This is a genomic window from Halapricum desulfuricans, from assembly GCF_017094465.1.
Classification (GTDB): Archaea; Halobacteriota; Halobacteria; order Halobacteriales; family Haloarculaceae; genus Halapricum.
Genome location: NZ_CP064791.1, coordinates 1,399,108 through 1,454,318 on the forward strand (window position 1 = coordinate 1,399,108; position 55,211 = coordinate 1,454,318).

Below are 55,211 nucleotides of genomic sequence, written 5' to 3' on the forward strand. Positions count from 1 at the left end.
TCTCGAACCTTTCCAAAAAGAAAGAGAAGGGGTACAAAGTCGGTCGTCTCAAACGGCAGACACCGCGTGATTACCGGAGTGTGACATACAACCAGAGTGGTTTCGACCTCGATGAAAAGAGGGGCTGCGACAGGTTCGCCTATGTCCGCTTCAGCAAAATTGGGTGGGTCAAAATCCGCTACTCACGCGCGATTCCTGATCGCGCCACAATGAAGGAGGTTACGTTCAAGAAAGAACGAACCGGCGAGTGGTTCGTCTCTTTCGGTCTCGAAACCGATGATGCCGATCTACCCGAGAAACCCGACGTGGACTCACTTGATACGAGCAACAGCGTTGGTATTGACCTTAGCATCCTCAACTACATCCACACCAGCGACGGCAAGACTGTCGATTGGCTCGACCTCGAAGACGAGTACGAGCGTCTCCGGCGCGAACAGCGCAAACTCACTCGGAAAGAATACGGAAGTCGGAACTACGAGAAGCAACGTCGGAAGGTCGCCACGGTGAAGCGCTATATCCGCCGAAAGGTGCTGGATTACCAGCACAAGCTGACGACGTGGCTCGTCCGCGAGTACGATGCCGTGTTCGTAGAAGACCTCAACGTCGCCGGAATGCTTCAAGCAGATGAGAACGCTCGGAACAAGCATGATGCGGCGTGGCGACAGTTCATCACTCTCCTCGAATATAAGGGTAATCTGTACGGCACGCACGTCGTGCAGGTCGAAGCCCGAGGAACGACGAAAGAGTGTGCCAAATGTGGTGTAGAGACAGAGAAACCGTTGTGGGTCAGAAAACACTCTTGCCCATCATGTGGATTCGAGACAGATAGAGACGCGAACGCCTCGATTAACGTCCTCAAGAGAGGATTTGCTGAACTAGGGATGGGATGGCCCGAAGACACGCCTGTGGAGACTGTGACCGCTACGGACACGACTGATTTTCGGACAGTGTCTGCAAGTCACGTCGTGGAAACAGGAAGCCTGCCCTCGTGAGAGCAGGATGCCCTGTGCCACCGTGCGCGGGGTAACATTCAAACGGCGCGGGGCCCTGCTTTCAGCCAATGACAGAATCCGACGGAGAGGCGATCACGGATCTACCGCCGAGCGCGAAGCTCGTATTCAAGGTTCTGGAGTACAAGGGACCACTGACACAGAAGGGGATCGTCGAGGAATCGATGCTTTCGGCCCGGACGGTACGTTACGCGCTCGAACGCCTCGAGGAAGTCGGCGTCGTCGAAGAGGACGTCTACTTTGCGGACGCCAGACAGAACCTCTACGAGCTGACGATCGAAGACGCCGACAAGTCCGAACAGGCCCTTTCGGACTGACACTTCGCCGGATTGTCGATATCTCCGGGCTGTCGACGCTGTGGGTGGCTCATACTGGTGGCGATACGTTCGTCCAGATATTCGGCACGACGGCGTGTCGAATCATTTCGAAACGGTATCACCACCAGTATTAGACGGCAGCTCCGATGAGTGTGTTTTTACGTGCGGGCGGCCCACTCACTGCCAACAATGCCCTTCGTCACGAAGCTCACGTTCGAGAGCGGGGACCGGCACTTGCTCGAGGACGTCGTCGACGAGATCAAGACCGACGCCGCACGCAAGGGCGTCGAACACAAGGGGCCCCATCCACAGCCGCCGGACGACCTGCGGGTCCCGCAGTCGAAGACGCTGCTCGATTCCGGCGGTGACTTCGACGCCTGGAACTACACCGTCTACACCAGGACCATCGAGATCGTCGGGCACGACGAGTTCGCGCGGTCGGTCGCCGGCCGCGATCTCCCCCCGGCGATCTCGGTCGAGGTCGAGGTCCAGCAACAGCGCGGCCAGGGCCACGGCGACTGATGCCGTCCGGCGAGTCGCTTCGGGACTTGCTACCAGTCCGCAACTGTGTCGAGACGCGGTGACACAGCCACCCTCGAAATGTTCTGGTTCTCCGTGGTATAAGTTCGGCAAGCCCCTACTGGTGAGCATGGTCGAAACGATCACCGCGAGTCAGTTACGCGATCGAATCGACGTCGGCGACTCGTTCGCACTGCTTGATACGCGTCCCAAAGAGAGCTTCGAGGCCTGGCACATCGAGGGCGCGATCCAGTACACGTACAAGCCGGATTTCGAGTTCGACGCCGAACAGTTCCGCGAGGCGACCGGGCTGTCGACCGACGACGAGATCGTCACGATCTGTGCGAAGGGGATCTCCTCTCACGACCTTGCGACCCACCTCGAAGACAGCGGCTTCGAGGACGTCACCGTCGTCGACGACGGCATGGAGGGATGGAGCGAGGTCTACGACACCGTCGACATTCCGCTGCGGGACGGTCTCGACGTCGTCCAGTTCCAGCGCCGGGCAAAGGGATGTCTCAGCTATCTGATCGGGGATCCGGAGTCGGACGTCGCGGCCGTCGTCGACCCGACGCGCCACGTCGAGCGGTTCGCCTCGGCCGCCTCCAGTCGGGGGTACTCGATCGAGCACGTGCTCGACACGCACGTCCACGCCGATCACGTCTCCGGTGGCCGACAGCTGGCCGAGTACGTCGGCGCGACCTATCACCTCGGGGCGGACGCGGTCGATCGCGGCGTCACCTACGAGTACGAACCGCTGGAGCGCAACGAGGTCGTCACGGTCGGCGAGCACGATCTCAAGGCCGTCCCGACGCCCGGCCACACCTCCGAGATCGTGAGCTACCTGCTCGACGACGCGGCCGTCCTGACGGGCGATACCCTGTTCGTGGACTCGGTCGGCCGGACCGAACTCCAGTTCGGCGACGGCGACGCCGATACCGGCGCACAGCAGCTGTACGAGTCGCTACACCGGACGCTGCTCGCGGAACCCGACTCGGTCACGATACTGCCCGGGCACTTCGCCGTCGACGCCGACGGGGCGACCGACGTGACGCCCGGCGAGCCCGTCGCGACGACGATCGGCGCCGTTCGGACCGGGCTGGCGCTGCTGTCCGCGGACCGCGAGACGTTCGTGGACCGGCTCACCCGTTCGCTGCCGGAGAAGCCGCCCAACTACGAAGAGATCATCGCCGTCAACGCCGGCCGCGACGAACTCGAAGACGAGGCGGCGGCGACGGAGCTGGAGCTCGGCCCGAACAACTGCGCGGCGAGCGGGGACTGACCGCGGTATGAGCACGGCCGTGACGGCACTCGCCCGGCGGCTGGTCGCGACGCCGAGCCACGACGACCCGGACGCGGCCGGAGCGCTGCTCGAATCCTGGCTGCGCGAGCACACGGACGCGACCGTCGAACGCGACGAACACGGGAACGTCATCGCCCGCCGGGGCGACGGGGACCGATCGCTCGCGCTCGTCGGCCACCACGACGTCGTTCCGCCGGCCCCCGAACAGCGAGACGATGGGTACCTCGTCGAGGAGCGCGACGGGCGGCTGTTCGGCCGCGGCAGCGCCGACATGAAGGGATCGCTGGCGGCGATGGCCTGTGCGTTCCGGGACAGCGATCCGGCGGGTGAACTCGTCTTCGCGTCGTTCGTCGGCGAGGAGCGGGGCGGTATCGGGTGTCGGGCGGCGATCGAGGACGGCTTCGCCCCCGACTACGCCGTCGTCGGCGAAGGGTCGACGGGCTACTCCGCCCCGGGCGTCACGGACGTCGCGATCGCCCACAGGGGACGCCGCGCGAGCACGATCACGGCGCGAGGGACGGCGGCCCACGCGAGTGAAGTCGGTGCCGGCGAGAACGCGATCTACCGCGCGACTGACGCCGTCGACGTGATTCGGGACCTGCCCGCTCCCGAGACGACCGTCCACGGGCGGAACGTACAGGGAAGCCTCGCAGTCACGGAAATCGACGGCGGGGACGCCTGGAACGTGATCCCGGACCGGTGTACCGTGACCGTGGACGAGCGGACCGTCCCCGGCGAACGGGCCGGACTCGACGCTGTCGAGTCGATCGAGGGCGTCACCTGGTCGGTCGAACAGGATCTCCCACCGATGGCCTGCGAGGACGAACGCTTCGCCGCTGTGGCTCTGGAGATCGCACGGAACGTCCAGGACGGCGACCCCGAGCACGTGGTCAAGCCACACGCGACCGACGCGGGCTGGCTCGCCGCCGAAGCGGACACGCGGACGCTCGTCGTCGGGGCGGCCGAGCCCGGCGAGGCCCACACGGCAGCCGAAAGCGTCTCGATCCCCGTCCTGGAGCGGTGCCGGCGACTGTATCGAGTCCTCGCCGAGCGGTGTCCGTGACTGGAACATCCGGGTGTGGAATGCCGTGACCACGGGTACTTTATCGCCGCGGCCGTATGCCCGGTCATGTCAGCGGAGACACCACAGGCGTACGACGACCTGCTCGACGCGTACCGTCGGGTGAGCAATCTCGGTTCCGCCGTCGGAGTCCTCTCCTGGGACCAGCAAGTGACGATGCCCGAGGGCGGCGGGCCGGCCCGGAGCCAGCAGCTCTCGACGCTGTCCGGGCTCAAGCACGAACTGCTGACCGACGACGAGGTCGCCGACGCGCTCGACGCCGCCGGCGAGGCCGAATTGAGCGACGAACAGCGGGCCGTCGTCCGCGAGATCCGCCGCGAACACGAGCGGGCCGCGGCGGTCCCACAGGAACTCATCGAACAGATCAGTGCCACGTCCTCCGAGGCGCTCGAGGTCTGGGAGTCGGCGAAAGCCGACGCGGACTTCTCGCAGTTCGCACCCGTGCTCGACGAGCTGGTCGAGTTGCGCCGCGAGTACGCCGCGCACATCGATCCGGACCGGGACCCCTATGCCGTCCTCTTCGAGGAATACGAGCCGTACCTCGGCCTGGAGACGGCCGAAACGGTCCTCGAACGACTCCGCGACGAACTCGTCCCGCTAATCGAGGCCGTCGGCGACAGCGACGTTACCCTCCCGGAGCCGTTCGCGGACGGAACCTATTCCGAGCAGCGCCAGGAAGACCTCTCCCGGGAGATCCTCACCGACCTGGGATACGACTGGGACCGCGGTCGACTGGACGTGTCCAGCCATCCGTTCACGTCGGGCAACCAGTTCGACTGCCGGGTCACGACGCGATTTCTCTCGGAGGATCCGCTGAGCGCGCTCACGGCGACGATCCACGAGTTCGGCCACGCCTTTTATAATCTCGGTCTCCCCCAGGAGGAGTACGGGACGCCGCTCGGTGCCTCCCGGGACCTCAGCGTCCACGAGTCCCAGTCGCGGCTCTGGGAAAATCACGTCGGCCGGAGTCGCCCGTTCTGGGAGTCGATCGCGGACGACGTTCGATCCGCCTTCGAGGGCGTCGACGCCGATGCCGACACGCTGTATCGGGCGGCCAATCGCGTCTACGACGACAATCTCATTCGCGTCGACGCGGACGAGCTCACCTATCACATGCACATCATCGTCCGCTTCGAGATCGAGCGCGACCTGATCAACGGCGATCTGGCCGTCGAGGACGTGCCGGCGGTCTGGAACGACAAGTACGAGCAGTACCTGGGCGTTCGCCCGGAAAACGACGCCGAGGGCGTCCTGCAGGACATCCACTGGAGTCACGGCAACTTCGGGTACTTCCCGACGTACACGCTGGGCAGCGTCATGGCCGCCCAGCTGTACGCGGCGGCCGAGGACGATCTCGGCGACCTTGACGGGGCGATCCGCGACGGCGAGTTCGAGGACTTGCAGACGTGGCTCCGCGAGAACGTCCACCGCCACGGCGCGCGCTACAGGACCGACGAACTCGTCGAGCGAGCGACCGGCGAGCCCTACACCGCCGAGTACTTCCTCGAGTACGCGACCGAGAAGTACGGCGATCTCTACGACCTCTAGATCCAGTCGGAGTCGGATGTCGGTGGCGAAGGACGGGCCGCGTTCCAGGCAACGCTTTTCCGTGTCGGCGTTCCCCTGTCGGATATGTCCCTCCAGCGTAGCGATCTGATCGCGAGCGGATTGCTCGTCGCCGCCGCGCTCGTTGGCGTCGTCTTCTGGGAGTCGCTGCCCGCGGAGATGGCGATCCACTTCGACGCGGGCGGAACGCCGAACTCGTACGTGTCGAAACCGGTCGGTGTGATGCTGGCGCCCGCGATCGGGCTCGCTTCGATCGCGTTCACGCGCGTCGCGATCCGGGTCGATCCCGCAAGCGATCCGGTCATCGAGAACGCGGCGATCTACTTCCTCGGCGGCGTCGTGAGCTACGTCCATCTGCTCGTGATCGCGTACAACCTGGACTATCAGTTCTCGATGACGGCCGCGATCGGTCCGGTACTGGTCGCCGCGGCCGCCCTCGCCGCGTGGGCGATATATCGGGACCGGATCGCCTGATCGACTTCAGCAGAGGGGTCCAGCGATGGAACGGCCGTCGCCCGATCAATACGACAGGTCGTCGGTGTAGCGGTCGAGCACGAGGACCGCACCGCCACCGACGACAGTTGCGAGGAGGAGCGGCGCGATGGATTCCGGGGATAGCGTCGCAGTCGCATCGCGCATCTCGATGACCGGCAATCGCAGCGCGCCGACCATGAGACTGACCAGAAAGGACAGGGTCGCCGCCCGGTAGTGATCGAGCGCCCAGCGGATGGCGTGTGCGACCGTGAACAGTCCCACGACGGCGCCAGCGACGAACGTCACGACGGTCGTCGCGGGATCGAGCAGCGACCCGACCGCTCGGTCGCCGACGGCCGCGGCGATGATCCCGTCGACGAATGCGGTGAGCGTGCCGGTCAGGTACTCGTACTGGCCGAGCAAGACGAGGAAAAACGCGCCGGAGACGCCCGGCAGGATCATCGCGACGATCGCGATCGAGCCGGCGACGAAGACGACCGGCAGCGCGTGGATCCCGTCGGCTCCAGCGGTGACACCCGACACGAGAAACGCAAGCACGAAGCCGGTGGCCGCGGCCGCGATCCGTCCCGGCGTCGCCAGCGAGAGCTGTTCGTACAGGACGATCGCCGAGGCGGCGATCAGCCCGAAGAAGAACGCGAACGTCGCCCCGGGAGCCTCCTGGAGCGCCAGGTAGACGAACCGGGAGACGGCGACGACCGCCGTGACGACACCGGTCCCGAGCACGACGAGGAACGGCACGTCCATCTCGATAAGTCGATCGGCCAGTCGCTGGCGACCGCGACCGCTCGTGATCCCCAGCAGCAGTGTCGCCGCGGCCGGATCGACGCTCGTGATCGCGGTGATGAGACGCTCGTAGATCCCGGTGATGAACGCGATCGTCCCGCCCGAGACGCCGGGGATCGAATCCGCGGTGCCCATCGCGATGCCTTTCAGATAGATGGACAGCCAGCTCGTGAGGGTGTCACCCAGCGCCGTCCCGGTCGCCTGCTGGGTGTCTCCGGCCATGGTTAGCCTGCGATGCGGGCGGACGGCGACTGCTCGACGCCGACAGTACGCGGGTCGACCAGATCAGACGTGGCGTCGTCGGTCGTGTTGCCGCCAGTGCCGTCGTCGGTCTCGTTGCCGTCGGTGCTGTTCGTCCCGTTGCCGTCAGTCTCGTTGCGATCTCGCTCGGTGAGGACTGTCTCGCTCAGCTCGACCGTCGAAGCCGAGTCGTTCTCTCCGATGACCTGCCCCTCGGTGACGTGGGCCGTCCCGTTGTACATGATCAGCTGTTCGGTCCCGTTGCCCGTCTCGGTCTGCAGATCGGTCCGGAGCTGATACGGGCCAGTCGCGCGGACGCTCGTGTTCGTGTAGCCGTCCTCCGGCCCCCAGTCGCCGGCGCCGGTCGAGGCGTACGGGACCGTCATACTGAACTGGCCGTTCTCGCCGACCTGAGCCTGCTGGGTGTAGGTGAACGTGTCGTTGGCGTTGGGCATCCGCATCGTGACCGACGCCGTCACGTTCGCGCCTGCCGGTCCTTCGCCCTCGATCGTCGCGCCCGAGACGCGCTCGAAGACTTTCGTGTAGTGCGGGTTCGGCTCGGCGGCGAGGCCGATCGACCGATTGTCGAAGCCGAGGCGAGTCGGACTCAGCCCGTACTGGAAGAGACGCAGCAGCTGCGAGTGCGCCGCCTGGTAGGGGTTCACCGTCGCGTCGCTGACCTGCACGAGCCGGTAGTGCTCAAGCGCCGGCACGCGCTCTGCCGGGTTCGGACCGACACCGCCGACCTGGCCGCCGGACTGCCGGGCCGCCTGGCGTGCTTCTTCGAGCGACTGGTACGTTTCGACGAAGTCGGTCTCCTCGGTGTTGACCGTGTTCGTGACGACCGGCCGCGGGTCCTGGGCGCTGCCGTGGTAGCGGTACAGCCGGTTCACCATCGTGTCGTAATAGTTCTGGCTGTAGAAGTAGAACCCGGCGTTCCCGACGCGAGCGGTCCGGACGAAGTCGGAGGCGCTGACGCCGTCGACGAACGCCGGCGGCGCGCTGAACTTGCTCGCGCCCGTGGCCATCTGCCAGTCGACCATGACGTAGCGGGTGTCCCGGTTCTCGCCGTCGCTCATCTCGCCGATGACCTGGTCGGCCTGGCTTTCATTTTGGGCGAGGAGGAACCGCGCCGCCTCGGTCGCCGACTGCTGGAACGGGTTGGCGACCGGGATGCGCTCGGCCTCGCTTGTGATCCAGTGGCCGTAGTCCCACCACGAGAGCACGCCGTAGGACCCCTCCTCGTACTCGTAGTCGTCGGTCTTCGCGTATTCGCCCCAGTAGCTGACGTTGTTTCCAGCGTCGGCGAAGTTGCCGACTGTCGGGGTGTTCTCTGACATCCATTCGAGGCTGCTGTCCCAGCCGAGGATGCCGCCTGGACCGCTGTTGTACGTCTCGTTGGACTGGGTGACGGCGTCCTGTGGCATACCGCGATCGCCCGTCGCCATGACCATCGGCGCCATCACGACGATCAGGACGGTGAACACGGCCATCACCTGATACGGCCGCACGTCCGTCGAAGCGCGCCTGGCGGCGGTCGAGAGGTATGTGAATCCGGTGCCGATCGCGTAGGCCGCCATCACTGCGACCGGGACCGTGAGGTAGTACCCGAACCGGACCTGTGTGAGCGTCATCGAAAATGCGACGGCGAGCCAGATAGAGACGAACAACAGTTCGGATCGCTTGTTCGAGGTGACAGTCTGTCTCGCGAGCGCGAGGACGACGCCGACGACGGCGATGATGTGGACGAAGCCATACCAGCTGTAGAGCGCATCGCCCGGATTCTCTAGGGCGGCGATCTCGCCGACGGTCGCCGCTGCTCCGGTTGGATCCTGGCCGATAATCCCTCCGAAGACACGGACAAGCTGATCTGCCATCAGGTCGGCTATTCCCGGCGAAAGAATGAACAGTCCGAGAGACACAGCGCCGAGAACTCCGATAGCACCGATCGGATACGTCCAGACAGGTTCGGAGCGCTCGTCAAGAATGCGGCTGAGTCCGGCGAGGAAGCCACTCCAGACGAGGCCGGCGGCTGCAAGACCAACTTGCAGAAGGGAGAAATTAGTCGGTGCGATTCCGAACGTATCGAATGGAAGGAGCATTAACACTGCGGTGACGGCGAAGATGACGCCGCTGACCAACAGCATCGGTTCCGGACTCGTCCCGCGGAGATGGTCGATGATCGCCTGGATCGTGACGTACAGCCCGAAGATCCCGACCATCACGATGCCCGGCGGCCAGGTCCACATATACAGAGCGAGCGCCACGCCGGCCAGCGCCCCGTATCCCACCGGCTTTCGGAGTCCGGCGACATCTCGATCGAGGATGAGTTCCCAGATCGGTTTCTCGCTGTCGGCGACCTGCAGCGCCACGACGATTGCTAGGGCTGCGAGAGCTTGCGTGAACGCCTCGGCGACCTGGTGATCGGAGAAGCCGACGAGGCTCCGTCGAAGGAGGACACCACTAGAGAGCGCGACGATCAACGCCGCGGCGATCCCGCTGAACCGGTTCTTGCCGACCCGCTTGCCGAGGTAGTACGCGATCGGCACGATACCGGCCCCGATCACAGCGGGGGCGAACAGCAGCGTCAGCCGGACGGTCGTCTGGTCGGGACTTCCGAGACCGACGATCAGTGCGACCGTCGCGACGACCTGGTCGTAGATCGTCCCGAACTGTGAGACGGAGGTGCCGCTCGGGAAGTTCGTCCAGATATCGTAGGGCATCGTCTGCGGCCAGTGACGGACGGTGTACTCGACCTGGCGGAGGTGATACCAGGCGTCGTTGCCGCTGAACATGACCGTGCCGTCGACGACGAAGTTGCTCCACGTTCGGGCGCGTGCCCACAGCGCGAAGACGAACAGCGCCAGCACCGACGGGATATGATACCACTTGCTAAGCCACTCGATGCCTTCTTCGAGCTCCTCGGACATCCCTTCCTCTTGGCTCATGGATATACGACACTCCGGGGACTCATTAGCCGGTCAAACTGCCAACTCGCGCATAAGCCTTATGAAGTCCCATCGGTCGGGGTCCCAGCGAGGCGCGCGCTCGGACGTGAACGACAACGCTTAGGCCAGTCGACAACGGAACGGGCGAGTGAATGCGCGTTTCCGTTGTCCTGTGCACGCACACGCTCGATCGATATCACGATCTGCTCGACGCTGCGGAAAGCGTCCGCGAGCAAACCTACGACGACGTCGAGCTCGTGCTCGTCAGCGACGGGAGCGAGGCAGTCACCAGGCAGTTCGAACGTGACTTCGCGGACAGCGAGGACGTCGTGATCACGGAGCTGGACGAGAATAGCGGCTTGCTCGAAGCGCGCAACCACGGCGCGGAAGTCGCAAACGGGGACGTGGTCGCGTTCATCGACGACGACGCGATCGCCGACCCGGAGTGGGTGGACCAGCTCGTCGAATCCTACGAACAGCAAGACGCGGTCGCCGTCGGCGGCAAGATGGTGCCCGAGTGGGTCGCGGGAAAGCCGGACTTTCTGCCCGAGGAGTTCTACTGGCTGGTTGGCGTGACTCACCGCGGGTTCGGTCCGGGTGGAGAGCCCAATACTGCAGGCGAGGTACGGAATACGAATGGATCAAACCTGTCGTTTCTTCGTGAAGTATTTATAGAGTTAAACGGGTTTGATACTGCGATTGGTGGGCGAAAAGGTGATGCAAATCTCCAGGGCGGTGAAACAGAACTGTGCGCGCGGCTACAACAAGAGTGCGGGAAGGGCGTTTGGTATAATCCCAATGCTGTCGTCTCGCACAAGGTGTTTGAATATCGGATGAACATCTGTTGGCTGCTCGATCGAGCGTTTTGGCAGGGTTATTCGAAGCGAGCAATGGAGACGTTTGTCGAGGACTCGACTGGTGAGGAAAGCGCCTTTCTCAGGCAACTTCTGATGACATATTTGCCACAGCGGCTTTGGATCCTATTGACTGGTCCGAGTCGTGAGAAAGCAGCGCAACTTGTTATGGTCATTGTGCTCACCGGTATTGTTGGAATCGGATATATTTATGGGATGATTAAATACTACAGTTTTTAAATATATCTGTACGAATCTCTACTCACTGACTCTGACCAGATCGCGATATTTTTATAGTGCTCATCCTCTTCGTCAAATACTGCACTTAGACAGATTGGAGATATCATGAACACGCTCTTGGTGACCGTTGACTCTCTTCGGTACGATCATTATCAGTATATGATACACACCCAGGATTTCCTGGGGGAATCTCATGACCGTACGTTTGCGACAGCAACAGCCACGCTGGGCTGTTTTCCAACCATTTTTACTGGACGAACAAACGAGCCCCATGATATTGATCCAACCGACTCGTTCGTTAATGAGATCAATGACTTCACTATTGGGATAACTGCGAATCAACTTGTTTCTGAACGCTACGGCTACGGCGGGGGGTTCGACCATTTCACCTCGCCAATCACGGAGGGCGGTATTTCGATGAAAGACAAGATTGCAGAGCGTATTCCCCGAGGAATTACATATGATATAGCTACGCGAGTCTGGTCCACTTTCGAGCGCGCTCTCTCAATTGTATCTGATCCGGACCCGCCTTTCCGCCCTGCAGACGAGATGATCAACGAGTTCCTCGAAAATTGTGGTGATACCTACTTTGGGTGGCTTCATTTTATGGAGCCACATCATCCATATAGCCCGAGATCGGAAACAGGTACCCGTGCCCGGCGACTATCGCGCAGTGCAGTGGCTGGCGAAAATCCGGATCGGCCTGAGGAAGTCCGTCGTCTCTATAGACAAGAAGTCGAGGAACTCGACGAATCCCTCCATCGGCTGTGGCAATCGATACCGTCAGATACCCAAGTCATATTTACTGCAGATCATGGTGAGCTACTTGGCGAGTACGGTCGATGGGGACATCCGGGATTCTTAGTTCCCGAACTGCTGCAGGTACCATTTGCAACTCGAAATATCGATATCAGCTCTGAAGTCGTGTCGCTATTAGATATACCGAGCTATATTCTTGGAACCGAATTCAAAGATGGACAGTTTGATCGTGAGGTAGCTTATGCATCTATCCAAGACAGCAAAGCTGCGATTAATCGTGGACATATTGTCAGCACAGAGGGGTCATATGCCCTTGGAGAAGAGACAGAAGTCGACTCAGCTCTTAAACGCGAACTGGCTCGGTTTAGACCGTCCGGCGTCTCGAAAACCGACGCCGTCGAGGAAGATCTTGAAGCACTCGGTTATCTTGAATAGAGGTAATCATCTATTGTAAACGTTAGTGAGACACTGTCTAGAATTTCGTATATTTAATAATTAAATATTGATTTTAGTAAAACTAAAGTCAGAATAAATGCTACCCTCAATCAGGCTTCCGAGATCCTCTATATTGTTCTCGGCAAGTCCAGTATCATACGTATCCCAGTGATTCAAGGCGATCTTCAACAATATCATCATCCAATTGTTCTTGGTCAACCGGAGGATCCGAACAGACTTCTCGGGCGTCGCCATCGAATGTAATCCAAGGCACGCGCAACAGCGATCGATTGACTGACGCAACCGTCGTTGGGTCACTCGGCGGCCCGATCTCCAGCTCGGCCCACGCATTATTTCCTTCGATGTCGTTGAAGCCCGAGAGCGTGTAGCTGTTTGTGCCTTCCACTATCGTCTTGCCTTGTTCTCAGCGGTCCTATCGGCATCCGTGTCCTCATACAGCCGCAAGACGACATCTCCGCTTCCGGTTGGGGTGGTTACGTCAGTCGTGAGTGTCACGTCGGTCATCTCACTTCACCTCTGTTGTGAGAGTGTTGCCACCAGTCCGCGATGCCAACTGATCTTGATACATCAGCTGGGTGTTATACTGGTTTATCATAATGTGGAATTTACCTGTGTCTGGGTGCTCCCATGTCGCCGCTGTATGGGCGTTGTCCTGATCATCAGCCCGTCGCCACGGGATCGGCCCGTTTTCGATATCCGACCAATCACTGAATGAGGTCCAGTTTGGCGGGTCGACATCGGTGTAGAGTATCGTCCGCGACCAGTCGCCTTCCTGAGTGTTAATCGCGTGGATCGTCATAAACCAGCGCCCATCCGATTCGCCGCGGAAGAGGTTGTCACAGACGACTTGGAACGCCCCGTAGGGGCAAAGTCGTTGTTGTCGATGATGGGATTATCGCCGCTTTTTGACCACGACCCGTCGAGTGAGTCGGCAGTCGCCAGGCCCAGTGATACTTCGCTGTTGGCATCGATCCCTTCGTACAGTATTGATTCTCTCCAGAACCATTTCTGTATCTCAGACTGCCAAAATCAGCCGATTTAGCTCAACTAGACAGTACCTGTCGGATGAAGTGTCGGAAATCAGGTATCCACAGAAATATTGCAATAGAGTAGATAAATACTCCAAGCCCGACTAACCCAAAGATGGCAGTACCTGAAAAACGAAATATATTGTTGAAACTTGTGACTATAGCAAACATGCCCGCCCCAGATATGATCTCTATTTTTAGATAGTGTGGAAAGAGATCTAGATCTGGCATCCGAGATTTCAATGAATAGTATAGGATTATATATTTTAATAAATTAGAGATAATTGACGAAAATAAAACGCCCAGAATACCATAAATTTGGATGAGGAAGAGAGCGATCACTATATTTAGGCATGAAGTGGCTAAGTTTATATACATTAAAATTTTAGGCTCATCTAATCCTCCTAAAATACTCAATAATGGTGAGGTCTGTGATTCAATAACCTTATATAGTCCCATCATTGCAACTAATACTCCAAGTCCAGTATATTGTGAACCAAATATTGTAGATACTAGCGACTCTCCGATTGCTACAGATCCAAAAAACATCGGTAGCGAAAGGACACTGCTAAAAGACAAATTTCGAGATACTTCTTTATCAATACTTTCATTTTTGCTATCAAGATTGCTTATTCGAGAAAAGAGGCCAGATTGTATCACTCCAGTCATAAGTAAAGCAGGCATCATCAATCTATAAGTGACTTCATACTGGCTAACGGCAACAGTTGTCAAAAAGAAGCCAATAATAACCTTGTCAATTTGATTAGAAGCGCGTGAAACAACTCCGCTCACCATACTGTACTTTGCGAATGCCCACAAGCTTTTAATTGTTCCAATAGAGGGGACTTCAGGACGGAATCCAAATAAAAATAGGATGATTGGTACTGTAAGAGCTGACGCTACGCTCATTCCGACAATTAGTCCGAAGGCCCCAAATCCAGCGGTAGCTAAGATCACCTGTATAATAGAACGGACAACACTTCTCCCGAATTCTATCCAATTTTTTTGGCCAACTTTCCCAGTGCCCAAGTAAACTCTGAAGATTGCATTAGAAGCCACTACAGAAAAGAATAATATTCCCAAGAGACTTGGCTCGTTGAGGGTCCTAGTAAACTCAGCAACAATTAATGCTCCTATGAAAAATATCGCAGATACTACGGTGGTTAATATCAAAACAGCGCCCACAATTTCTCTACGATCTGACCCAGTCTCTGAGAAGCGCTTTTGTGCAGCAGAAGCAAAGCCCGTTATTGGTCCATCCGTCACATGAACAATAGAAAGAAAAAAGAAATATAGTCCAAACTCGCTTGAGGGGAGGATTCTAGCGAGATAGACAACTACTAGAAATCCAAGAACCATTTGAACAGTTTTAGCGATACTGCCAGAGACTACTTGTTTTCTCTGGCTAACGTCACTCACTTCTGTCATAGAATCTTTTTAATCCCGCGCCGAAGAAGGCCTTTAATTCCACTTTTTTGGTAGTGGTATACTGCCCTCTCTAGGTCTGTGTGATTATTAGGACCAGAGCTCATAATATGGTTCCCAAACCCGTTTAAGCTTTCATATTCCCACTTATCCAAAAAGTATAAATTATCACTCATAATAGATTCTTCATTTCTCCTAATATTCTTAGCGTATCCTGTATTCATAGAGGGATAATGATGGAAGACGACTTCGGGAGTTGTTGCAAACTCCCACTCAGATTCTTTCCAATGAGATATAAAGAAATCTAAATGCTCTCTATGGATATTATATTCTTCATCCCATGATTGATCTTCAATAATACTAGTCCGGTACAACCCAGGGAGAGAAATATAATCTGCGCGATATATTGCCACCCCGTTAACAAGATCTATTTTTGGCGACCGCAATGCCTTTTTTATTAATTTATTATCTAATTCTTTGAAATTGGCACCTGTTAAGAATGATTTGCCAGTTTCGGGCTCAACTATCATACCTGACACTCCACCAAGAGTCTCATCTTCATCTAATACCCTGTGTAAGCGATTTATATTGGGTGGCAACAAAATATCTGAATCTATAAGTAACAAACGCTCGTCGGCCCTTTTAAATATGCTATTTCTTGCAGCAGATACACCCACACCATGTTCTAGGTCAACCACCTCGATAGTAATGTCCCATCCGCTATAGAACGGATCAGAAGAGTTCTTTTTCCCATTGTCCCCTACTATAACTTTATTTATACCATTGTGTTTTTCTGATTGTCTAAGTAATCTCTCTAGTTTATTATATCTGCTGAAAACTGGGACGCCAAGTGTCGTCATATCAGTACCACTTTCTGTTCTTTATATCTGAAATTACCCACAGGATCCGATTTGGAACCCGGAAAACTCCTTCATGTAGAATGTGTTGTGGGAGAGCAAAACGAAGATTGCGCTTCTCACAGAAGTCACGATACCCCTCCAGTTTAGCGTTCCAGTCGGTGCGGTTCCTGTTCGTGTCGTCTTCTGTTCGCTTATCATGGTAGAAGATTGTCTCACAGCTCATTACGATTTCCCAGCCAGCATTGGCTACGTCCAAACAAAAGGCAATATCCTCAAATGTCTGCCGATCAGGCAGAGACACGTCCGACAGAACATCCGTACGGACGAGAGCTGATCCGATCGGGATACTGTCGACTGAGATACTTGAGACATCAGGGTCCGCAAGAGCACTATAGTCGGCTTGGTCCCGGATCAGTATATCACGATCTGCATCGTAGGCAGGGATTCCTGAGCCCCAAGTCATAATCCGTCCACCGTCTCTTATTTCGTTCGTCCCTGGGATCATAAATGGTGCACCGATCATACCGATATCTGGGTCTGATTCAAAAAGAGGAAGCATTGTATGGTCCCATCCATCATCAACGTACATGTCGTCGTCAAGGATGAGAACGTAGTCTGTCTCAATATCCGTTTCCTCAAGTAGAAGGCGTCGACTTCCAGCACCTCCCAAATTTTCATCCGTCTGAATCAACTCATCAATCAGGCCTTCGTCCACTAGATCTGCTAACTGGGCATCGACATCTTTTGTCGATCCGTTTTCGTGTACTCGAATCGTCAGTGAGACATCCGTCACACCCACCAACTGCTCAAGCGCTCGTCGCAGCTTTTTTGGCCGATTGTGGTGAGTAAAGCAGGCCGTAACCTCCCAAGCCGATCCGTTAAAATCCTTTGCTGCTGCGTGGTTATCTTGATCAGCCATTGTCATTCGTCCATATATCCTAGCTTCTGCAAGCGATCCGAGACGACATCGTTTACATCGTCCTCAGATTGGTCAGTTGGACCGATCTCCGGCTGATACGTCTCTTCGTCAGTGCACTCCCGAACGTCCCAGGGGACCCGACGCATCCCTGGGTGCGGGATTGAAGGACGGTGCCCCCACTGCCCCCACTCCCCGAGCGCGTTCCCGTGATCTGCAGAGACCACGACCTTTCCGTCGACGTTCTCAAGCAGCAGTTCGACATCATCCATCACGTAGTCCAAATTGGCATCATACGCGTCCAGAACAGTTTCAGTAGGAAGTTCACCAAGCAGGACACGATCCCACAAGCCCAACTCGTCACCGACCTCACCGAATGTCTCCTGATCCATCATGCCAATTGGTGTTTCTCCCTCATCCAGATCGCCGATAAATGGGTAATGGGGTTGCATGTAATGGACTATTACACGATCGAACTCATTGCGGCGCGCAGCAGCGATTCCGTGGTCAGTGACAGGGCGGGCAGGTACAGTCCCGAGTTCCTCGTCCCAGCCGTCACGCCAGACTTCGTCCAGCAATCCAAGTTCGATACCCTCCAATGCGTCTGACCGTTCTGAGAACGGGTTTGAGGTCACGTAGGCGGTGTTTTTAAGAACTTCGGGACTTGCTTCATTGAATGTTTTTCTCATCCACTCCGCAGAGGATCCGGCAACAGACCAGATTGACTGGCACTTCTGGACACGCCGTTCGTACATATCGTGACGACAGGCATCAAGGATCACCAATACGTCCCATTCACGGTCAAAGACGTGTGCCCCATCTGCTAACGAAGGAACTCGTTCTGTAACGCGAGCAAAAGCACTGAGGGTGAAATCTTTGATAATTGGAGATAGCGCCGCAGTCCCCCTCATTTCGTACCGCATTTTCGATTTATCCAGAAATTCTTGGAATGACATGGTGTGTAGTTGTTGCCTATCTATGGAATACCTGCTTCAGTAAGTTTGTCGGTATCCTCTGGACTAGCATTTCGTTCGATAATCTGCTTATTCAATTTCGACCGATAGACGGAGATTATTCGTCTGCTTATACGCTTGGGTGCAAGTGACAATCCAGCTATTTCAAGGGACTCGATATCGAGTGGCGAGTACCTCCATGCCCGCATCGCTTCTTCGAAAGCTGCTCTGCGTCGCCCGTACCGGAGTAGTTCTTGTGCAATCTCAGTATGTATCTCTGCTTGTTCTTTCTTGGAGAGAGCTTGGTAGATCGCAGCTGCCCCATCCTTCTGGATGCGGGTCTCAAGATCTATTTTCCTATCACCGCGGCTACGTTGACGGGCATACCAGCCGAACAGCTTCGCCGGGAGAAGGTCGTCGGCAAACACACTCTCCTGTCGGAGCCTGAGTGTGTAAAGTGGCGCGTCAAGGTTACGGACGGGATATTCTTGTGCCAGACGAAGCCAGAGATCATAGTCTTCTGAAGTCTCAAAGAGCGTATCATATCCACCAGTTGCGTCCAATACTTCTTTTTTCCGGTACATCACTGATCCATGAACAAACTGATTTGAGTCAAGTAGATCGTCGATCGTCGGCCGTTCAAGTACGTGCCGGAAATCAATGTCGTGACCTGAATCAGTTATCATCCGTGTTGCAGTGCCCACGAGTGGGACTTCGGGGTGACTTTCGAGAAACGCGACTTGCCGTGCGAGGCGGCCTGGTGCCGAAATATCATCTGCGTCTTGTCTGGCAATATACTTTCCCCTTGCGGCTTTGATTCCATCATCCAGTGCGCCTGCGAGACCATCGGGCTCATCACGTCTGAGCAAACGAATTCGTTCGTCACCATATGAGTCAACAATGGATAGTGTGTCGTCAGTAGAACCATCATCAACGACAATTATTTCGAAGTCGTCAATTGTTTGTCGAAGAAGACTATCGAGAGCTTCTCTGAGATATCTTCCGGCGTTCAATGTGGGCAAGACAATACTAATTCGTGGCATGTCTTTACACTCTGTTACTGCTGTCTTGGTAGTAAACAGTGCGGTCGAGATATGAGATAGGGGCGGATTTATATATGTTATTATATATAATGGATTTTAATGCGAATATTTAATAGCTCGGGAATATTTACCGCCAGCCCACCATTCAACCTGGGCCAGCACCCAACCCCACACGATGCAATTCGACACGCTCACCACGGCCTCCGTATTCATCGCCCTGATCGCGCTCGGCGTCGGCGGCGCCTCGATGTCGCCGATGACACTCGAAACGACCCTGATGATGGTCCTCCCGTCGGCACTGATATTCGGCGCGGTTGTCCTCGTCCTCGGCGTCAAACACGGCCAGTACCGTGCCCGAAACGCCTAGTACGCCCTACACACCTAACTACATAGAGCGAGTACAGTCACAGATGAGCACGGCCGCCGATCTCCAGGCGCTGTTGGCCGACGGCGAGGAGATCAACATCGTCTGTCACGACAACCCCGATCCGGACTGTCTGGCGAGTGCGCTCGCGCTGGGCCGGATCGCGGCCGACGCGGGCATCGACGAGCGACACATCCTCTACAGCGGGACGATCTCCCACCAGCAGAACCGCGCGTTCGTCAACCTGCTCGATATCGACATCCAGTCGTTCGATCCGAGCGCCGTCGAGGACCGACCGCCGGACTCGCTGCTCGCGTTCGTCGACCACTCGATCCCCGGCGAGAACAACCAGGTTCCCCCGGACACGCCCGTCGACATCGTCATCGACCACCATCCCGCCGAGGACGTCGAGGCGCGATTCGTCGACCGCCGAGAGGAGGTCGGCGCGGCCGCGACGATCCTCACCGAGTACGTCCGGACGCTCGAGATCGAGGTCGATTCGACGCTGGCGACGGCGCTTATGGTCGCGATCCGGTCCGATACCCTCGATTTCCTTCGCGGGGCGACCCACGCGGAGTACGAGGCGGCGGGCTTTCTCCAGGAAACGGTCGACGACGAGATGGTCCGACAGATCTCCTCGCCGTCGGTCTCCGGGGCGACGCTTGATGCGATCTCGACGGCGATCGACAACCGGATGACGAAGGGGGCGATCCTCATTTCCCACGTCGGCCGCACGTCCGAACGCGACTCGCTCCCCCAGGCCGTCGATTACCTCGCGCGACTGGAGGGCGTCCAGACGGCGATCGTCTTCGGCATCGTCGAGGACACGATCCACGTCAGCGCCCGGTCGCCGGACCCGCGAGTCCACGTCGGCAACCTCCTCCGGGACGCCTTCGACGACGTGGGCAGCGGCGGCGGCCATCACGACGTGGCTGGCGGGCAGATCCCGCTCGGGATCTTCGCCGACTACACGACCGACGACGAACAGCTGCTCGACATCGTCGAGCGCGTCATCACCGACCGTCTCTCGAAGGGGCTGAACATCGCCGAGGACGAGGAGGCCTAGCGACCGTAGCGGCGTCGAGAGAGCCAGCCGCGACGCCGGATCCGTACGTTCAAGAGTGACCACGCCCCAGCCCGGAGTACCTGATGGCCGACCCCGACTGGGAGCCCTACTTCGGATTCGACGAGCCCTACGAGAGCCAGGCCGACGCCGTCGAGTCGGCGATCGACGTGGCACAGCGGCAGGGCTATCTCGCGATGGAGGGGCCCTGCGGGACCGGCAAGACGATGGCGGCCCTGACCGCCGCGGCGACGCTCCTGCGAGAGGGCAACACCTACGAGACCGCCGTCGTGGTCACGCCCGTCAAACAGCAACTCACGCAGTTCGTCGACGACCTCCGGACGCTCAACGCGGGCCTGCAAGACCCCCTCGCAGGCATCTCGCTGGTGGGCAAGCGCGACCTCTGTCCCTATGGCCGCGAGGACGTGTTCCCGCCGGATACCAGCGTCCACGATCGCTGTGAGGACCTCCGTGAGAACACGGCACACCTCGTCGAAAGCGACGGAGAGGGCGGTGACGAGCCGCCGGCCGCCGAAAGCGCCGTTGGCGGCGACCCCGACGAGATCTGGTGGGACCCCGACATCGCCAGCGACCTCGCGAAAGCGGCCCGCGCGGACGCCCCGGGACAGCGTGCACTCGGGGACGGCCTCTCGACGGCCGGCGCGAGTTCCCCCTACCGGACGAGCCAGCCCACGGCACCCGAAGACATTGCCGGCGACGACCCGCCGATCTACTGCCCCTTCGAAGCCGACTGGTACGCTCGGAACAAGGGGTCGCCCGTGGATTTCACCGCTGGCGAGGAATGCGTCCTCACGGCCGAGGACTATCTCCCGGCGGCCACCGAGCGCGGGACCTGCCCGCACCGGGCGATGAGCGTCCTGCTCGCGAACGCCGACGTGGTGATCGGCAACTACAACCACCTGTTCGATCCCGATTCCCGACCGCTGCTGGCGGAGATCCTCGACGAGCGCACGTTCGTGATCGTCGACGAGGCCCACAGACTCGAGGGACGCGTCCGGGACCTCCTCTCGGATCGCGTCGGCCGCCAGACCCTCGTACAGGCCCGCAACGACTGTCACCAGCTGCTCCAGCGCGCCCGCCAGACCGACGATCACCGCGCGCAGGTCGAGGCGCGGCTGACGAGCCACGAGGTGAGCCTCGACGCAGTCGAGTCGGCCCGCGAGTTCTACGACGACGTCCTGCGGTGGCTGGACGACCGCGTCGAGCGCGCCCTCGACGATGAGGCCGGCCGCGGCTGGCGAGCCGACCCCGACGCGCTGCCGGAACGCGACATCGAAGTCCCGCTCCGGGATCCCGAAGCCGTCGAGACTGACGACCTGACCGAGTGGGCCACCGAACACGGATATACCGGATCGCTGTGGCGGACCCTCCCCACGATCGGCGCGGCCGTCGAGGACACGATGGATCAGTTGGGGATCGCCCGCCAGCCGGTCGCGGCCGCCACGGGCGCGATCATGGCCCGGTGGTGGGAGCGCGACCACGCCACGAAGCTGCGGGAGATCGAACTCGAACACAGCCCGACCGACGACCAGCGCGTCGAGGGCTGGCAGCGCGAATATACCGCCGGACTCGTGCTGTTCGACTGTATGCCCACTGAAGCCCTGCGGGAGATCTTCGACGGCCTCGGCGGCGGTATGCTCATGAGCGCGACGCTCTCGCCGCTGTCGGTGTTCACCCAGGTCGCGGGCCTGGACGCGCTGGCCGAGGGCGATCCCGACGGAGATGACTCCGGCCGGCCGATCGAGACGCGGTCGTATCCGCTGCGATTCCCCGAATCCAATCGGGCGAGCTGGCTCGTCGACGCCAGCCCGTTCACCGCGCGCAACCGCGGCGAGCCCACCCAGGACCAACAGTCCTGGACGAACACCCGCGACGAGTACGCCCACGTCCTGCGGACGGTCGCGCGCAGTCCGGGCAACGTCCTGATCGCGATGCCCAGCTACCGGGAGGCCGCGTGGGCCGGCACGTATCTCGAAACCGCGGTCGACAAGCCGGTTCTCGTCGACGAATCGACGGGCAACGAGGCGACGGAGACGCTGAAACAGCGGTTTTTCGACGGCGATGGAAAGGTGATCGTCACGAGCACGCGCGGGACGCTGACCGAGGGCGTCGATTACGACGGGGCGAAGCTCTCGACGGCCGCGGTCGTGGGCGTGCCACTGGTCAACGTCGGCTCCCCGCGCGTCCAGGCCGTCCGGCGGGCCTACGGTGACGCCTTCGGCGAGGACAACGCCTTCGAGTACGCGCTGACGGTGCCGGCGGTCAGACGCGCCCGGCAGGCCATCGGCCGAGTGATCCGCGGCACCGAGGAGGTCGGCGTTCGGATCCTGGCCGACCGCCGATACGTCGAGGGAGCGCGCCACAGCGTCAACGGTCACCTCTCGCCGGCAGAACAGCAGGAGTTCCGACGGATGACGCCCGACTTTCTGTCGGGCAAGATCGAGCAGTTCTGGGCAGATCGGTAGTGCAATCCATACCGGGATCGGGTCGCTCGATAGCCATCGCCTATGATCCCGAGACACCCTGTCGGTAGAAACGTTTACTGAGTTACGGACGTTACGATCAGATATGGCTACCGCAGTGAAAGTCGACGAAGACGCGAAGTCACGGCTCGAAGAACTACAGGCCGAGGTCCGATTGCGAACGGGCCACAACGTCACCCAGCAGGAGATACTCACACGACTGATCAACGACGCGTACGAATCACACGAGGCATTCGTCGACTCGTTCCGGGACACGACTGTGCCACTTTCCGAGGATGAAAAAGAGACGATGCAGCGAGGCCGAATCAGTTCCGGAGTCGAGACGGACGAAGAAGACATCGACGATATTCTCTACGGATGAGTGTTCTCGTTGACACGGGCGTGCTATACGCGGATCACGATACCGATGCGACTCGACACGAGTCGGCTTCCCACGCTCTTGACGCAGTCTTTGACGGCCGATTTGGGCAGCCGTACGTGAGCGATTATATCTACGACGAGGTGATCACGCTGACCCTCAAACGAAGTGGCTCGCACGCTGCTGCAACGACTCTCGGACGACGTATCCGGGGGGTGGACCCGTATCCAAACGCCTACGAGTGGCTTCGTGTCTCGTCTGCCGTGTTCGCTGACGCAATCGAGGTGTTCGAACGCTTCGACGACCAGCGACTGAGCTTCACCGACGTGACGACAGTTGCGCTGACCGATCGCTACGATATCGATCACGTCTTGAGCTTTGACGATGACTTCGACGGTCTCGTCGACCGCCTTGACCCGGCGAGCATGTGATTCCGTGGAGTCGCACCGGTTCCATCGAATCACGCCGAGACCGACGAGTACACAAGTCCAGCACCGATAGCGCCGCGCATGACAGACATCGACGTCGAGCCGGTCGAGGAGATCGACGACGCGGCCGTGCCCGCCGGAGTCGACGCTCCCGAGTACGTCCTCTACGGGGGCAAAGGCGGCGTTGGGAAGACGACGATGGCCGCCGCGACGGGACTGGCGAGTGCCCGCGACGACACCGCGACGCTGATCGTCTCGACCGATCCGGCACACTCGCTGTCGGACACCCTCGAGACCGACATCCCGGACGAACCGACGAAGATCCGTGAGGAGATCCCGCTGTACGCCGTCGAGATCGATCCCGAGAACGCCTTCGGCGAGAACCCGCTCGGCGTCGAGGACAGCCTCGGCCCACTCTCGGAGCTGCTCGGCGACGACGTGGCCGATCCCTTCGGGGCCGCGATGCCCGGCACCGACGAGGCCGCGGCGATGCGCCTGCTGATCGAGTACCTCGACGACGAGCGGTTCGACCGCGTGGTCGTCGACACCGCGCCGACGGGCCACACCCTCAGATTGCTCGAACTCCCGGACGTGATGGAGACGATGGTCGGCCGCCTGATCGCCTTCCGCGAACGTATGAGCGGCGTGATGGAGTCGGTGACCGGTATGTTCGGAAACGATGACGAACAGCTCGAAGAGGGGCTGGGCGACCTGCGCGAGCTCAGCCGGCGGATCGAAAAGCTACGTGCAGTGCTGCAGGATCCCGACAAGACGGACTTCCGGGTCGTGATGGTGCCCGAAGAGCTCAGCGTGATGGAATCGGAGCGACTCCTGACCCAGCTCGAGGAGTTCGGCATTCCCGTCGGGACCATCGTCGTCAATCGCGTGATGGAGGATCTGACCGACGTCGCCGACATCGAGGCCGACTGGTTCGTCTCGCCGAACCTCGACAGCTGTGAGTTCTGCAAGCGCCGCTGGGACGTCCAGCAGCAGGCACTCCAGCAATCTCAGGACGTCTTCCGCGGTCACGACGTCAAGCGCGTCCCGCTGTTCGCCGACGAAGTGCGCGGCGAGACGCTCCTGCGGGCCGTCGCGGCCTGTCTGGACTAGCCGTCCGACTCGACCACGAGTACCCGGAGATCGTTGACGTTCGTCCCCGTCGGTCCAGTTTCGAGCAGCGCGCCGGCGTCGTCAAGCACCGAGACAGCGTCGTTTTCCACCAGCGCGCGCCGGGCAGCCATCGGGTCCGCGACGGTCTCGCCGTCGACGATCGCGCCCGCGGCGTCGGTCGCGCCGTCCGACCCGTCCGTGTCGACGCTCGCACAGACGACGCCTTCGGGGAGGGCGAGCCCCGCCCGCAGCGCGAACTCCAGGTTCGGTCCGCCCTCGCCGTTGCCGAGGACAGTCACCGTCGCTTCCCCGCCCGAGAGGAAGACGGCCGGCGGCTCGATTGGATTGCCGGTCGCGCGACACTCCTCGGCGATGGCGACCTGGCTGAGCGCCGCCTCCGTCGCCTCCCCGCGGATCCGCGAGGAGAGGACCACAGGTTCGTAGTCGGTGTCGGCGACGACGCTCTCGGCGGCCGACAGCGCCGTCCACGCGTTCGCGAGGACGTGGTTGTCGACGTGTGGTAACTCGCCCGAGGGCGTCTCCGATCGCTCGCCGGCCGCCCCGGCCTCCAGGTGGTCGACCACCGGCCCGGGCGCGTCGACGTCGTACTGGTCGAGCACGGCGAGCGCGTCCTCGTAGGTCGTCGCGTCCGGCGCGGTCGGACCGGAGGCGATCGTCGCGGGGTCGTCGCCGACCACGTCCGAGAAGACCAGCCCGACGACCGTCGCCGGCGCGGCGGCTGCTGCCAGTCCACCGCCTTTGATCGCCGAGAGGTGCTTGCGGACGGCGTTGATCTCCTCGATCGCCGCGCCGCTCTCGACGAGCGTCTCCGTGATCGCCTGCAGATCCCGAAGGCGGACGTCGCCCGCGGGCAGCGGGAGCAGGGCACTCCCGCCGCCGGTGATCGGCACGAGCAAGAGGGCGCGCTCCCCGTGTTCGCGAGCGCGATCCAGAATCTCGCGAGCGCCCTCGCGTGCTCGCTCGTCCGGCACGGGATGTGCGCCCTCGACGACCTCGACGGCCGCCGTCTCGACGGGGTCAGTCGTCACGACCAGCCCGCGGTCGATCCGGTCGTCGAGCACGTCACCGAGTGCCCGGGCGACGACGTCGGCGGCTTTGCCGCCACCGAGCAGGACGATCTCGTCGTATGCGGTGAGATCATACTGGGTATCGACGATCCGGAGTGTGTCGCCTTCTACGGAGACGTGTTCGGCGATGACGCGCTCGGGCTGAGCGGCTTCGATCCCGGCCTCGATACAGGACAGTGCGAGGTCGTGTGCCGGCGTTCGGGCCAGTTCGTCGCGGTCCTCGATCATTCGGATCACCGTCGTAGCGACGTCACACGGCGAAGCAGTCCCCAGACGCGGTCGCGCGCTCGATCCGGCAAATGCCGGGCGAGCGTCGCCGCCTTCGCGAGCCGACCGACCGGATATCGCGGATCCGGATCGGTCACTGTCGCGGCGTCTTTGATCGTCGTCGCCACTGCCTCGGGCGCCATCCCGAACGTGTCGCTGGCCTCGATCGCAGCGCGGTCGTCCTGGATCCCGTAGATCGCCTCGTACGCGCCCGAGCGCTCCAGGCGGTCGCGGGACGCCTCGACGCGCTGCTCGAACTCGGTCGCGACCGGGCCGGGCTCGACCAGCACGACCTCGATGCCGTACTGGTCGACCTCGTTACGGAGCGCGTCGCTCAGCCCTTCCAGCGCGAACTTCGAGGCGCTGTAGGCACCCTCGCCGGGTGTCGCGAGAAAGCCAGTCACGCTGGAGACGTTGATAATCCGCCCTTCTTCGCGGTCGCGCATGTGCGGCAGGACCGCCCGGATCAGCCGGTGTGGGCCGTACACGTTGACGTCGAACTGGTCGTCGAGAGCGTCGGTGGGTACGTCTTCGAGTGGGCCGAACTGGGCCGTCCCGGCGTTGTTGACCAGACAGTCGATCCGCCCCTGCTCGTCGGCGATCCGATCGACGACGCGTTCGACTTCGCGGGCGTTCGTCACGTCCAGTTCGGCCGTTTCACAGCCGGCGTCGTCCAGATCCGCGATGTCGTCCTCGTCGCGGGCAGTCGCGTACACCGTCCATTCGTCCTCGAGGAACGCTTCGGCCGTCGCGCGCCCGATTCCGGACGAACACCCCGTGATGAGTACCGTCTTCGTCATACGCCACCCCTCGAAGCGCTGGTAGGTAAGACCGTCGGCTGAGGAGAACAGTGACGATATGCCACTCAAGCACGGACAGTGAGGTATGAAGTGGCTCCAGAGCGGTCGACGCCGGGACATCTGTGTCCTGCTGTACGGGACTGACGGCCGTCCGGCACAGAAACTCAAGACGGCGCTCGAACGACATCACGACGAACGGATCGACCCCGAACAGTTCTACGGAGCGCTGGAGGCGCTCGAACGTCTGGGCCACGTCGAATCGCGGACTGACGGACTCAGCGACGTCTACGAACTCACCGAGGCAGGGGCCGAGCACGTCCAGGCATACGCGGCGTGGCTCGACGAGCAGGTCGGCGAATACGACGAGGAATAACCGCAATTACCGGTCACACGACGACAGGGAGCGGAACCTGCTACCCCGATCGGATGTCCTCGCGGTCGGCCGCCCGCATGTGCGCCAGCGTGAACGCGTCGACCGGGGGCGCACCCGTTTTTGCCTCCGTTTCGCCGTCAGCCGTCTCTGCTGTTGGCGTCCGCGGCGAAACGTCCTCCGGGACGACATTGCGGTCCCCGTGAGTGCGGAGTTGCTCGCTCGAGGGCATGTTACGCGATATATCGCCATTCCGAGACCATATATTCTTCGAAGCATGCGCAAAACCGACCCATCTATCCGGAAAATAGATGGTGTATTTCCCCGAATGCCGGGACGGAATACAATACCTTATATTCTTACCATGAGTGATTATACCGGAAGCCAGATATAGGGCAAAATATATATGCCAAGTCGCGATAGATGTAGATACACAATGAGTTCCAAACCGAGTTCCACCTCGCGCGTCGAATCGTCGGAGAAAGTACTGCACTTCTGGTCGAAGACCGACAAGGAGACTGTCTCGGCCACCGACGACGACCGATAGACGACCGCGAACAAACGCCCGGAATCCACAGCGAACCGGTCCCGTCGGGGTCGCCTACGGAAACCACCCCGTTCTCACGGCGTGGTAATTCCCGGGCAGTTTTGGACGAGCACTGTCGTAGGTCCGGATAGATGAACGGAGAGTACTTTGAGCAGTTGGGACGGCTCGTCGGTCCGCTGCCCGAACGCCAGGCGGCGTTCGGATGTAACTCCTGTCAGGCGATCTGGTACGGCTTCGAGGAGGCCGCACCGGACGGCCGCCACCCCCGGCCGGATCGCTACTGTCCTCACTGTGGCAGCGAGGACGTCCAGGAACTGCCGGAGATCCCCGGTGCGCTCGCACTCAAATCCTGGATCGACTGGCCAGAGGACTGTCCGTCGATGGAGACGGAGACGGAGCCGGAATCTACTCAAGCAGATCAGACAGCCGGGCGGCGCCCTCCGCAACCGTAAGCGGTAGCTCCTCGGCACCGGCCGTCTCGAAGAGTTCCGTGACGGTCGGCGCCGCGAGACCGCACCGTTCGAGCAACGAACTGTCTGTCAGTATCTCCTCTGTCGGTCCGTCGGCGACAACGTCCCCGGTCGCATCGAGAAGTACGACCCGATCGGCGAGGTGCGGGACGAGATCGACGTTCGGCGTCGAGACGATCTGTGTGTCACCGTCCTCGGAGCGCTCCTCGAGCAGCGAGAGGATACGCTCGCGGTATGCGGGGTCGATGTCCGCGACCGGCTCGTCCAGCAACAGCAGGTCCGGATCGACCGCGACGGCACTGGCGAGCGCGGCGCGACGCTGCTCGCCGCCGCTCAGCCGGAACGGTGGCTGATCGAGCAATCCCGTCAGCTCGAGACGCTCGGCGAGCGCGTCGACCCGATCACGCGCCTGCGCTTTTGGGATCGATAGCTGTGCCGGGCCGTACTCCAGATCGTCCCGCACCGTCGAGTTGAACAGGTACTCGTCGGGTTGTTGGGGCAGCACAGCGATGCGATCGCGCAGGTCGTCGGCCGGTGTCTCCGATTCGAAGTACGCGATCGAGCCACTGTCGGGATCGATGAGCCCACCGAGTAGCTGGATCAGCGTCGACTTCCCGGCGCCGTTCGGGCCGACGAGCGCGACCCGCTCGCCGACCTCGATCGTGAGGTCGAACGCCTCGATCGCGCTCGTCCCGTCGGGATAGCTGTAGGACACCGCCCGAGCATCGAGAGCGCGCGTCACAGTATCCACATCCCGATCCGAGCGGCGACGACTGTGGCGACCATCGTGACGAAGACGCCGTCCGCGCGGCTCAAGTCGCTGTCGGACGGATACGCTGCCATCGTCGTGCCACCGCGAGCGCGGGCGTTCCGCTGGACGCGCTCGCCGCGCTCGAACGCACGCAACAGGAACGACCCGAGCATCGACCCGCTCTCGCGCCAGGTCTGGCCGGCGCCGCGGTCGACGATCGTTCGACTCCGCCGCGCCCTGACGACGCGTGACAGCTCGTCGAAGAAGACCTGGAGGTGACGGTACGTGATCGCGACGAGCGAGATCGCGAGTTCGGGAACCCCCAGCCGTCGGAACCCCGAAAGCAGATCGGCGACTCGCGTCGTCAGGATCAAAAGCGAGAGCAGCGAGACCGACACTGTGACTCGAAGGACGAACGTCACTACGTACGACACGCCTTCGGCAGTGATCGGCCCGAGAACGGAGTTGCCGGATAGCAGCACGAGCTGCGGTGCGACGATGGCGAGCGAGGCGGCGGGGACGATCGCGATTCGCCGGGCGAGCGTGGCGAGAGACACGCGAGAGCCGAGTGTCAGGCCGGCCACGAGGGCGAGCAGCACGGCCTGTGCGGGCCAGACACCGATCGAAACCGCCACGACGATCAGCGCGAACAGGCCGACGATCTTGATAGCGGGATCGACCGCCTGCAGGAAGCCGTCCCGCTGTGGCATCTGTTCGGCTTCGAGCAGTCGCTGGACGCGCTCGCTGACTGCTTCGAGCGTCCGATCGACGACTGTCACTGTTCCCGGGCGAGCAGGCGGCTGAGCGCGAGCATACCCACCAACACGATCGCGCTACCGAGCAGTGCCGACGCGAGCGTCCCGAGCGGTCCGGGCAGTCCGGACACCGAGTAATCCGGCAACGGAGAGCTGATCACAGGATCGGCGGAGCCGGACGCGCCGGTCTCGTCGGCGGCCACCTCGAGCGGTTCGGTGTATCCGACCCGTTCGGCCGCGACGCCGAACACGGGCGCGAGGAACGCGAGCACGACGAGGACCACGAGTGCGCGCCTGACCCACTGCCGGGACCAGTACTCGCGAACGCTCATGCGGCCACCTCCCGCGTCGCACTCGGTAAGACGTCCGGCCGCGATCGGACGACAGCCCGGTAGACGACGGCCGTGATCGCCCCTTCGATGAGCCCGAGAACGGCGTGTCCGCCGCCCATGATCGCCAGGACCGTGAGCAGTTCGTAGTTGAACGCCGCGGACGCACCGAGCTGGACGGCGACGCCGATCGCCCCTGCCGTGGCGGCGACCCATCCGGCTACGAACGCCGCGCCGACGTCGTTCCAGCGCCGGCCGACCCGGAAGATCGCATAGCCGACGTACACTTCGACGACGGCCATATTGAACAGATTCGCGCCGAGAACGGTCAGACCACCGTCGCCGAACAGCAACGCCTGTACGACGACGACCGCGCTCATCGCGAGAACGCCGAGATGCGGGCCGAGGACGATCCCCGCGAACGCGCCGCCGACGAAATGTGCGCTCGTCCCACCGGGGATGGGAAGCGGCCAGTTCAGCATCTGCGCGGCGAAGATACCGGCCGCGGTCACACCGACGAGCGGCGCCTGACTCCCCTCGAGTCTGTCGCCGCCTCGGCGTGCGGCGATCGCCAGCGCGACACCCGCGACGACCGCAAACGCCGCCGCGATCGGCAGATCGACGTACCCATCGGGAATGTGCATCGGTAGACAGCGGTACAGTCGGCCGACAATAATATGTTTCCCTGATTCTGTAATACTGGGGAGCCAGTATCAACGCTCTTGTACGTTAGTATGCAAGAGCAGGTATGAGCGAGGATCTGGACCGGGTGAGCCTGACGGTACCGCCGGAGATGACCGACCGTCTCGACGAGATCGTCGGCGACTGGGACTATTCGAGCCGATCGGAGGCCGTCCGGGACGCCCTCCGTGATTTCTTTGCGACGTACGACTGGGAAGCCGGGGACCACGGACACCACTACGGGACGATCGTCGTCGTCCACGAACACGAACACGACAGCGACCTCCCCGGACAGTTACAGTCGATCCAACACGAGCACGCCAGCCTCGTCACGTCAGTTCAGCACATCCACCTCTCGCAGGACCGGTGCATGGAGACGCTCGTGGTCGACGGGACGGCCGGCGATATCGACGCGCTCGCGAACGAGCTCCGGGCGCTCGGCGGCGTCCAGCAGGTGAAAGTCGTCGTCATCGGCGGGTCCGACCCCGGCCACGAGCACGGTCACGAACACAGTGCGGCTCACGACGAGTACGAACACTGACCGACTGTGAGCGTTGCGACTGGAAGCCAAACGAGCGTGTAGAGACCGCGCTCGGAGATCAGTCCGCACTCGCAGAAACAGGTTCTTTGACTTCCGATTCGAGTTCCGAGGTGAGCCCGTCGGCCAGGGCGAAGACGGCTGCCTTGTGGTCTGTCTTCGATTTGTGAATCGATGTCGGCCGAACGCCCTGGTCGAGATATTCGTCGTGTTCGACGACGTTTCCGGTGTGTTCTTCGTAATGTTCCTGTACCTGTGCGAGCAGGCCGTGAAGGTGAATGAGCTCCTGCTTCTTCATAGTCATTCAACCATACCGACTGGAGGGTTATAGTAGTATCCTGAGAATCGTTAACACTAGCCTCCCGTATTCGCGGGTTTTGTCAGGGTCTATCAGCCGATATGAAGGGGGACGAAATACTACCTCACAGACTTCACTTCGTGAGGCGGAAAACCGCCGGCCGTTTGTCGGTCTGTGGTGGGCAGTCGACGGTCGATAGCGGATCCGGTATATGAAAGGCTTTTACTCGGCGGCCGGGTACGGCCCGGTATGGACTACGACGACATGCTCGATCGGGCGATTTCGGAGACGCCGGACATCGACGGCGGGGACGAGCGATTCGACGTTCCGGACCCGGACGTGCGACAGGAAGGAAACGTCACCGTATACGAGAACTTCCAGACGACGGTCGACCGCCTCGGGCGCGAGGACGACCACGTGATCAAGTTCCTCCAGAACGAGCTGGGTACCAGCGGCCACATCGACGAGAGCGGCCGCGCGCGACTGACGGGCAGTTTCAGCGAACGTCGGATCTCGGAGGCGCTCGACGCCTACGTCGATGAATTCGTCCTCTGCTCGGAGTGTGGTCTGCCGGACACGAAGATCATCCGCGAAAAGGGCGCAGTGCTCCTGCAGTGTGAGGCCTGCGGTGCGCGGTCCTCGACGAGCGGCTGATCGGCACGGGCGATGGGGGACGGCAACTCCGAAACTACTGGAGTTCTTTCAGCGTCTCGAGATCGCGTTCTGTCCGCATGAACTCGGAGAGCGGTCGCGAGGCGTGACAGTTCGGACAGTGAAAGGTCTGACTCGGCTCGGGCAGGTCCCGCGGCGTCGACTGCCAGTCTTTCGAACATTCGGGACACACCAACCGTACGTACGCTTCCTCCATGGTCATGATTCACACGGGACAGTAGAAAAAGCTTGTCGCTAGACTGGTCGGCTACGCCTGTCAGCAGTCACTCTGCGGTGCTGTTCTCGACCGCGTCGTCCTGCTGTGCGGCGAGCCAGGACTCGTATTTCTCCTGGGTCGTCACGTTGACTTCGGACATCATGACGGAGTGGCCGGCACCGCAGTATTCCGCACAGTAGAGCTGGTAGGTGCCGGTCTGCTGTGGGGTCGTGACGAGGTAGTTCGACTGTTCGGGGAACGCGTCGGATTTCAATCCAAGCTCGGGGACGTGGAACGCGTGTAACCAGTCCTTCGAGGTGATGTTCAGCTTCACCGTCTGATTGACCGGGATCACCAGTTGGTCGTTCGAGGAGACGTTCTGGTCAGGATACTCGAAGCTCCAGGCGTATCGCTCGGCGAACACCTGCACCTCCATGTCCGCTTCTCCCTGACCGGACACGTCGTCCTGGGCGAGCACGCCGTAGGCGCCGATCCCGACGAACAGCAGCACGATCGCGGTCGCGATCGTCCAGGTGATCTCGAGCCGGCGGTTCTCCTTGGTGGGTTTGGCTTCCTCGACGTTGCTCGATCGGAACCGCCAGACGGTGTAAAAGAGGATCGCCTCGACCAGGATCGTGATCGGGATTGCGACCGCGAGCAACTCGAAGTTCAGCCCCCAGATCGCCTCTTCCGTCGAGGAGCTGGCGGTCGACTGAGCGAGCGCAGGCTGGCTGGCGACGACCAGCAGGCCCGACAGCACCGCGGCGACCCCGGCACGGTTGCGCGTCATTGCCACCCCCTTGGGAACTGTGATATAAATAACCTGGCTCTCCTGCGGTATTGTCCGTAATATCTTGCCCCCAATGTCAGGGGATCTTATGTTCAAAACCCTCCCTGAAACGGGGGGTAGCGCGAGAATTAAATAGCCGGAACCGGACCGAATAGGTAAGACGATTCCCGTGGGCGAGACAGACACACGTACCTTCACCGCACTGCTCGCCGGGACGGTAATCGGCGTCTACGCGCTGATCGTTGCCGGCGCAACAGCGGCGATCGCGGACGCGGCCAGTGCCTGCTCGGCCTGGCCGGTCTGTTCACAGCCGCCGTCGCTCGCCGATCCGACGCTGTTGATCGCCTGGGGCCACCGCGTGACCGCGCTACTGGTCGGGCTGCTCGTCGTCCTGACTGCCGTCGTCGGCTGGCGGGTCGCACGCCGCAGGCGCGTCAAGTACGCGCTGGCGCTGGCGCTCGCACTCTTCCCGGTGCAGGTCGGCGTCGGTGCCGGCGTCGCGACGACCGGGGGGGTCGGCGATCTGCCCGCGATTCACCTCGGCGTCGCGGCGTCGATCTTCGGGGCACTTGTCGCTGCGCTGGCGTGGCACCTCGAAACCGGCGCCGACGACGATCAACCGGTCTCGACGGATCCCGAGCCCGCGCCGGAACCGGTCGGCGACCTAACAGTGACACGACCGAGCGGGGTCAGGGATACGGTGCGTGCGTACGTCAGTCTAACCAAGCCGCGGCTGATGTGGCTGCTCAGCCTGGTCGCGGCGGCCGGGATGGCCCTCTCGGCGGAGGGGCCGATCGCGTTCCAGACGGTGCTGGCGACGCTCGGCGGCGGCGTGCTGGCGATCGGCTCCAGTGGCACGTTCAATCACGTCCTCGAACGGGACGTCGACCGGCGGATGAACCGCACCGCGGACCGGCCGCTGACGACCGAGCAGGTTCCGGTCTCGCGCGCGCTGGCGTTCGGGTTCGTACTCGGTGCACTGTCACTCGGTGCGTTCCTGACGGTCAACGTCCTCGCGGCGGCGCTGGGGCTGGTCGCGATCGTCTTCTACAGCGTCGTGTACACGCTCGTGTTGAAGCCCAATACGGTCCAGAACACCGTCATCGGCGGGCTGGCGGGCGCACTGCCGGCGCTGATCGGATCGGCGGCCGTCACGGGGACGATCGGGGTTCCCGGGCTGGCGCTCGCACTGGTGATCTTCCTGTGGACGCCCGCCCACTTCTACAATCTCGCGCTGGCGTACAAGGACGACTACGCCCGCGCCGGGTTCCCGATGATGCCCGTCGTCCGCGGGGAGGCGACAACCCGAAAGCACATCCTCTGGTACCTCGGGGCGACGCTGCTGGCGGCGACGGCCGTGACCGCGCTGGCGGACCTGGGTGTGCTCGTGGCTCTCACGACGGTCGCCCTCGGCGCGGTCTTCCTGTGGATGGTCGTCCGGTTGCACCGCGAACGGACCGAATCGGCGGCGTTTCGTGCCTTTCACGCCTCGAACGCGTATCTGGGTGCGTTCCTCGTCGCCATCGTGATCGACGCGTTCGCGATCTGATATGGCCACGCATACCTCCGACTGGCGCGACCGGCTGCGACCCGCCCCCGCGACCGCGCGCTGGGCACTCATCGTCGTCAACGCCGAGTTGCTGGTCCTGTGGCTGTGGTACCTGACCACCCAGCCGCAGTTCAACTCCCTGCTGGGAGTGCGGTACGTCCTCTATCCGTTCGTCTGGATCAACGTCGGTCTGTGGGCGCTCGTCCGGACGACACCCACGCCCGCGCTGTCGCGTCGGCGTGCTCTCGCCGGCGTACTCGCGGCAGGGTACTTCCTGGTGCTGGCGTACGTCGGGGGACTGGTCGGGGCCGGGACCCACCACACAGTTGCGCCGAGCGTCGCGCTCGGGACGCCGCCTGGGTTCAGTCCGGCCGTACTGTACGACGGTGGACTCCTCAAGCTAACCCTCATTCCGTACAAGCTGATCGGCTACCTCGCGCTGGCGTATCTGGTCTACGTGACGGTCATCGACGCGGCTGGCTCGGCCGTCACGGGCGTGCTGGGGCTGTTCTCCTGTATCTCCTGCACGTGGCCGATCATCGCGGCCGCCGTCACGGGGACGATCGGCGGCGGTGCGGCGATCGCCGGCGCGGTCTACGCCGGTGGATACGACCTCTCGGTGGCCGTCTTCGTACTTACTGTGGGGTTGCTGTACTGGCGGCCGACGAGGTGACGAGGCCTGCCGGAACCGAACCGGCTTTGACTCTTGTACTCTGAATCAGCCGTATGACTGACGTGGTCGTCGCTAGCGACGTGGCTCGTTCCTACGGCGATACGGTCGCGCTCGATGGCGTTTCACTGACGGTCGGCGAAGGCGACGTGCTGGGGTTGGTCGGACCCAACGGCGCGGGCAAGACCACGCTCGTCCGTGCGCTGACGGGCACGACCGACGCCGAGGGGACGGTACGACTGTTCGGCGAGTCACCCCAGTCAGTCGATCGGTCCCGGATCGGGCTCCTGCCGCAATCGTTCGACCCGCCCGCGCGACTGTCGGCCCGGGAGCTGATCACGTACTACGGGGGACTGTACGATCACTCGCGGGAGACGAACGCAGTCTTGGCTGACGTCGGACTCGAAGACGCCGCCGAAACCGCCTACGAAAACCTCTCCGGGGGCCAGAAACGCCGGGTGTGTGTCGGGGTGACGCTAGTCAACGACCCGGACTTGCTCGTGCTGGACGAGCCGACGACCGGAATTGACCCCGCGGGACGGCGCGCTGTCTGGCGGTTGCTCGAAGGGCTCACCGACGGCGGCACGACGATCGTGTTGACGACCCACTACATGGCCGAGGTCGAGCGACTGGCCGATCGCGTCGGCCTGCTCGCCGACGGGCGATTGCTGGCACTGGATTCGCCGGACGCACTGATCGAGCGATACGGCGAGCGGCCCCGGCTCGTGATCGACCTCACGGACGAGTTGACGGGGGCGCCGTCGATCGGGTTCGAGACGACGGTCCGGGACGGGCAACTCGTCGTCCACGACGTGTCACCGACGGAGATCGGCCGGGTGGTCGATCGGCTGGCCGCCGCCGGCGTCGAGCCCGAATCGCTGGCCTGGCGCGAACCGGACATGGAGGACGTCTACCTCGAAATAGCGGATACGGCAGTCGGGTACAGCGGGGACCCGGTCGATCCGGCCGAGCTGGACGCCGGTGGGCCGGTCAGAGCCGACGGGGGCGAGCCATGAGTCGGACCGGACGGCTTCGAGCCTCCTCGCGGGCGGCGGCGCTGTCCTTTCTCCGGCGGCGCACGGCCGTGTTTTTCACCTTCCTGTTCCCACTGTTGATCGTCCTCATCTTCGGTGCGCTGATCGAGACGGGGGCGGGCGGTGGCGGACTGTTCGCCGAGCCGCCTGGCTATTACGTGCCTGGGTATCTCGCCGTCGTCGTGTTGTTCACGCCGCTGTCACGGGTCGGAAGCGAAGTCGCACGCCACCGCGAGGGCAACCGCTTCGAGAAGCTGGCGACCACGCCGCTGCGGCGCTGGGAGTGGCTGTTCGCCCAGACGCTCGTCAACGTCGCCGTCATCGGGTTGGCCGCGCTGCTGCTGCTCGCGTTGCTGGTCGTGGTCACCGGCGCGGAGATTACTCTCTCGCCGCTGCTGATTCCGTTCGTCGTCGCCGGCGTGGCGCTGTTTTGCGGGATCGGTGCGCTGATCGGGGCGCTCGCCGACTCCCAGGACGGCGTCATCGCGACCAGCAACGCGATCGCGCTCCCGCTTCTGTTCCTCTCGGAGACGTTCGCGCCGCCGTCGCTCCTGCCGGCGTGGTTCCGCCCGGCGCTGGAGCTATCGCCGCTGACGTACTTCTCGCGGGGCGTGCGCGCGGCGACGTTCGACTCGTCGGGGGATCCGCTCGCGAACCTCGCGGTCCTGATCGGCCTCGCGGCCCTCGCGCTGGCGGTCGGCGCGCTGGCGCTGCCGCGAGTCGACTGATTGTCAGAAATGTACCGGAGTTTTCAACCCCCGTCCCTAATGGACGATACAGCAAATGGCCGATACTTCGGAACGCATCGACCCCTCGACGGTAGAGCGCGATCTCGCCTGGAGCCACGAGATCGTCCAGGAGGTCTCCCGGACCTTCGCGATCACGATCGACGTCCTCGAAGAGCCGATGTCCTCGTCCATCTGTGTGGGATATCTTCTCTGTCGAATTCCGGACACGATCGAGGACGCGGGCCACATCCCTGCCGAGCGGAAGGGACAGCTACTCCGAACGTACGACGCGGTACTCGATCCGGACGACCCGACGACCGCCGAGCGATTCGAGACGGACGTCCGGGAGTGGATTCCGGACGAGCGGAACGCGGACTGGGACCTCGTCGCCCAGACTGAACGGGTCGTCCGCGTGTTCCGGGCACAGCCGGACCGGATTCAGGACGCGATCCGACCGCCGGCTCGCGAACTCGTCGGCGGAATGGTGACGTTCGTCGAGCGGTACGCGTCCGAGGACGGACTGCGTCTGCAGGCGCGTCAGGAGCTCCACGAGTACTGCCACTACGCCGCCGGGACGGTCGGCGAACTCGTGACGAATCTGGTCTGCGACGAGGAGACACCCACCGAGACCCGCGGTCCGCTCGAAGACAACGCCGAGGCGTTCGGGCTCGCACTCCAGCTAGTGAACATCACGAAGGATGTCGGCGCGGACTTCCAGGCGGAAAACAACGTCTATCTGCCCGCCGACGAACTGGCCGACGAAGGGGTCGACCAGGACGAACTTGACGATCCGGACAACGTCGACGGCGTCGTCTCGGTCGTCCGGCGCACGATCGACGACGCACGCGCGTATCTCGACGACGCCCAGACGTGGCTCGAACACGTCCCCGAGCGGGCGGGCAACCGTACCGCCGGCTGGGCGATTCCGTATCTGCTGGCAGTCGGCACGCTCCGGGAGGTCGAGTCACGGCCCGAGGACGTGCTTCATCCGGACGGCGTGAAGGTCTCCCGCCAGGAAGTCGGCGCCGTCATCGAGGCCTGCGTGGGCGGCATCGACGCCGAGAGGCTCGCGAGGCTGCGCCGAGAGATCGCGGCCGAGCCGCTGGCCTAGGGGCCGGACGACTTTCTGTGTAGTGCACTATCGGATCGCGGCGCTGCAGTACCCGACGACACGCCCCGGCGAGCCCGCCGTGTCGCCGCTGGTCGCGTAGGTGAGCACATCGCCCGAATCAGCACCGCGCTCGCGAGCGGCACGCAGGGCTGCCACGGTCGCCCACGGTCCGCACATCGAGTGGCCACTCGCCACGCGCCGGGCGATCGCGTCCGTGTCGAGCGCCTCGATCGCCTCGCGGATCGGACGGTCGGCCTCGCGGGCGGCGTCGTGGGACTGATAGTGTGTCAGGTCCGTCGAAGCCACGATGATTGCGTCCCGCCCGGCTCGATCGATGGCCGACGAGAGCGTCGCGCCGAGCGATGCAGCCCGATCGTGGCCGATCGCTCCGAGACAGATCGGGACGATCGAGACGTCCGCGAGGACGTGCTGCAGGAACGGGACCTGCACCTCGACGGAGTGTTCAGTCTCGTGTGCGACCGCGTCGAACGTCGCGCCGTCCGCGCCGTCGACGACAGCCTGCGCCAGGCCCCGATCGACCGACGTCTCGCCCAGCGGCGTTCGCCACCGATCGCTCGGGGCGACGGCCACGTCCGCACCGACCCGGCGATGGTTCGGTCCGAGTACGACCACGGTCTCCGGTTTCGAGCGGTGGGCGATCGTCGCGTAGCTGTGGGCGGCGACCGGGCCCGAGTAGGGGTAGCCGGCGTGCGGGGCGACCAGCGCGAGCGGGCGCGAGTCGCCCTCGTGGTCGGCCAGCGCGCCGGGGCCGATCTCGTGGGTGAAGCTCTCGCGGAGTTGCGTTCGCAGTGTGTCCGGATCGTCGGCGTAGAACTCGCCTGCGACGGCCGGTTCCCTGACCGTTCCGCCGTCGGTTCGAGGTTGCGCTCCGCCCGCGTCGCGCTGGCCGGCATCTGACGGCCGGCCGAGAGGTCGCTCGACAACTGTGCCTCGTGGCCGTGCTTCCGAGAACACCTGGCCGGTGAATCGCTCGATGTCGACAGTACCCCCACGCCAGACATCGGGCGACAGCCCCGCCTTCCGACAGGCCTCGTCGAGAAACGTCTCGGCGTCCCAGTCCTGATCGACAGCGACCTGCGGCAGGAGAAGCCCGCGCGCGCGACCGCGCTGGACGATCAGCCCGTGTGTGCCAACCTCGACGTGCTCGGGGTCCGTGGTCGGGAGCGGTTCGGGCTCCGAGAGGACGGATACCGAAACCGTCACGTTACCGAGCTCGTCCGGTTTGACTGCCGACACGCGTGGATCGTGTAACGCGGCATCGACCGCGGCGTCGACGACAACTGTTCCGAGCGGTTCGTCCGGGGCCGGCCGACCGATGCAGCCCCGCAAGCGCCCGCCGCGTTTGATCGTGACGAAGCTCCCTCGGATCACCCGAAGACGATCGCTCGGCGGATCCAGCGACGGCGTCGATTCGCCGTCGGCAGTGACGGCGTCCTCGATCGCCTGTCTGGCGCGCGATACCACTTCTCGACCCGCGTCGGGGTCGAATCGATCCGTGGGAGACGTGCTCTCTGACATGATTTCACTGGTGGATCGAGTCTCAGAACGCGCGACGGCGGCGACCGTCCGACGGTCCGTGTGGTGACCCCACGATCGGAATCTCCCGGCCGCACTGCGGACAGGCGCCGTCTTCGAGGTCGATGCTCCGAACCGCGAATCCCTTCCGCTCGATCAGGAGTCGGCCACAGCCCGGGCAGTAGGTCGACTCGCTCTCGTGGCCGGGGACGTTCCCGCTGTAGACGTATTCCAGGCCGACTTCGGTGGCGATCTCCATCGCGCGCTCGATCGTCTCGATCGGCGTCGGCGGGACGTCGGTGAGCTTGTAATCCGGGTGGAACCGGGAGACGTGCACCGGGGTCTCGGTGCCGACGTCCTCGGCGATCCACGCCATGCGCTCGCGGAGGCTCGTCTCGTCGTCGTTTTCGCCGGGGATGACGAGATTCGTCACCTCGACGTGGACGTCCCTCTCGGCGAACCGTTCGACGGTCTCGAAGATCGGTTCGGGATCCGGGACGCCGGCGTGTTCGCGGTAGAACTCCCGGTCGCCCTTGATGTCGACGTTGATCGCGTCGAGGTGGGGCGCGAGCGTGTCGACCGTCTCGGGGCGCATGTAGCCGTTCGAGACGAACACCTGCAGCGCGTCGTCGGGCGACGCCCGCATGGTGTCCAGCGCGTACTCCATGAAGATCGTCGGTTCAGTGTAGGTGTAAGCCAGCCCGTCGGCGTCGCCGACCTCGATCCGACCGGCCAGCTCCGCGGGCGGCCGCTCGTGCTCGGGCACGTCCTCGTACTCGATGGCGATGCGATAGTTCTGACAGAAGTCACACTGCAGGTTACAGCCCTTTGTGGCGACCGAGAGCACGTCGGCACCGGGCGCGACGTGAAAGAGGGGCTTCTTCTCGATCGGATCGATCGAGGTCGAGACCGCCCGTCCGTAGCTTGTCAGATACAGGCGACCGTCACGGTTCTCGCGGACGCCACAGACGCCGCGTTCGCCCTCCGGGACCACGCAGGTCCGCGGACAGACCCGACAGCGGACGGTCCCGTCACCGACCTGGTCGTAGTGTTCGGTCTCCCGTGGGGTGAGGGTCATATCGGCTCTGGCGGAACTAGCCGTGCCAGCGACATTAAGCGCGCCGCGGGCTCTCAGTCCCTGAAAACGAATCAGCGTGCCGGGTCTCGCAGCTAGCAGTCTATCTTTTTTCAAGGCGAGAATCCCGCTCTTTAGGGCGGGCGTGAAGCCGACAACTGCCTCATGTTCCACCGTCGGTTGCAGGCCGAATACCCCACGACGGCAAACCTTTATTAGAATTGGATATGCAGAAATCAGTACGGCCAAATGAAGTACAACCTCGAAAAAGGGTCGCACACGGTCTACGCGCTCCAATATCACTTTGTGACCGTCACAAAGTACCGCGCGGACATCCTCACCGACGAGATAGCCGAACGCATCGGTGAGATTGCCAGCGACATCTCCGAGGACTTCGGCGTGAGCATCCAGAACGTCAACGGCGGTTCCGACCACGTTCACATCCTGTTCACGGCGAAGCCCACCACGAACCTCACCAAGTTCATCAACTCGCTCAAAGGCGTCTCGTCTCGCAAGATTCGGGACGAGCACCCCGAGACTCTGCAGGCGCTCGACAGCGCGTTCTGGCAACCGGGATACTTCCTCGCCACCACCGGACAGGTGAGCATCGACGTGCTGATGGAGTACGTGGAGGAACAGTAGCGATGTCCACGACCGTCACGAAGACGTTGCAGGCGACGTTCGCGCCACCCACCGCGCACAAGCAGTCGAAACTCAACGACCTGCTCGAAACCTACCGTGACGGTCTGCAAGAGGCGTTCGACTCCGGGGCGAGTACCATGTCGGCGGTGAGCGACATCGTGACGCCCTACGACCTCCCGTATCAGGCGAAGGCCGCCCTCTGCAACTACGTCCCGCAACTCCGTAAGACGTACAACGCCAAGGAGTTGGACGACGAACACCCGATACGGCTCACCAACCAAGCCGCCAAGTTCGACCACTCCGAAGAACGCGACTACGAGTTCACGTGGTGGGTTCCCCGTCCCGGTCGGGGAACGAACTTCTGGATACCGCTCCGCATCAACCCCGAACAGGAAGACCTCTGGCACGACCTCGTATCGGAGGACGCGAAGGCGGGCGAGATACGGCTTCAACAGCATCGGAAGAACTGGGTACTGCACGTCACCGTCGAGTACCCGGTCGAAGAACCAGCGACGGACGGTGACGCCACGCACATCGGCTTAGACATCGGAGAAACCGCCCTCATTACGGGCTGTGCCCTCAAGGACGGTTCTCCGACTGACCCGCTCGTGCGTAGCGGAAACAGAGCGAAGCATCTCCGCAAAGAGATGCACACCACCCTGAAACGACTCCAAGAGCGTGACGCTTCGGAGTGGCGTACCGACGAACGGTTCGACCACTACCAGAACGCGCTCACCGACATCGTGGAGAAGGCGTCTCGGGAAGCCGTCGAGCACGCCCGACAGTTCGAGAACCCGGTGTTGGTGATGGAGAATCTGACGTACATCCGCGAACGACTCGACTACGGGAAGTACATGAACCGTCGCCTTCACTCGTGGGCGTTCGCCCGACTCCAAGGGCGCATCGAGGACAAGGCGACGGAAGCAGGCATCCCGGTTGAGTACGTGAATCCGGCGTACACCTCGCAGACGTGCCACTCGTGCCACCGTATCGGTCGGCGGGATTCACAAGCCGAGTTCCGGTGTCCGCACGACGACTGCCACGTTTCGACGTTTCAGGCCGACATCAACGCTTCCGCGAATATCGCACGACGGGTTGACCCGTGGGGAGAGAGCGTCCCGCTTGACAAGGCGGAACGCGATGACTCGCCTCGGGATGGGAGCGGTAGTGACACCGCCACGACTCACCGTGAGACGAGCGAGACACCCTCGCAGATGACGCTCACGGCGTTCCAAGAGTCGGAACCCTCTACCAGCGACGACTGACTGGTATTCCCCATGCAGGGGAAGCCTCGCCGTTTACGGCGAGGAGGATGTCACAGCTTCGAGATGTCAGCGGCGTCCTCGGCGGACTCGCGAACGGACTCGACGGTGGCTTTCGGACTGGTCGCGCTGGCCGCGGCGTTGAGTGCGCCCTCCAGGACGGGGGCGTCGGCGATGACGACCGCGTCGCTCTCGACCATCTCGATGGCCGTCTCTGCGTTCATTACGGCGCTACCGAGGTCGACGAGCATCACGACGCCGTCGGTCACCTCCAGGAGGTCCGCGAGCGCTTCCCGTATGTCGTCGATAGACGTCCCGATGCCGCCGTCAGGGTCGCCGCCGACGGCCGCGATGGTCTCTTCTTCGCCGCCCATCTCGAGAGCGATCTCCCTGATCCCGGCGGCGGCCTGTCCGCTGTGAGAGACGATCAGCAGTCCGATCATCTCACTCCCCCTCTGGTTCGTCCGGTTCCGCGTCGGGAATCGTCGGCGACGTGGCGTCGACGTCGGTGTCGCCTTCGAGGTAGTCGTCCGCGGTATCCAGTATCTCCTCGAGCATGAACAGCGTACTCGTCGCACCGGGATCCCGGTGACCGGTTGAGCGCCAGCCGAGGAAGGAGGCGCGGCCCTTGCTCGCCCGGAGCGGAACGGTGAACTCGACGCCGCGCTCGGCCGCGTCGACGGCCTTCGCCAGCGCCTCCAGGGGCGGCAAGTCGTCCTGTTCGATGGACTTCTTGTAGGTGTGTACCGCCGGCGTGATCGCGTCGACCATCGTCTTGTCACCGACGCGGGCGTCCCCGCGGTCCTGCAACTTTTCGAGGAACGCCTCGGCGAACGCGACCGAGGATTCGGCCGTGATCCCGTCTTCGAGTTCCGTGCTGGCGGTCATCGCCGAACCGCCGTACAGCGGTCCGGCTGCTCCGCCGACCTCGGAGACGAGCGTCATCCCGACCGTCTTGGCGATCTCCTGGACGTCGGCATCGTCGTCCATCCCCTCGAGCTTTTCCATGACAGCCTTGAATCCGCGATTCAGGTTCGCCCCGTGGTCGGCGTCACCGATCGCGGAGTCCAGATCTGTCAGATGTGTCTTTTCCTCGTCGATCCGGTCCGCGATGTTCTCGATCGCTTCGAGCAGCGCCTCTCGCTGTCTGGTCTCGTCACCCATGGACGGTAAATGCACCCACTGCGAGTAAACTGTTCCGGCAACGTGTCGAAACGAATATCATAAGGATCATCCGTCGACGATGTCTATAACGAACAATATGGAAGAATTATCAGAATCCGAACAAGTTCGGGAGGAGATACGTGTGGGTGGCGATCATCGACATAGGTATGACGAGGACGCGAGATCGATACGGCACACCGGCCGGATCGGGAGTTGTGCGTGTCCTCGCAACCAGGTGATCCCCCATGAGTATGTACTGCGATCAGTGTCAGGAGACGCTCAGCAACGAGGCGTGTACGGATACCGGCGTCTGCGGAAAGGACGCCCAGACATCGAACATCCAGGACCTGTTCGTCTGGGAACTGAAAGGGCTCGCGTATCTCGCCGAGGAGGCACGCGCGGAGGGAATCGTCGACGAGGATCTCCGTGTGTTCATCGCTGAGGGGCTGTTCTCGACGATCACGAACGTCAACTTCGACCCCGAATGGTTCGAAGAGCAGATCCGCGAGGGGTTCGAACGTCGTCGGGACCTCCGTGAGCGCTACGAGCGCGAGGTCGGGCCGATCGACGAGGCTGCCCTCCCGGAGGCGGCGACCTGGGAAGCAGCGGAGAGCGCGGCCTTCTACGAGAAAGCCCCCGAGGTCGGCGTCCAGACGACCGAAAACGAGGACATCCAATCTCTCAGGGAGCTGCTTACCTACGGAATCAAGGGCATCGCCGCGTATGCCGACCACGCCTACGTTCTGGGCGAGGAGAAAGACGAGGTGTTCGCGTTCGTCCAGCGCGGGCTCGCCGCGACGCTCGACGACGAGCTGAGCGTCGACGACCTCATCGGTCTGGTACTCGAGGCCGGGGAGGTCGGAACCGAAGTCATGGCGACGCTGGACGAGGCCCACACCAGTACGTACGGCCACCCCGAGCCGACCGAGGTCGACATCGGGGTGCGGGACCGACCGGCGATTCTGGTCAGCGGCCACGACCTCAAGGACCTCGAAGAGCTCCTCGAACAGACTGAAGGCGAAGGCGTCGACGTCTACACCCACGGTGAGATGCTCCCGGCGCACGCCTACCCCGCCTTCGAGGAGTACGACCACTTCGTCGGCAACTACGGCAACGCCTGGTGGCAACAACACGAGGAGTTCGAGGCGTTCAACGGCCCCGTGCTGATGACGACCAACTGCCTGGTCCCGCCAAACGACTCCTACGCCGGCCGGACCTACACGACCGGCGTCGTCCGGTTCCCCGGGTTACCCCACGTCGAGGACCGCGCGGACGGCGGCCAGAAGGACTTCTCGGCGCTCATCGAACACGCCAAGGAGACCGAACCGCCCGAGGAGATCGAGACCGGGACGGTGCCGAACGGGTTCGCACACAACGCCGTGCTCGACCGGGCGGATGATATCATCGAAGCCATCCAGGCCGGCGACATCCGCGGATTCGTCGTCATGGGCGGCTGTGACGGCCGCCATCCCGAACGGGAGTACTACACCGAAATGGCCGAGTCCCTGCCCGACGACGTGATCATTCTGACCGCCGGCTGTGCGAAGTACCGGTACAACAAGCTCGACCTGGGCGACATCGGTGGGATCCCGCGCGTCCTCGACGCCGGACAGTGCAACGATTCGTACTCACTGTTGAAGATCGCGATGGAGCTGCAGGCGGCGCTGGGCGTCGAAGACATCAACGACCTGCCGATCGCCTACGACATCGCCTGGTACGAGCAAAAGGCCGTGACAGTGCTTCTGGCGCTTCTCAGCCAGGGCGTCGAGGGGATCCGACTCGGCCCGACGCTGCCGGCGTTCCTCTCGGAGAACGTCGTCGAACTGCTCGTCGAGGAGTTCGACATCAAGCCGGTCGACTCCGTCGAGAGCGACCGCGAGGCCATCATCGAGGAACTCGAATCCAGCCCGCTCGTCGCCCCCTCGATGTAACGGCCCCGTCGTTTCAGTTACGGGCCCCGTCGCTTCCACTACGAGACCCGTCTTTCCAGGAAGTCGAGCTGGGCCTCAAGCTCCTTTCGGCGCTGGCGCCGAACGATCGTCCCGTCGAGAATCGAGCCGCCGGGCGCGTCGAGCGCGAACTCCGTCCGGGCAGTGACCGCCGTGTGACTATCCTGTTCGGACAGTTCATACGTCGTCACCATCGATTCGAAGATCCCGTCAGTCTGCTCGTAGGCCAGCGCCGTATCGTCTTCCTCGTAGACTCGAAGCGTCAGCGAGATCCGCAACAAACCGAGGGCCTTCGAGATCTCGATTCGATCGCCGTCGATGTCGACCTCGTCGAACCCGGAAGCCCGCATGAACGGTTCGAGCTCTCCGAGGACGTCCCGAACTGCGTCAGGCGGGGCTTCGACCGTGCGCGTGACCGTAGCGGATCCCATCGGTGACTCCTTTCACTGTCGGACGGCTATCACTCGTAAAGCGGTTCTTCGTCGTCGTACAGCGGGAACTCGTCAGTGAGTGCCGTCACCCGGTCGCTGACGTCGGCGATGACGCCCTCGTCGTCGGGCGCATCGACGACTGCGTAGATCAAGTCTGCGACTTCCCGGATAGCGTCCTCGTCGAAACCGCGGGTCGTCAGTGCAGGCGTCCCGGCGCGGATGCCGGAGGGGTTGAACGCCGAGCGCGTCTCGCCCGGGACGGTGTTGGCGTTGAGCACGATCCCTGCCTCTTCGAGGGCTTCCTCGACGTCTTTGCCGGTCGTGTCCGGGTGTGAGGGACGCAGATCGATCAACACGAGGTGGTTGTCGGTGCCGCCCGAGACCAGTTCGAGCCCGTGGTCCCGGAGTTGATCGGCCAGCGCCCGCGCGTTCGCGACCGTCTGTTCGGCGTACTCCTCGAACGCGGGCTCCAGTGCTTCCTTGAAACCGACGGCCTTGCCGGCGACGTTGTGCATCAGGGGGCCGCCCTGACTGCCGGGGAACACCGCCGAGTCGATGTCGTCGGCGTACTCCTCGTCACACATGATGATACCACCGCGACCCGACCGAATCGTCTTATGGGTCGAACCGGTGACGAAGTCGGCGACGCCGACGGGCGATTCGTGCACGCCAGCTGCGACCAGCCCGGTGATGTGTGCGATATCGGCGAGGTGATACGCATCGACGGCGTCGGCCGCCGACTGAATGCGCTCGAAGTCGATCTCTCGGGGGTACGCGGAGTAGCCCGAGACGATGATGTCCGGGTCGAACGCCTCGGCGTGCTCACGGAGCCCCTCGTAGTCGAGGTAGCCCGTCTCGGCGTCGACTTCGTACTGTTCGACCTCGTAGACCTGGCCGGCGAAGTTCGCGGGATGACCGTGCGAGAGATGACCGCCGTGGGTGAGATCCAGCGAGAGGATCTTGTCGCCGGGTTCGAGCATCGCCAGGTAGACGCCCATGTTGGCCTGGCTGCCCGAGTGAGGCTGGACGTTGACGTGGTCGGCACCCCATAGCTCCGTAGCGCGTTCGATCGCCAGCTGTTCGATCTCGTCGGCGTACTCACAGCCACCGTAGTACCGTTCGCCGGGATACCCCTCCGCGTATTTGTTCGTCAGCACGGAGCTCTGGGCCTCGAGCACAGCCTTGCTGACGTGGTTCTCGCTGGCGATCATCGCCAGCGTGTCGTTTTGCCGCTCTACTTCACCGGAGAGAGCCGCTGCAACTTCCGGATCGATCGCTCGTACCGCGTCGTAATCCATGTTCGTGGTTGGCGGCTAGTCGGATAATAATCTACCTGTCTGGTTCCGGCCGGCCGAACAGCCCGATCGTTTCTACACGATACAACCGGTAAATATAAGGCAGTGAATGCGATAGATATCAACTGCATGGTCGCCTGGGGGTGACAGTACTGCGCGCGCGTCGTGGCTGACTGATCGACCGTACCAGTGAGGTGTGCCTGCCGGCCGACACTCAGGTACGACCGTCAGCCGCGACAGTGCAGCAGGAAACCGACAGTCGTGTCAGAGAATATACGCCAGAGTGTCGATCGCGTCTGAGGGAGTGATCTCTCGCGTGGGACGCATACTGGCGACCGGCGGGCGAGGCGTCCGGTTCTGAGGAGGAATCCGACCGGGTGATACGTCTGGCTGACCGATCGCTCCGGCTCCACTCGCATGCCCGTCCGCGCTGCGCGACTGTCGCCCCAACTGGGGGCCTGCGGCCGGCATTTGTTTCACCGCGACGAGTGGCTACTTCGTCTATCGAAGCGCAGATTGAGTTGATTCCCGGTAGTGACACAGCGGGGCGTCGGATCAGGTACGTCGGCTGGTTCCTCACGGGCCAGGCACAACAGACAGTCGGATTCGCCACCGGAATGATGTCAATTGTAAAATCATATCCGGCAAGATATAAGAACACAAACTGTTATCCCGATGGAACGGAAGCCGTCGACGCCGCATACCGAAACCAGCTGCATGCGGTTACTTTCGTGGCATTAAAGAGGGGGTGGAATGTAACACTACATGGTTCTCGGGCCATTGTCCTTACATTCTAATGAAATAAAACCAATCGTAGCGATACAATTAAATGCACAGAGGTAGTATGTAGTAATACGTTATGGTCAGCCAAAACCTCCTCGAGTCGGACGTCGAAAGTATACTCGAGACAGCTCTTTCGGACGCTGAAGAACTCGTTGTCGTCAATCCGTCTCACGAAACGGTGCGTGCGCTCGTTGCGTCGATGGGTGACTTCGAGCAGGTGCCGGTAGTCAACGTACTCGCCGAAGAACGGACGCTCAAGGATGTCATGGACGACTTCCTGGTGGCGAGTGCAGCAGCCGACCTGATCGAGTCGGATTCGCTCACGCTGCGGGTGCTCGAAGATCCGCCGGTCAATTCACTGCTGATTTCGACCGATTTCGTCGTCTCGCTCGCGACTGCCGGTTCGCAGGTTGCAGGCCTCACGACGACCGAAGACGCGTTCGTCACCGACGCCTACGAACACTACACCGACCAGTGGGAAGTCGCCAAGCGGTTCAAGCTCCGGACACCGCCGATCTCCCGCGTTCGGGAGACGCTCGATCGGGACATCGGAGAGGACGTCAGGGCCGATTTCGACGCCGTGCTGGACTCGCTCGAAACCGCCCGTGGCAACGGGGATGGGCTCGACGAGGTGACGATCAGCCTCCTCGTCGCTGCCAAGAACGGCGAGTTGCTCTACGACATCAGCAAGTGGGGCGAGGACATCGGCCTCGCGAGTAAGGCGACGTTCTCACGCACGAAAACGCAACTGGAAGATCAGGGCCTGATCGATACGGAGAAGGTCCCGATCGACGTCGGGCGGCCGCGTCTCCGTCTGAAGTTCGGTGACGACCGGCTCATCGAGGCCGATATTTCCGAGTTGGTCGCTGTCACGCAGGACCTGCTCGAATCCGAATAGCCGAAGCGATCTATCGGGATTTTTGCGTCGAGAGCCGCGTAGCGAACGAGCGCGGCGGCTACTCCGATTGAGGTGTATCCGCGCCGGACCGATCCCGACTGACAGCCGCGACTGGAAGTGTCGGATCCCGGAACGGCGACCGACCGAGTACTGCCCCGTCGAGGTCTCGCTCTTCGATCTGTGTCTCGAGCACACGCTTGAGCCGGTTGACGTTCGTCGTCGTCAACCCCTGTCGGTCGAGCAAGCGCCGGTAGCGCTCGTCGTCGGTGATCGGGTCATAGAGTTCGTACAGCCGTTCCATGCTATCGGCGGATAGCCCGGCGAGGCGTTCGTCGTCGTGCAGGCCGAGCTGGCGCTGACGCTCGCGGTCGACGACGTAACTGACGACGACCAGCGTAACGGTCGGGACGGCCCGCTGGCTGCCGAATGCCGTCAGATCGAGTTCGGCCACCAGCCCGAGCACGCGGTCACGCTCCCAGGGAGTCAGATCGAGTTGCGAACAGATCGCGTGAGCGATCCGGATCTTGTCCAGTTGATGCATGCGTTCGCTGTGACCGGCCATCGCCGGGTGTCGTTCCTCGTGGAGCCGTCGAAGCCGTTCCGGGAACGCCTCCTCAGAACCCTGTGTCCGACCGATCAGCGTCGCGCTCGGCGTCGCAACGTCCCACCGACGGACGCGTTCGTCCTTGATTGCCTCAGTACGGGGCAACGACCCGTCACCCGGACCCGCGCTGACCCACGGCTCGTCGCGCGGCTCGCGCAAACCCTGGTCTTCGTACCGCATATCCGCACCTCGGAGTTCCGACGGCAAGACTGTAGCGGTCGTTAACTATATCGGTTTACCAGGATAATTTGGGGACTGCACACGGTCCGCTAGGGCCGTGCTAGCAGGTGACTACAATGGTGTTCAAGAAAATCACGCTGATCGGGACGAGCACAGAGAGCTTCGAGGACGCAGTCGACGACGCGATCGAACGCGCCGAGGCGACCCTCGAAAACATCCAGTGGGTCGAAGTCGAGGAGTTCGGGGTCGAACTCGCGACGGCCGAGGACCGTGAGTATCAGGCCGAGGCCGTCGTCGCGTTCGAATTGGAAGGGTAGCGCAGTCGCGAATTTCAATCGTCTTCGAAGCGAACGTCGACGCTGTGGGCGTGGGCCTCCAGCCCTTCACGATCGGCGAGCGTGGTGATCGTCCCCCGTAACTCGGACAGTCCGTCTTCGGAGAGTCGCTGGACAGTCGCCGATCGAACGAACGTATCGACCGACAGGCCGCTGGCGATTCGGGCCTGCGCGTCGGTCGGGAGGACGTGGTTGGTTCCGCTGGCGTAATCGCCAGCCGCAACCGGGGAGTGTGCCCCGAGGAAGGCGCTCCCGTAGTTTTCGATCCGATCGAGCAACGCGTCCTCGTCCTCGGCTTCGATGTAGATGTGCTCGGGCGCGAACTGATCGGCGAACAGCGCCGCCTCGCTCATCGACCGAGCGACGAACACGCCGCTGGCCTCGTTGTCCAGGGCTTCCCGGATGATGTCTTCGCGCTCGCGCTCGCTGACCTGGTCCTCGATCTCTTCGAGAACGGCGTCGGCGAGCTCCGGATCGTCAGTGACGGCCACGACGGCAGCGTGTGGATCGTGTTCGGCCTGTGCGATCGTCTCGGCGGCCAGCCGCTCCGAATCCGCACTGTCGTCGGCGAGCGCGAGTACCTCGCTCGGACCGGCGAGCATGTCGATTTTTACGTCGCCGCGGACCTCGGCTTTGGCAGCCGTCACCCATCGATTTCCGGGGCCGACGATGACGTCGACGCTATCGATCGACTCGGTGCCGTACGCCATCGCACTGATCGCCTGTGCACCACCGATCTGGTAGACCGCGTCGGCTCCACCGGCGTGAATCGCCGCGAGCGTGACCGGGTTGATCTGGTCGGCCGGCGGCGTCACGGCGACGACGTGTTCGACGCCGGCCGCCTTCGCCGGGACGATCCCCATGAGTGCGCTCGAAGGGTACGCCGCCGTGCCGCCCGGTGCGTAGACGCCCGCACTATCGAGCGGGTAGAACCGACGGCCGAGTTCGCGACCCTCGGTCTCGTAGGACCAGTCCTCGGGGACCTGGCGCTGGTGGAACTCCCGGATGTTGTCGGCGGCAGTCTCGATGGCCTCGCGGACGTCGTCGTCGATTGACTCGTAGGCCCGCTCGGCATCGTCCGTGATGTCGAAGTTGCCCACCTCGACGTCGTCGAACTTCCGACAGTACTCCCGGAGTGCGACGTCGCCCTCGTTACGGACGCGATGGACGATCTCCGCGACGTCATCGCGGATCTCTTCGAGCCCCGCATCGCGTTCGAACAGGGCGCGTCGCTTCGCCGGATCGAGTTCGGAAACGGACTGTACGTCCATACGTGTAGCCGTTCAAATTGGAGTGGCATACGGTTTGTCATTTCGCTCGCCAACACACGGACGGGACGGCGTTCCATCCGGATCGAACGTGATGAATAGCTACCGCGATCGGAGTATCCACCAGCCGACGACCAGCACCAGCGTGAACAGACCACCAAGGAAAAACGCGAGCGTCGGGTCGATCGCGTTGATGACCTCCGTCGTAGTCCGGGGTGATTCGGACATGATCCCCGGCCCGGACGGCTCAGGGGACTCCGGTTCGGGCGCGAGCCATCGTTCGACGGCCGCACCGAACGCGAGACTCCCGCCGGCGAGAAGCGCCGCCGCACCGAGTATCCGGGAGAATGCGCGCTTGATGCGCGACTCGCTCTCGCCAGCGACGAAGACGACGGCCTCGCTGGCCGGTCCGTAGACGGCCATTTCGTTTCCCTTCTCGGAGTGGCGTGTTCCGACTTGCCGGATCAGGCCCGCGGATTCGAGGCTGTCGAGATGGTAGTGGACGTTCTGTAATGAGGTCCCGACCGCTTCGCGTAACTCGGTCGGCGAATGGGGGCGTTCGTAGAGCTGTGAGAGGATCTGGCGAGCGGTGCCGGCAGAGAGCGCGTCGAGTGCGTCCGAGGCGTCGTCCTCATCGAGCGCGAACACGTCCGGATCGTCCGGCGGCGTGGGATCGACGCGAGAGGGGAGTAGCCGCTGTATCGACATATCCGGCCGTACGAGACCCGCTCATAATCCGATTGCCGTAGCTCAAAGAGCTATTTGACCGACGAGCGGTTGGATACGGTCACGTGTATACGAGCGAGATGAGGTGCAAGACGACGGCGAAGGCCGCCATCCCGACGATCCCGACCATGGCGAACACGCCAGCGACGGCGAACTCCGGTGGAGTGGAACGGTGAAGTACCCCGCGCACGGTGGCGCGGGGCTTCGCCGTTTAGGGCCGCACTGCACCAGCAGGCGAATTTAATTCCCTCCGACCTTCCCAATCAAGGGTCGGCTCCGGATTAACACCCGAACACCACGAAGGGTGTCCGTGGAGGTCGGTCGCTCCACCACGACCCGACAACTCCCGTCTCACCACGCCAAAGACGCGGGTTTTGAGAGGAGTCGCATTTCCAAACCTCGACACGGCCAGCGAAGGAATTGAGGTTGTCAACTCCATACTTTGAGGGTTGTTTTCTGACCGTTACAACCAAGTATGGTTGCTACTGTAATAATCATTTGGGTAACGGGGTGACGCGCTTCACCCACGGGCACGGTGGCCCCTGGTACTCGCGCTGTTCTTTTTATAGATAGTGATGGAATCAATCGCGATCGGTCGGCGTCAATTCGATCCGATATCCTATCTTTTTTATATTTCCCCCGAGGCGAATCACCTGTCTATGGCAGCGATTGAATTAAACGGACTCACGAAGCAGTACGGTGGGTCCGTGATGGCCCTCCGTGGTGTCGATTTGCGGGTGAACAAGGGGGAAGTGTTCGGCTTTCTCGGCCCGAACGGTGCAGGCAAATCAACGACGATCAACATCCTGCTGGATTTCGTCCGCCCGACGTCGGGCACGGCCAGCGTGTTGGGGTTCGATGCCCAGGCGGATTCCCAGGAGGTACGTCGCCGAACTGGGGTCCTGCCGGAAGGATACAAGGTCTACGACCGGCTGACGGCTCGCCATCACGTCGAGTTCGTCGCCGAGTCCAAAGCGGTCGACGACGACCCGGTTGCGGTCCTCGAACGCGTCGGACTGGGAGACGCCGTCGACCGGAAGGCGGGCGATTTCTCGAAGGGGATGAAACAGCGCCTGACGCTCGGGATGGCACTGGTCGGCGATCCCGACCTGTTGATACTCGACGAGCCCTCGACCGGGCTCGACCCTTCAGGCGTCCAGGACGTTCGACAGATCGTCAACGAGGAGTCCGACCGCGGGACGACGGTGTTTTTCTCCAGTCACATCCTCAGCCAGGTCGAGGCCGTCTGTGACCGCGTCGGGATCCTCCGCGAGGGCGAACTCGTCGCCGTCGACACGGTCGATGGCCTGCGCGATGCGGCGGGCACGCAGGCGACGCTTCGGGTGACAGCTGACGGCGTCACCGACGAAGCGGTCGGTGCGGTACAGTCGCTATCGGGTGTCTCGAACGTCTCGTTCAGCGACGGCCTGTTGACCGCCTCGGTCGAGGACGGCGCGAAGATGAACGTCGTGACGACACTGGAAGACAACGGTGCGAGCGTCTCGGACTTCGAAACGGAGGAAGCCTCGCTCGAGGAGCTGTTCATGGCGTACACGGGAGGTGAACGATGAGCTGGATCGCGGTCGCGCGCAAGGACTTCCGTGATGCGATCCGATCGCGGATGTTCTGGGCGCTGGCTATCGTCTTCGGTCTCCTCTCGATCGGTATCGGCGGGGCGTACGGCTACTTCACTGACGAACTCGCCGCGAGCGTTCCCGCCTCCGAAGCAGGTATCGGGCTGGTGTTTTTCGTCCAGAGTCCGATCACCATCTTCATCATGTTCATCAGCGCGATCATCTGTCACAAATCGATCGTCGGCGAGTGGGAGCAAGGTAGCCTGAAATTACTGCTATCGCTCCCGCACACGCGCAGTGATGTCATCCTCGGCAAAATCGTCGGACGAGCAGGCGTCATTGCGGTGCCGGCAATCGGGTCGCTGGTTCTCGGACTCGGCCTCGGTGCGGCGTTGCTCGGCGGCTCAGTCCTGACGTCGGTCGATTTCCTCGCTGTCGCGGCCGGATTCCTCGTCGCGATTCTCGTCTACATCGCGTTGTACGTGAGCATATTCGTCGGCGTCTCGGCGATTACGCGATCGTCCTCGCTTGCGGTCGCGGGGTCCGTCGCGTTGATCGTGCTCCAGTTCTTCTGGAGTGTCATCATCGCCCTGGTGACCCTCCTGCTGGATCTTTCCGGAGACCCGGACTGGTTGTACATTCCACAGACGATAATGCCGAACGCTGCGTTCAACGAGCTGCTAAACGCGTCGCTGTCCGCGATGACCGAATGGCCCCTATCGGCTAACGCCGGCGACATTGACGCGGTCTACGCGAGCCCGTGGACCGCAGCAGTGATACTCCTGCTGTGGATCGTCGTCCCGGTCGCGATTGGCTACTGGCGGTTCAAAAACGCGGATCTGTAAGGGTACTTACTTTACCCACCCCGCTGAACGCGGTTGTATGGCCGCGATCGAAATCAGTGACCTATCCAAGCAGTTCGGTAGCGTCACAGCCCTCCAGAACCTCGATCTCACGGTCGAGGAAGGCGAAGTGTTCGGCTTTCTCGGCCCGAACGGTGCAGGGAAGTCCACGACGATCGACATCCTGCTCAACCACGTCCGTCCCACCGCCGGATCGGCACGCGTGTTCGGGATGGACGTACAGGACGAGTCCATCCCCGTCCGCGAGCGGACGGGCGTGCTCCCGGAAGGCTACGGGCCGCTCGGCCGGATGACCGGGCACAAACACGTCGAGTTCGCACTACAGGCGAAACGCGCCGACGGTGATCCCCAGGCTATTC

At 62.1% G+C, this 55,211-nt stretch carries 61 protein-coding genes (2 of these 61 only partly in view); 32 read left to right on the forward strand and 29 right to left on the reverse strand.

Going from position 1 to position 55,211, the window contains the following annotated elements; all coding sequences use genetic code 11:
- The 7 genes from HSEST_RS07130 to HSEST_RS07160 form a co-directional block, all read left to right on the forward strand.
- Positions 1 to 992 carry the 3' portion of an RNA-guided endonuclease InsQ/TnpB family protein gene (locus tag HSEST_RS07130; protein ID WP_229120219.1) on the forward strand. 250 nt of this gene lie to the left of the window's left edge, so 992 of the gene's 1,242 nt are visible here — the last part of the coding sequence; the start codon falls outside the window, past its left edge; it ends in the stop codon at positions 990 to 992.
- Between the two features lie 68 nt (positions 993 to 1,060).
- Entirely contained in the window at positions 1,061 to 1,327 is a 267-nt protein-coding gene (locus HSEST_RS07135; RefSeq protein ID WP_229120220.1) for an ArsR family transcriptional regulator, read from the forward strand.
- Between the two features lie 189 nt (positions 1,328 to 1,516).
- Positions 1,517 to 1,849 (forward strand): uS10/mL48 family ribosomal protein, encoded by a 333-nt coding sequence (locus HSEST_RS07140; protein WP_229120221.1) that lies wholly within the window; start codon positions 1,517 to 1,519, stop codon positions 1,847 to 1,849.
- 127 nt (positions 1,850 to 1,976) lie between these two features.
- Positions 1,977 to 3,128, forward strand: coding sequence for an MBL fold metallo-hydrolase (locus HSEST_RS07145; protein ID WP_229120222.1), 1,152 nt, complete (start codon positions 1,977 to 1,979; stop codon positions 3,126 to 3,128).
- A gap of 7 nt (positions 3,129 to 3,135) precedes the next feature.
- Positions 3,136 to 4,212 carry a M20 family metallopeptidase gene (locus HSEST_RS07150; protein ID WP_229120223.1) on the forward strand — a complete coding sequence of 359 codons (1,077 nt, stop codon included), beginning with the start codon at positions 3,136 to 3,138 and terminating at the stop codon, positions 4,210 to 4,212.
- 66 nt (positions 4,213 to 4,278) lie between these two features.
- A complete protein-coding gene (locus HSEST_RS07155) occupies positions 4,279 to 5,778 on the forward strand; it encodes a carboxypeptidase M32 (RefSeq protein WP_229120224.1) in 1,500 nt (499 codons plus the stop codon).
- Between the two features lie 84 nt (positions 5,779 to 5,862).
- The gene (locus HSEST_RS07160; RefSeq protein WP_229120225.1) at positions 5,863 to 6,270 is read left to right on the forward strand and encodes a DUF1648 domain-containing protein; all 408 of its coding nucleotides are present in this window, start codon (positions 5,863 to 5,865) and stop codon (positions 6,268 to 6,270) included.
- Positions 6,271 to 6,315: 45 nt separating this feature from the next.
- Here HSEST_RS07160 and HSEST_RS07165 read toward each other — a convergent pair whose 3' ends face one another.
- On the reverse strand, positions 6,316 to 7,296 hold the full coding sequence (locus tag HSEST_RS07165) for a DUF368 domain-containing protein (RefSeq protein WP_229120226.1): 981 nt from the start codon (positions 7,294 to 7,296) through the stop codon (positions 6,316 to 6,318).
- Between the two features lie 2 nt (positions 7,297 to 7,298).
- A complete protein-coding gene (locus HSEST_RS07170) occupies positions 7,299 to 10,262 on the reverse strand; it encodes an oligosaccharyl transferase, archaeosortase A system-associated (RefSeq protein ID WP_229120227.1) in 2,964 nt (987 codons plus the stop codon).
- 152 nt (positions 10,263 to 10,414) lie between these two features.
- On the opposite strand from HSEST_RS07170, the gene aglG reads away from it, so the two are divergent.
- Both aglG and HSEST_RS07180 read left to right on the forward strand, forming a co-directional pair.
- Positions 10,415 to 11,356, forward strand: coding sequence for a glucosyl-dolichyl phosphate glucuronosyltransferase (gene aglG / locus HSEST_RS07175; RefSeq protein ID WP_229120228.1), 942 nt, complete (start codon positions 10,415 to 10,417; stop codon positions 11,354 to 11,356).
- A gap of 105 nt (positions 11,357 to 11,461) precedes the next feature.
- Complete coding sequence (locus tag HSEST_RS07180) at positions 11,462 to 12,550, forward strand: sulfatase-like hydrolase/transferase (RefSeq protein ID WP_229120229.1); 1,089 nt, start codon at positions 11,462 to 11,464, stop codon at positions 12,548 to 12,550.
- Between the two features lie 154 nt (positions 12,551 to 12,704).
- Here HSEST_RS07180 and HSEST_RS07185 read toward each other — a convergent pair whose 3' ends face one another.
- From HSEST_RS07185 to HSEST_RS07215, 7 genes are all read right to left on the reverse strand, one after another.
- Positions 12,705 to 12,956, reverse strand: a complete 252-nt coding sequence (locus HSEST_RS07185; protein ID WP_229120230.1) for a hypothetical protein — start codon at positions 12,954 to 12,956, stop codon at positions 12,705 to 12,707.
- A 120-nt stretch (positions 12,957 to 13,076) separates the two neighbouring features.
- Complete coding sequence (locus HSEST_RS07190; protein WP_229120231.1) at positions 13,077 to 13,370, reverse strand: hypothetical protein; 294 nt, start codon at positions 13,368 to 13,370, stop codon at positions 13,077 to 13,079.
- 244 nt (positions 13,371 to 13,614) lie between these two features.
- The gene (locus tag HSEST_RS07195) at positions 13,615 to 15,027 is read right to left on the reverse strand and encodes an oligosaccharide flippase family protein (RefSeq protein ID WP_229120232.1); all 1,413 of its coding nucleotides are present in this window, start codon (positions 15,025 to 15,027) and stop codon (positions 13,615 to 13,617) included.
- Positions 15,024 to 15,884, reverse strand: a complete 861-nt coding sequence (locus HSEST_RS07200) for a glycosyltransferase family 2 protein (RefSeq protein WP_229120233.1) — start codon at positions 15,882 to 15,884, stop codon at positions 15,024 to 15,026. Before HSEST_RS07200 ends, HSEST_RS07195 begins: the two co-directional genes overlap by 4 nt.
- A gap of 1 nt (position 15,885) precedes the next feature.
- Positions 15,886 to 16,803 (reverse strand): glycosyltransferase family 2 protein, encoded by a 918-nt coding sequence (locus HSEST_RS07205; RefSeq protein WP_229120234.1) that lies wholly within the window; start codon positions 16,801 to 16,803, stop codon positions 15,886 to 15,888.
- Positions 16,804 to 16,805: 2 nt separating this feature from the next.
- On the reverse strand, positions 16,806 to 17,756 hold the full coding sequence (locus tag HSEST_RS07210) for a hypothetical protein (RefSeq protein WP_229120235.1): 951 nt from the start codon (positions 17,754 to 17,756) through the stop codon (positions 16,806 to 16,808).
- Positions 17,757 to 17,776: 20 nt separating this feature from the next.
- Entirely contained in the window at positions 17,777 to 18,796 is a 1,020-nt protein-coding gene (locus HSEST_RS07215) for a glycosyltransferase (RefSeq protein WP_229120236.1), read from the reverse strand.
- A gap of 175 nt (positions 18,797 to 18,971) precedes the next feature.
- Here HSEST_RS07215 and HSEST_RS07220 point away from each other — a divergent pair, with 175 nt between their 5' ends.
- From HSEST_RS07220 to HSEST_RS07245, 6 genes are all read left to right on the forward strand, one after another.
- On the forward strand, positions 18,972 to 19,163 hold the full coding sequence (locus tag HSEST_RS07220) for a DUF7333 family protein (protein WP_229120237.1): 192 nt from the start codon (positions 18,972 to 18,974) through the stop codon (positions 19,161 to 19,163).
- 43 nt (positions 19,164 to 19,206) lie between these two features.
- Positions 19,207 to 20,226, forward strand: a complete 1,020-nt coding sequence (locus HSEST_RS07225) for a DHH family phosphoesterase (RefSeq protein WP_229120238.1) — start codon at positions 19,207 to 19,209, stop codon at positions 20,224 to 20,226.
- 83 nt (positions 20,227 to 20,309) lie between these two features.
- A complete protein-coding gene (locus tag HSEST_RS07230) occupies positions 20,310 to 22,709 on the forward strand; it encodes an ATP-dependent DNA helicase (protein WP_229120239.1) in 2,400 nt (799 codons plus the stop codon).
- A 103-nt stretch (positions 22,710 to 22,812) separates the two neighbouring features.
- Positions 22,813 to 23,088 (forward strand): hypothetical protein, encoded by a 276-nt coding sequence (locus HSEST_RS07235; protein ID WP_229120240.1) that lies wholly within the window; start codon positions 22,813 to 22,815, stop codon positions 23,086 to 23,088.
- Complete coding sequence (locus tag HSEST_RS07240; protein WP_229120241.1) at positions 23,085 to 23,516, forward strand: type II toxin-antitoxin system VapC family toxin; 432 nt, start codon at positions 23,085 to 23,087, stop codon at positions 23,514 to 23,516. Before HSEST_RS07235 ends, HSEST_RS07240 begins: the two co-directional genes overlap by 4 nt.
- Before the next feature lie 78 nt (positions 23,517 to 23,594).
- Positions 23,595 to 24,623 (forward strand): ArsA family ATPase, encoded by a 1,029-nt coding sequence (locus HSEST_RS07245; protein ID WP_229120242.1) that lies wholly within the window; start codon positions 23,595 to 23,597, stop codon positions 24,621 to 24,623.
- On the opposite strand, the gene HSEST_RS07250 is transcribed toward HSEST_RS07245, so the two are convergent.
- Together HSEST_RS07250 and HSEST_RS07255 are read right to left on the reverse strand one after the other, a co-directional pair.
- Entirely contained in the window at positions 24,620 to 25,939 is a 1,320-nt protein-coding gene (locus tag HSEST_RS07250) for a glycerate kinase type-2 family protein (RefSeq protein ID WP_229120243.1), read from the reverse strand. The two genes, HSEST_RS07245 and HSEST_RS07250, sit on opposite strands and share 4 nt — an antisense overlap.
- A gap of 5 nt (positions 25,940 to 25,944) precedes the next feature.
- Positions 25,945 to 26,778, reverse strand: a complete 834-nt coding sequence (locus HSEST_RS07255; RefSeq protein ID WP_229120244.1) for an SDR family oxidoreductase — start codon at positions 26,776 to 26,778, stop codon at positions 25,945 to 25,947.
- 85 nt (positions 26,779 to 26,863) lie between these two features.
- Here HSEST_RS07255 and HSEST_RS07260 point away from each other — a divergent pair, with 85 nt between their 5' ends.
- Positions 26,864 to 27,151: a PadR family transcriptional regulator gene (locus tag HSEST_RS07260; RefSeq protein WP_229120245.1), complete on the forward strand. Its 288-nt coding sequence runs from the start codon at positions 26,864 to 26,866 to the stop codon at positions 27,149 to 27,151.
- Positions 27,152 to 27,191: 40 nt separating this feature from the next.
- On the opposite strand, the gene HSEST_RS07265 is transcribed toward HSEST_RS07260, so the two are convergent.
- Entirely contained in the window at positions 27,192 to 27,380 is a 189-nt protein-coding gene (locus HSEST_RS07265; RefSeq protein ID WP_229120246.1) for a hypothetical protein, read from the reverse strand.
- A gap of 446 nt (positions 27,381 to 27,826) precedes the next feature.
- Between HSEST_RS07265 and HSEST_RS07270 the strand changes: the two genes are divergently transcribed.
- Entirely contained in the window at positions 27,827 to 28,147 is a 321-nt protein-coding gene (locus HSEST_RS07270; RefSeq protein WP_229120247.1) for a hypothetical protein, read from the forward strand.
- On the opposite strand, the gene HSEST_RS07275 is transcribed toward HSEST_RS07270, so the two are convergent.
- From HSEST_RS07275 to HSEST_RS07290, 4 genes are read right to left on the reverse strand one after another with little or no spacing between them, the layout of a single operon-like run.
- Positions 28,101 to 28,916, reverse strand: coding sequence for an energy-coupling factor ABC transporter ATP-binding protein (locus tag HSEST_RS07275; RefSeq protein ID WP_229120248.1), 816 nt, complete (start codon positions 28,914 to 28,916; stop codon positions 28,101 to 28,103). The genes HSEST_RS07270 and HSEST_RS07275 overlap by 47 nt on opposite strands.
- Entirely contained in the window at positions 28,904 to 29,695 is a 792-nt protein-coding gene (cbiQ, locus tag HSEST_RS07280; RefSeq protein ID WP_229120249.1) for a cobalt ECF transporter T component CbiQ, read from the reverse strand. The genes HSEST_RS07275 and cbiQ overlap by 13 nt, the downstream gene beginning before the upstream one ends.
- Complete coding sequence (locus HSEST_RS07285) at positions 29,692 to 30,003, reverse strand: PDGLE domain-containing protein (protein ID WP_229120250.1); 312 nt, start codon at positions 30,001 to 30,003, stop codon at positions 29,692 to 29,694. Before HSEST_RS07285 ends, cbiQ begins: the two co-directional genes overlap by 4 nt.
- A complete protein-coding gene (locus HSEST_RS07290; protein ID WP_229120251.1) occupies positions 30,000 to 30,644 on the reverse strand; it encodes an energy-coupling factor ABC transporter permease in 645 nt (214 codons plus the stop codon). Before HSEST_RS07290 ends, HSEST_RS07285 begins: the two co-directional genes overlap by 4 nt.
- Before the next feature lie 104 nt (positions 30,645 to 30,748).
- Between HSEST_RS07290 and nikR the strand changes: the two genes are divergently transcribed.
- Complete coding sequence (gene nikR, locus HSEST_RS07295) at positions 30,749 to 31,222, forward strand: nickel-responsive transcriptional regulator NikR (protein WP_229120252.1); 474 nt, start codon at positions 30,749 to 30,751, stop codon at positions 31,220 to 31,222.
- A 58-nt stretch (positions 31,223 to 31,280) separates the two neighbouring features.
- Here nikR and HSEST_RS07300 read toward each other — a convergent pair whose 3' ends face one another.
- Entirely contained in the window at positions 31,281 to 31,517 is a 237-nt protein-coding gene (locus HSEST_RS07300) for a UPF0058 family protein (RefSeq protein ID WP_229120253.1), read from the reverse strand.
- A 249-nt stretch (positions 31,518 to 31,766) separates the two neighbouring features.
- Here HSEST_RS07300 and HSEST_RS07305 point away from each other — a divergent pair, with 249 nt between their 5' ends.
- On the forward strand, positions 31,767 to 32,171 hold the full coding sequence (locus HSEST_RS07305; RefSeq protein WP_229120254.1) for a translation initiation factor IF-2 subunit beta: 405 nt from the start codon (positions 31,767 to 31,769) through the stop codon (positions 32,169 to 32,171).
- A 34-nt stretch (positions 32,172 to 32,205) separates the two neighbouring features.
- On the opposite strand, the gene HSEST_RS07310 is transcribed toward HSEST_RS07305, so the two are convergent.
- Complete coding sequence (locus HSEST_RS07310; RefSeq protein ID WP_229120255.1) at positions 32,206 to 32,385, reverse strand: hypothetical protein; 180 nt, start codon at positions 32,383 to 32,385, stop codon at positions 32,206 to 32,208.
- A gap of 67 nt (positions 32,386 to 32,452) precedes the next feature.
- Entirely contained in the window at positions 32,453 to 33,175 is a 723-nt protein-coding gene (gene coxB / locus HSEST_RS07315) for a cytochrome c oxidase subunit II (RefSeq protein ID WP_229120256.1), read from the reverse strand.
- Positions 33,176 to 33,344: 169 nt separating this feature from the next.
- Between coxB and HSEST_RS07320 the strand changes: the two genes are divergently transcribed.
- The 5 genes from HSEST_RS07320 to HSEST_RS07340 are packed head-to-tail and all read left to right on the forward strand — an operon-like array spanning position 33,345 to position 38,267.
- Positions 33,345 to 34,724 (forward strand): heme o synthase, encoded by a 1,380-nt coding sequence (locus tag HSEST_RS07320; protein ID WP_229120257.1) that lies wholly within the window; start codon positions 33,345 to 33,347, stop codon positions 34,722 to 34,724.
- A gap of 1 nt (position 34,725) precedes the next feature.
- Positions 34,726 to 35,397 carry a DUF7546 family protein gene (locus HSEST_RS07325; RefSeq protein ID WP_229120258.1) on the forward strand — a complete coding sequence of 224 codons (672 nt, stop codon included), beginning with the start codon at positions 34,726 to 34,728 and terminating at the stop codon, positions 35,395 to 35,397.
- A 53-nt stretch (positions 35,398 to 35,450) separates the two neighbouring features.
- Positions 35,451 to 36,410 (forward strand): ABC transporter ATP-binding protein, encoded by a 960-nt coding sequence (locus tag HSEST_RS07330; protein ID WP_229120259.1) that lies wholly within the window; start codon positions 35,451 to 35,453, stop codon positions 36,408 to 36,410.
- Positions 36,407 to 37,156 (forward strand): ABC transporter permease, encoded by a 750-nt coding sequence (locus HSEST_RS07335; protein ID WP_229120260.1) that lies wholly within the window; start codon positions 36,407 to 36,409, stop codon positions 37,154 to 37,156. The genes HSEST_RS07330 and HSEST_RS07335 overlap by 4 nt, the downstream gene beginning before the upstream one ends.
- A 55-nt stretch (positions 37,157 to 37,211) precedes the next feature.
- Positions 37,212 to 38,267, forward strand: a complete 1,056-nt coding sequence (locus HSEST_RS07340; protein WP_229120261.1) for a phytoene/squalene synthase family protein — start codon at positions 37,212 to 37,214, stop codon at positions 38,265 to 38,267.
- A 27-nt stretch (positions 38,268 to 38,294) separates the two neighbouring features.
- Here HSEST_RS07340 and amrB read toward each other — a convergent pair whose 3' ends face one another.
- Both amrB and amrS read right to left on the reverse strand, forming a co-directional pair.
- Positions 38,295 to 39,806 carry an AmmeMemoRadiSam system protein B gene (amrB, locus tag HSEST_RS07345; RefSeq protein WP_229120262.1) on the reverse strand — a complete coding sequence of 504 codons (1,512 nt, stop codon included), beginning with the start codon at positions 39,804 to 39,806 and terminating at the stop codon, positions 38,295 to 38,297.
- A 22-nt stretch (positions 39,807 to 39,828) separates the two neighbouring features.
- Positions 39,829 to 40,881 carry an AmmeMemoRadiSam system radical SAM enzyme gene (amrS, locus tag HSEST_RS07350; RefSeq protein WP_229120263.1) on the reverse strand — a complete coding sequence of 351 codons (1,053 nt, stop codon included), beginning with the start codon at positions 40,879 to 40,881 and terminating at the stop codon, positions 39,829 to 39,831.
- 246 nt (positions 40,882 to 41,127) lie between these two features.
- Here amrS and tnpA point away from each other — a divergent pair, with 246 nt between their 5' ends.
- Positions 41,128 to 41,520, forward strand: a complete 393-nt coding sequence (gene tnpA / locus HSEST_RS07355) for an IS200/IS605 family transposase (RefSeq protein ID WP_229120264.1) — start codon at positions 41,128 to 41,130, stop codon at positions 41,518 to 41,520.
- Between the two features lie 2 nt (positions 41,521 to 41,522).
- Entirely contained in the window at positions 41,523 to 42,785 is a 1,263-nt protein-coding gene (locus tag HSEST_RS07360; RefSeq protein ID WP_229120265.1) for a transposase, read from the forward strand.
- A gap of 50 nt (positions 42,786 to 42,835) precedes the next feature.
- Here HSEST_RS07360 and dhaM read toward each other — a convergent pair whose 3' ends face one another.
- Together dhaM and dhaL are read right to left on the reverse strand one after the other, a co-directional pair.
- On the reverse strand, positions 42,836 to 43,225 hold the full coding sequence (gene dhaM / locus HSEST_RS07365) for a dihydroxyacetone kinase phosphoryl donor subunit DhaM (protein WP_229120266.1): 390 nt from the start codon (positions 43,223 to 43,225) through the stop codon (positions 42,836 to 42,838).
- A gap of 1 nt (position 43,226) precedes the next feature.
- Positions 43,227 to 43,946: a dihydroxyacetone kinase subunit DhaL gene (gene dhaL, locus HSEST_RS07370; protein WP_229120267.1), complete on the reverse strand. Its 720-nt coding sequence runs from the start codon at positions 43,944 to 43,946 to the stop codon at positions 43,227 to 43,229.
- Between the two features lie 245 nt (positions 43,947 to 44,191).
- Here dhaL and hcp point away from each other — a divergent pair, with 245 nt between their 5' ends.
- Positions 44,192 to 45,877, forward strand: coding sequence for a hydroxylamine reductase (hcp, locus tag HSEST_RS07375; RefSeq protein WP_229120268.1), 1,686 nt, complete (start codon positions 44,192 to 44,194; stop codon positions 45,875 to 45,877).
- A gap of 38 nt (positions 45,878 to 45,915) precedes the next feature.
- Here hcp and HSEST_RS07380 read toward each other — a convergent pair whose 3' ends face one another.
- Positions 45,916 to 46,326 (reverse strand): SRPBCC family protein, encoded by a 411-nt coding sequence (locus tag HSEST_RS07380; RefSeq protein ID WP_229120269.1) that lies wholly within the window; start codon positions 46,324 to 46,326, stop codon positions 45,916 to 45,918.
- A 29-nt stretch (positions 46,327 to 46,355) separates the two neighbouring features.
- Entirely contained in the window at positions 46,356 to 47,624 is a 1,269-nt protein-coding gene (gene glyA, locus HSEST_RS07385; protein WP_229120270.1) for a serine hydroxymethyltransferase, read from the reverse strand.
- 856 nt (positions 47,625 to 48,480) lie between these two features.
- Between glyA and tbsP the strand changes: the two genes are divergently transcribed.
- A complete protein-coding gene (gene tbsP, locus HSEST_RS07390) occupies positions 48,481 to 49,302 on the forward strand; it encodes a transcriptional regulator TbsP (protein ID WP_229120271.1) in 822 nt (273 codons plus the stop codon).
- Positions 49,303 to 49,360: 58 nt separating this feature from the next.
- Here the strand turns inward: tbsP and HSEST_RS07395 are convergent, their stop codons facing one another.
- Complete coding sequence (locus HSEST_RS07395) at positions 49,361 to 50,086, reverse strand: DNA-directed RNA polymerase subunit epsilon (protein ID WP_229120272.1); 726 nt, start codon at positions 50,084 to 50,086, stop codon at positions 49,361 to 49,363.
- 116 nt (positions 50,087 to 50,202) lie between these two features.
- Between HSEST_RS07395 and HSEST_RS07400 the strand changes: the two genes are divergently transcribed.
- The gene (locus tag HSEST_RS07400) at positions 50,203 to 50,403 is read left to right on the forward strand and encodes a dodecin (RefSeq protein ID WP_229120273.1); all 201 of its coding nucleotides are present in this window, start codon (positions 50,203 to 50,205) and stop codon (positions 50,401 to 50,403) included.
- 14 nt (positions 50,404 to 50,417) lie between these two features.
- Here HSEST_RS07400 and hisD read toward each other — a convergent pair whose 3' ends face one another.
- From hisD to HSEST_RS14535, 3 genes are all read right to left on the reverse strand, one after another.
- A complete protein-coding gene (gene hisD / locus HSEST_RS07405; protein ID WP_229120274.1) occupies positions 50,418 to 51,692 on the reverse strand; it encodes a histidinol dehydrogenase in 1,275 nt (424 codons plus the stop codon).
- 99 nt (positions 51,693 to 51,791) lie between these two features.
- Complete coding sequence (locus tag HSEST_RS07410) at positions 51,792 to 52,397, reverse strand: ArsR/SmtB family transcription factor (protein WP_229120275.1); 606 nt, start codon at positions 52,395 to 52,397, stop codon at positions 51,792 to 51,794.
- A 79-nt stretch (positions 52,398 to 52,476) separates the two neighbouring features.
- Positions 52,477 to 52,605, reverse strand: a complete 129-nt coding sequence (locus HSEST_RS14535) for a hypothetical protein (protein WP_267491850.1) — start codon at positions 52,603 to 52,605, stop codon at positions 52,477 to 52,479.
- 469 nt (positions 52,606 to 53,074) lie between these two features.
- Here HSEST_RS14535 and HSEST_RS07415 point away from each other — a divergent pair, with 469 nt between their 5' ends.
- The 3 genes in view from HSEST_RS07415 to HSEST_RS07425 are tightly spaced (at most 37 nt apart) and all read left to right on the forward strand, a layout consistent with a single transcriptional unit that may run on beyond the window.
- Positions 53,075 to 53,986 carry an ABC transporter ATP-binding protein gene (locus HSEST_RS07415; RefSeq protein WP_229120276.1) on the forward strand — a complete coding sequence of 304 codons (912 nt, stop codon included), beginning with the start codon at positions 53,075 to 53,077 and terminating at the stop codon, positions 53,984 to 53,986.
- The gene (locus HSEST_RS07420) at positions 53,983 to 54,834 is read left to right on the forward strand and encodes an ABC transporter permease subunit (RefSeq protein WP_229120277.1); all 852 of its coding nucleotides are present in this window, start codon (positions 53,983 to 53,985) and stop codon (positions 54,832 to 54,834) included. The genes HSEST_RS07415 and HSEST_RS07420 overlap by 4 nt, the downstream gene beginning before the upstream one ends.
- Positions 54,835 to 54,871: 37 nt before the next feature.
- Positions 54,872 to 55,211: the 5' end (the start) of an ABC transporter ATP-binding protein gene (locus tag HSEST_RS07425; protein ID WP_229120278.1), read on the forward strand. 566 nt of this gene lie beyond the right edge of the window; 340 of the gene's 906 nt are visible here — the first part of the coding sequence; it begins with the start codon at positions 54,872 to 54,874; its stop codon lies off the right edge, out of view.

Coding starts and splice junctions, on each gene's coding strand:
- HSEST_RS07195 (WP_229120232.1), bottom strand. CDS start 15,027: ATGACAGAAGTGAGTGACGTTAGCCAGAGAAAACAAGTAGTCTCTGGC.
- HSEST_RS07380 (WP_229120269.1), bottom strand. CDS start 46,326: ATGGGATCCGCTACGGTCACGCGCACGGTCGAAGCCCCGCCTGACGCA.
- HSEST_RS07325 (WP_229120258.1), top strand. CDS start 34,726: ATGGCCACGCATACCTCCGACTGGCGCGACCGGCTGCGACCCGCCCCC.
- HSEST_RS07230 (WP_229120239.1), top strand. CDS start 20,310: ATGGCCGACCCCGACTGGGAGCCCTACTTCGGATTCGACGAGCCCTAC.
- HSEST_RS07215 (WP_229120236.1), bottom strand. CDS start 18,796: ATGCCACGAATTAGTATTGTCTTGCCCACATTGAACGCCGGAAGATAT.
- hcp (WP_229120268.1), top strand. CDS start 44,192: ATGAGTATGTACTGCGATCAGTGTCAGGAGACGCTCAGCAACGAGGCG.
- HSEST_RS07240 (WP_229120241.1), top strand. CDS start 23,085: ATGAGTGTTCTCGTTGACACGGGCGTGCTATACGCGGATCACGATACC.
- tnpA (WP_229120264.1), top strand. CDS start 41,128: ATGAAGTACAACCTCGAAAAAGGGTCGCACACGGTCTACGCGCTCCAA.
- HSEST_RS07245 (WP_229120242.1), top strand. CDS start 23,595: ATGACAGACATCGACGTCGAGCCGGTCGAGGAGATCGACGACGCGGCC.
- HSEST_RS07180 (WP_229120229.1), top strand. CDS start 11,462: ATGAACACGCTCTTGGTGACCGTTGACTCTCTTCGGTACGATCATTAT.
- HSEST_RS07400 (WP_229120273.1), top strand. CDS start 50,203: ATGGTGTTCAAGAAAATCACGCTGATCGGGACGAGCACAGAGAGCTTC.
- HSEST_RS07270 (WP_229120247.1), top strand. CDS start 27,827: ATGAACGGAGAGTACTTTGAGCAGTTGGGACGGCTCGTCGGTCCGCTG.
- HSEST_RS07235 (WP_229120240.1), top strand. CDS start 22,813: ATGGCTACCGCAGTGAAAGTCGACGAAGACGCGAAGTCACGGCTCGAA.
- HSEST_RS07135 (WP_229120220.1), top strand. CDS start 1,061: ATGACAGAATCCGACGGAGAGGCGATCACGGATCTACCGCCGAGCGCG.
- HSEST_RS07340 (WP_229120261.1), top strand. CDS start 37,212: ATGGCCGATACTTCGGAACGCATCGACCCCTCGACGGTAGAGCGCGAT.
- aglG (WP_229120228.1), top strand. CDS start 10,415: ATGCGCGTTTCCGTTGTCCTGTGCACGCACACGCTCGATCGATATCAC.
- nikR (WP_229120252.1), top strand. CDS start 30,749: ATGAGCGAGGATCTGGACCGGGTGAGCCTGACGGTACCGCCGGAGATG.
- HSEST_RS07250 (WP_229120243.1), bottom strand. CDS start 25,939: ATGATCGAGGACCGCGACGAACTGGCCCGAACGCCGGCACACGACCTC.
- dhaL (WP_229120267.1), bottom strand. CDS start 43,946: ATGGGTGACGAGACCAGACAGCGAGAGGCGCTGCTCGAAGCGATCGAG.
- hisD (WP_229120274.1), bottom strand. CDS start 51,692: ATGGACGTACAGTCCGTTTCCGAACTCGATCCGGCGAAGCGACGCGCC.
- HSEST_RS07290 (WP_229120251.1), bottom strand. CDS start 30,644: ATGCACATTCCCGATGGGTACGTCGATCTGCCGATCGCGGCGGCGTTT.
- coxB (WP_229120256.1), bottom strand. CDS start 33,175: ATGACGCGCAACCGTGCCGGGGTCGCCGCGGTGCTGTCGGGCCTGCTG.
- HSEST_RS07165 (WP_229120226.1), bottom strand. CDS start 7,296: ATGGCCGGAGACACCCAGCAGGCGACCGGGACGGCGCTGGGTGACACC.
- HSEST_RS07305 (WP_229120254.1), top strand. CDS start 31,767: ATGGACTACGACGACATGCTCGATCGGGCGATTTCGGAGACGCCGGAC.
- HSEST_RS07410 (WP_229120275.1), bottom strand. CDS start 52,397: ATGTCGATACAGCGGCTACTCCCCTCTCGCGTCGATCCCACGCCGCCG.
- HSEST_RS07145 (WP_229120222.1), top strand. CDS start 1,977: ATGGTCGAAACGATCACCGCGAGTCAGTTACGCGATCGAATCGACGTC.
- HSEST_RS07170 (WP_229120227.1), bottom strand. CDS start 10,262: ATGAGCCAAGAGGAAGGGATGTCCGAGGAGCTCGAAGAAGGCATCGAG.
- amrB (WP_229120262.1), bottom strand. CDS start 39,806: ATGTCAGAGAGCACGTCTCCCACGGATCGATTCGACCCCGACGCGGGT.
- HSEST_RS07360 (WP_229120265.1), top strand. CDS start 41,523: ATGTCCACGACCGTCACGAAGACGTTGCAGGCGACGTTCGCGCCACCC.
- HSEST_RS07255 (WP_229120244.1), bottom strand. CDS start 26,778: ATGACGAAGACGGTACTCATCACGGGGTGTTCGTCCGGAATCGGGCGC.
- HSEST_RS07225 (WP_229120238.1), top strand. CDS start 19,207: ATGAGCACGGCCGCCGATCTCCAGGCGCTGTTGGCCGACGGCGAGGAG.
- HSEST_RS07205 (WP_229120234.1), bottom strand. CDS start 16,803: ATGGCTGATCAAGATAACCACGCAGCAGCAAAGGATTTTAACGGATCG.
- HSEST_RS07260 (WP_229120245.1), top strand. CDS start 26,864: ATGAAGTGGCTCCAGAGCGGTCGACGCCGGGACATCTGTGTCCTGCTG.
- HSEST_RS07285 (WP_229120250.1), bottom strand. CDS start 30,003: ATGAGCGTTCGCGAGTACTGGTCCCGGCAGTGGGTCAGGCGCGCACTC.
- HSEST_RS07420 (WP_229120277.1), top strand. CDS start 53,983: ATGAGCTGGATCGCGGTCGCGCGCAAGGACTTCCGTGATGCGATCCGA.
- HSEST_RS07220 (WP_229120237.1), top strand. CDS start 18,972: ATGCAATTCGACACGCTCACCACGGCCTCCGTATTCATCGCCCTGATC.
- HSEST_RS07200 (WP_229120233.1), bottom strand. CDS start 15,884: ATGACGACACTTGGCGTCCCAGTTTTCAGCAGATATAATAAACTAGAG.
- HSEST_RS07160 (WP_229120225.1), top strand. CDS start 5,863: ATGTCCCTCCAGCGTAGCGATCTGATCGCGAGCGGATTGCTCGTCGCC.
- HSEST_RS07140 (WP_229120221.1), top strand. CDS start 1,517: ATGCCCTTCGTCACGAAGCTCACGTTCGAGAGCGGGGACCGGCACTTG.
- glyA (WP_229120270.1), bottom strand. CDS start 47,624: ATGGATTACGACGCGGTACGAGCGATCGATCCGGAAGTTGCAGCGGCT.
- HSEST_RS07395 (WP_229120272.1), bottom strand. CDS start 50,086: ATGCGGTACGAAGACCAGGGTTTGCGCGAGCCGCGCGACGAGCCGTGG.
- HSEST_RS07155 (WP_229120224.1), top strand. CDS start 4,279: ATGTCAGCGGAGACACCACAGGCGTACGACGACCTGCTCGACGCGTAC.
- HSEST_RS07330 (WP_229120259.1), top strand. CDS start 35,451: ATGACTGACGTGGTCGTCGCTAGCGACGTGGCTCGTTCCTACGGCGAT.
- HSEST_RS07150 (WP_229120223.1), top strand. CDS start 3,136: ATGAGCACGGCCGTGACGGCACTCGCCCGGCGGCTGGTCGCGACGCCG.
- HSEST_RS07190 (WP_229120231.1), bottom strand. CDS start 13,370: ATGACGATCCACGCGATTAACACTCAGGAAGGCGACTGGTCGCGGACG.
- HSEST_RS07310 (WP_229120255.1), bottom strand. CDS start 32,385: ATGGAGGAAGCGTACGTACGGTTGGTGTGTCCCGAATGTTCGAAAGAC.
- HSEST_RS07300 (WP_229120253.1), bottom strand. CDS start 31,517: ATGAAGAAGCAGGAGCTCATTCACCTTCACGGCCTGCTCGCACAGGTA.
- amrS (WP_229120263.1), bottom strand. CDS start 40,881: ATGACCCTCACCCCACGGGAGACCGAACACTACGACCAGGTCGGTGAC.
- HSEST_RS07210 (WP_229120235.1), bottom strand. CDS start 17,756: ATGTCATTCCAAGAATTTCTGGATAAATCGAAAATGCGGTACGAAATG.
- HSEST_RS07415 (WP_229120276.1), top strand. CDS start 53,075: ATGGCAGCGATTGAATTAAACGGACTCACGAAGCAGTACGGTGGGTCC.
- dhaM (WP_229120266.1), bottom strand. CDS start 43,225: ATGATCGGACTGCTGATCGTCTCTCACAGCGGACAGGCCGCCGCCGGG.
- HSEST_RS07265 (WP_229120246.1), bottom strand. CDS start 27,380: ATGCCCTCGAGCGAGCAACTCCGCACTCACGGGGACCGCAATGTCGTC.
- tbsP (WP_229120271.1), top strand. CDS start 48,481: ATGGTCAGCCAAAACCTCCTCGAGTCGGACGTCGAAAGTATACTCGAG.
- HSEST_RS07335 (WP_229120260.1), top strand. CDS start 36,407: ATGAGTCGGACCGGACGGCTTCGAGCCTCCTCGCGGGCGGCGGCGCTG.